The organism is Streptomyces sp. NPDC104202 (genome assembly GCF_055584185.1).
The window spans coordinates 110961-164165 of sequence record NZ_JBVJMN010000003.1; the positions used below are offsets into that span (position 1 = coordinate 110961).

Sequence of the window (53205 nt, forward strand, 5' to 3'; positions counted from 1 at the left end):
ACCCGGGTCAGGGCCGCCTGGGAGAAGGCCGGGCTGCCCCGCGAGGAGCTGTGGGACCTGCCGGTCGGCGCCTCACGGGTGCTCGTGCCCTGACGCCCCGTTCCCCGCCCCGCCGTCACCGGGCACCCCGCGTCCCGCCGTCCCGTCCGCGGCCACGCCGGCGTCCGCCGTCCGCCCGTCCCCGGAGCCCCGGCTCCCGCGGAGCCGCCGCCACAGCCCCGGCGCCGCGGCGACCAGCACGGTGATGCCGACCGCCGCCACCACGCCCTGCCAGGGCTCCGGGAAGAGCGAGCCGCCGAGGATGCCGATCAGCTGGTACGTCGCCGCCCAGGCCAGACAGGCCGCCGCGTCGCCGCGGACGAACCGGCGCAGCGGCATCCCGGCCAGCAGGCAGGCCAGCATCACCGGGATCCGGCCCGCCGGCACCAGCCGCGACAGGACGAGCACCGACACCTGGTGGGTCTCCAGCCGCTCCTGGGCCTGGGCGAGCCGCTCCGGGGTGACCCGGCCGCGCAGCGCGGCCAGCCACCGCGAGCCGTTGCGGGAGCGGACCCCGCGCTGCCCCAGCCAGTACAGCGCCGTGTCGCCGAGCCAGGCGGCGAGCGCGGACACCAGGAAGACGTACAGCAGCGACAGGGGGGAGGTCTGGTGGAAGGCGACCACCGCCGCCGAGCTGACGATCGCCCCCGTGGGCACGATCGGCACCAGCGCGCCGAGCGCCACCAGGAGGAAGAGCGACGGATAGCCGACGGCCTGCTGCGTGGACTCCGGCGGCAGCTCCCGGACCGCCGTGACCACCCGGGCGAACCCGTCCATCACCTGGCGACCTCCGGGCGCACCCGTTCGCCGTGGCCGAGGAGGTGCACGGCCACCTTGGGCGCGAGCCGCGCCGCGTGCCGGACGAATTCGTCCCCCGGGGCGTGGAACTCGTGCGGCCGGAGCCCGTCGAGACCGATCGGCCAGTACGTGCCGTAGTGCACCGGCACCGCCGCCGCCGGGGAGAGCGCGGAGAGCGCCTCGGCCGCGCGTGCCGCGTCGAGGTGGCCGTGCCCGAGGTACGGGCCCCAGCCGCCGACCGGGAGCAGCGCCACGTCCACCGCCCCCACCGCCTCGGCCATCCCGTCGAACAGGCCGGTGTCCCCGGCGAAGTAGGTCCGCGCCTCGCCCTCGACGACGTACCCCAGCGCGGGCGCGCGGTGCGGCCCGAGCGGCAGCCGCCGCCCGTCGTGGAGCGCCGGCACCGCCCGTACGGTCACGCCCTCCACCGTCACCGCGTCCCCGGGCTCCACCTCGGTCAGCCGCAGGCCGCGCCCGCCGAGCCTGCGCAGCCCGGGTACGGCGCCGGGCGCCCCGCGCGGCACCAGGACCCGGGTCCCGGGCGCGAGCCGGGCCAGCGAGGGGAGGTGGAGGTGGTCGGCGTGCAGGTGCGAGACGAGGACCGCCTCGGCGCGGGCGGCCACCGGCGGCGGCAGGGCGCCGCGCCGCCGGCGCAGATGCGCGAGCCGGCGCGCGAAGAGCGGGTCGGTGAGGAAGCGGACCCCGGAGTCCTCGACCGTGCAGGTCGCGTGACCCCACCAGGTGACCTCCACCGGCATGCCGCCTTCCCTCCGGGGCCGCGGCCTCCGTACCCGGTGTCCGCGGCCGTCCTCCGCCTCCGTAACGAGGGTAGATGTCCGGAGCGCGCTCCGGAGGATGTTCGGCCGTCCGGTTCCCCAGTAGGGTCGGTCCATGGACGACGTTCGGGTGGCGGCGATCGCCAGCCTCACCCCGCTCGAAGAGCTGGACAGCGACCCCTTCCTTGTCGACACGCGCGGCCAGCACGCGATCTGTGCGCGCTGGGCCGAGGAGCACGGGTACGTGATCGCCCGCCGGCTGCTGTTCCACGGCCTCAGGCCCGACCACGAGGCGCTGTGGACGGACGTGGAGGAGGGCGCCGTCGACCTCTTCGTCGCCGCCAACGAGCGGGTCCTGGCCCGCGCGCTGACCTCCGTGCCCGGCTTCCGCGCCGAGTGCGCGCGGCGCGGCGTGCGGGTCGAGACGGTCCGCCCCGACGAACCGGTCTACGACACGGCGGCCAAGGCCGGTGTGCACCGGCGGCTCTCCATGCCGACCGCGGGCTACGACGGCTCCTGAACCGCCGAGACCCCGTACCGGGCGTTGTGCCACGCTTGGGGCAGGTAACGGGCGAAAGGTGAGGCGGCGGGCGTGGGTGACGGGCGATGGGGTGGCGCCGGACGCTGGCGGTCCGCCGGCCGGACCGTGACGCGGGTGGTCGCGGTCTGGGCGGTGTCCACCCTCACCATGCTCGCGCTCGCCGGGCTGCTGCCCGACTTCGAGCTCCAGTCCGCCGACGGCGACAGCCTGACCAGGACCGCCCTGACCGCCGCCACGGCCGCCGGCGCCTTCGGACTCCTCGGCGCCCTGGTGTGGCCGCTGATCGTCCGCGCCCTGCTGCTCGTCCCGGCCCTCGTCCTCGGCGTGCTCGTCTTCTTCCTCAACGGCTCGCTGCTGCTCGTCGCCCTCTGGCTGATCCCCGACGGGCGCGGCGCCGCTGACCCCGAGACGGCCGTCGTGGTCGCCGCCGTCATGTCCGCCGTCGCCTCCGCGACCTCCACCGCCCTCGCGGTCCGCGACGACGACGCCTACCGCCGCCGGCTCTACCGGCTCACCGGCCGCACCCGGCCGCGCGACCCCGCCGACCTGCCGGAAGCCGTCCCCGGGACGGTCTTCCTCCAGCTCGACGGCGTCGGCCACCACGTCCTGCGCGGAGCCGTCGCCGACGGGCTCATGCCCACCGTCGCCGGCTGGCTCGACTCCGGCCACCTGCTCACCCCCTGGCGCACCGACTGGTCGAGCCAGACCGGCGCGAGCCAGCTCGGCATCCTGCACGGCTCCAACGAGGACGTGCCCGCCTTCCGCTGGTACGAGAAGGACACCGGCCGCCTCATGGTGTCCAACCGGCCGGCCAGTGCCGTGGAACTCCAGCGCCGCGCCGTGCACCGCACCGGCGACGGCGGGCTGCTCACCGTCGACGGCGCCTCCCGCGGCAACCTCTTCAGCGGCGGCGCCGACCAGCTCGCCCTCGTCCTGTCCATGGCCGCCCGCCGCGGCCGCCGCAACCGCTCCCGGGCCGGCTACTTCGCCTACTTCGCCGACCCGGCCAACGCCGTCCGCACCGCCGGCTCCCTCGTCGCCGAGTGCGGCCGCGAGATGGTCCAGTCGACCCGCGCCCGCCTGCGCCGCGAGACCCCCCGGGTCTCGCGCGGCGGCACGTACCCCTTCGTCCGGGCCTTCGCGACGGTCGTCGAGCGGGACGTCGTCGTCTCCGCCGTCATGGGCGACATGCTGGCCGGCCGCACCGCCGTCTACGCCGACCTCGTCGCCTACGACGAGGTGGCGCACCACTCCGGCCCGCACGGCCGCGACACCGACCAGGTCCTGCGCCGCCTCGACCGCGCCGTCGCGCTCATCGCCACCGTCGCCGAGCACGCCCCGCGGCCGTACCGGATCGTGCTCCTCTCCGACCACGGGCAGAGCCCCGGGGAGACCTTCGAGGGGGCGTACGGACTCACACTCAAGGAGCTCGTCCGGGCCGGCTGCGGACTGCCCGTGCCGCGCCGGGTCCGGCGCACCCGCAGCGGCTCGGAGGCGCGGGACGCGGCCCGGGACGCGCTGCGCAGCGCCCTGCACCGGCCCGTCGACGAGAGCGGGGAGACCGCCCGCGAGCTCCCCGCCCGGCCGTCCGAACCGCTCGTCCTCGCCTCGGGCAACCTCGGCCTCGTCTCCTTCCCCGACGTCCCCCACCGGATGACCCGCGAGGAGATCGACCGGCGCCATCCGGCCCTCCTGCGCACCCTCGCCCACCACCCGGGCGTCGGCTTCGTCCTGGTCGCGAGCGAGGAGCACGGCTCGGTGGTGCTGGCCCGCGACGGCGCCGAGGTCCCGGTCGCCGAGCTGACCGACGGGGGACCGCTGGCCGTCTTCGGGCCCGGAGCGGCGGATGCCGTGCGGCGCACGGACGGCTTCCCGCACGTCGCGGACATCATGGTCAACTCGATGTACGACCCGGCCACCGGCACCGTGCACGCCTTCGAGGAGCAGATCGGCTCGCACGGCGGGCTCGGCGGGGAGCAGTCCCACCCCTTCCTGCTCTCCCCTCCGGACCTCTCGCCGCCCGTCGGACCGGGGGAGGAGCTGGTCGGCGCCGAGCGGGTGCACCGGGTCCTGCGGCGCTGGCTGCGCGAGTCCTCGGGCCCGCAGGTGCCGATCGACGGCGCCCCGCACCCCACCGGCGCCGACCGGCGCCCCTCCGTCGAGGGCCCCGTCGTGCGGGACGGGAACCCCTGACCCCCCGCGCCGGAGCGGGGCCCGGGCCGTTTCCGACCCCCCGCTCGGACGCCCGGGCGTGCCCGCCGGTGCGGTGAATCCGCCGCTCCCGCTGTAGGCCGCCCGGGCGGAACTCCGGGCCCGGGGGCCGCCCGCCCACCCGGACGGGGCAGTACGGATATCCGTGAGCCCCGCGTCAGGACCGAACCCCGCGCCCGCCACCCCGGCGGGGCGCCGGGCACGCCCGGAGCGGACCCGGCACCGGTGGATCGCGCTGCTCCTCGTCCTCGCCGCCCTGTTCGGCGCGGGCGCCGCGGCCACCGTCCCCGGCGGCGCCGAACTCCGCAGCTCCGCCTTCCCCGCCCCCGACCCGGGCGGCGAGACCCACGACCCCGCCTCCACCGAGGCCGGGCTCCCCGGCCGCGGACGGCGGCACGCCACGGGCCTGCGGCCCGTCGGCCCCCGCCCCCGCCCGCGCCCCGTCCGCCGGCTCCGGCGGACCCCCGCACCCGTCGTCCCCGCACCGCGCGGCGACGTCCTCCGGCGCGTGGTGATGCGCTGCTGAGAGGCCCGTGCCTCCACAGCCGAACGCCGTCACCGTCCCCCGCACCGCGAGGAGTTCCGTCATGCCCGTCGACCCGTACGCCGTCCTGCAGGCCCTGCTGCGCGCCGAGGCGTCCCGCGCCCAGCGCGCCGACCGCTCCGCTGCCGAACCGCCCGCCCCGGCCCCCGGCCCGGCGCCCGAGCCCTCCGGGCCCCGCGGCGACACCGCCCGCTGAACCACCGTCCCGTCCGGCCAGGGCCCCGAACCAGGCCCTGGCCGCGGGCGGCGCGTCAGGCCGCCTCCGCCACCTCCGGACGCGCCGCCGTCCGGCGGCCGTGCAGACCGACCAGGACCGCCGCGAGGGTGGCGAGGACCCCGAGCGCCACGAGCGCGGGCACCAGGGCCACCACCGGGCCGGCGACCAGGCAGCACGCGCCGCCCGCCGCGAGGGCGAGGGGACGGCGGCCCGTGGTGCGCAGGACGATCGCGGCGGCACCGAGCAGGAAGACGCCCACACCGCCGGTCAGCGACCAGGCCACGGCACCGTGCAGGGGCTCGGCGAGGCCGTAGTGCCCCGTGTCCGCGACCTGCTGGAGGACCTTCTTCATCCCGAGCGCGCACAGGACGACACCGGCCACCAGCGGCAGGTGGAGGAAGGTGTAGACGTCACGGGCGAAGCGGGTCCGCTCGTCGCCGTCGAGGGCGGTGAGCCGGTGCTCGGCGGCCTCGCCCAGCTGACGGAAGTACAGCTTCCACAGACCGGCCGCGAGGAGCAGCCCCGCGGCCGAGGCCCCCAGCACCGCGTACGTGATCGGGAGGCCGGCGACGCCGACCCCCATCGCCACGATGGACTCGCCGAGCGCGATGATCACGATGAGGCCGTGCCGTTCGGCGAAGTGCGCCGGGGAGTTGACCCGCCAGCCCGACGAGCCGGTGACGTAGATGCCGCCGTAGTCGATGGCCACGGCCCCCAGCCACAGCAGCAGCTGGATACGCCCGCTGTACGCGCTCCCGATCAGCAACAGCACCAGCGGCGGCGCCACCGACACCAGCGCCGTCCGCCGCAGGGTGGCCCGCAGCGCGGGATCACCGGGGCTGGAGATCCAGTACGACGCCAGGTGCAGGACGCGGACCGTCCCGTAGCAGAGCACGAACAGCAGCGGCGCCGACAGCCCGCCCACCGGGTCCGAGAAGACCTTCGGCACCGTCAGCGACACGACCAGGACCGTGGCCATCACGGTGACGAGCACCGCGAACAGCGCCCCCGAGTCCGCCCGCACCACGTTCCCCAGCCAGGCGAAGCAGCACCAGCACCACCACAGCAGCGCCAGCACCACCATGCCGCCCACCACCCGCACCGGCGACGGCTCCGCCGCCATCAACGCCGTGACCTGGGTGATCGCATACACGAACACCAGGTCGAAGAAGAGCTCCGCCGGCGTCACCTTGTGATCGTCCGCCGTGGCCACCATCCCGGCCCGTTCCCTGTTCCACGCCATCGCCGTCTCCCCCTCCGGAGCACCCCTTCCGGCCACCCCGGCGCGAAGAATACCCACGCCCGCCCCGCCACGGAGCCCCGTCCGAACTCCGGCCCCGCACAAGGGATCCCGGGACGGGGGAGGCAGCATTACCTCCGACGTCATCGACCCCCTCCGCGAGGGGCGGCATGCTCGGGGACACCGGAGCCCGGGCGGCGCACTCCGTCCGGGAGCCGGGTCCCCGATCCGCACGAACGTTCCTCTCGGAGGGTGATCCGTCATGTCCCAGGCCCTGCTCGCCGGTCTCGCCCGCACCACCAGGCCCCAGACGGCGGTGCGTCGGTTCCTCGCTCTCGACGCCGCCGTCACCGGGGCGAACGGCCTCGCGTACGCGGCGGCGTCCGGACCGCTGGGGGAGCTGCTGGGGGTGGACGCCGGGCTGCTCTTCGCACTCGGCCTGTTCCTGACGCTGTTCGCGGGCGGAGTGGCGTGGCTGGCGAGCAGGCCGGAGCCGGCCCCGCTCGCGGTGAAGGCGGTCGTGGACGCCAACGCGGTGTGGGCGGTGCTCAGCGTCGTCGCCCTGGTCGCGTGGCTGGAGCCCACGACGGCCGGACTGGTGTGGGCGCCTGTGCAGGCGGTCACGGTGGCGGCGTTCGCCGCGCTGCAGTGGGCGGCGCTGCGGGCGGCTAGCCGCCGAGCGTCCTGAGGTAGGCGACGGTGGCCGGGTCGGCCGGGAGGAGCGTCTCGATGGCCAGCTCGGCGACCGTCACGTCCAGGGGGGTGTTGAAGGTCGAGATCGACGACACGAACGACAGCACCTGTCCGTCGTGGGCGATCCGCATCGGCAGCGCGAAGTACGGATACGGCTCCTCCGCGGGGGCCTCCTCCGCCTCCGCCTCCGCGCCCGGCGGCAGCGGGTACGCCGCCACCTCCTCGTACAGCGCGCGCAGCGACTCCGAACGGACCAGGCCGATCTGACGCTCCATCTGGGCCAGCAGGTGCCCCCGCCACTCCCGCAGGTTCAGGATGCGGGGCGCCAGCCCCTCGGGGTGCAGGGTGATCCGCATCGCGTTGAGCGGGGGCGTCAGCAGGTGCTCCGGCAGCCCTTCGAGCAGCAGGCCGATGCCCCGGTTGGCCGCCACGACGGTGTACGAGCCGTCGACCACCAGCGCCGGGAACGGGTCGTACCCCTGGAGCAGCCGCTCGATGCCCTCCCGCAGCGCCTCCAGCCGCGGGGCGTCCAGCGGCGACTCCGCGTACCGGGGGGCGTACCCCGCGGCGAGCAGCAGCGCGTTCCGCTCGCGCACCGGCACCTCCAGGTGCTCGGCGAGCCGCAGGACCATCTCCTCACTCGGCCGCGAACGGCCCGTCTCCACGAACGAGATGTGCCGCGCCGAGGAGTCGGCGCGCAGCGCCAGCTCCAGCTGGCTCAGCCTCCGCCGCTCGCGCCATCCGCGCAGCAGCGCCCCCACGCCCGTGTCGCTCACGACGGTTGTCATGGTCAGACGGTATCCCAGAGGGGGACCCCGGGTATCTGTCTCCCGGGGCCCCTGTCCGTCACCCCGCACCACCCGACCGGAGGGAGCACCGCCGTGCCCACACAGCCGCTGTCGCAGAAGGAGATCGAGGACCGGCTGCGGGAGCTGCCCGGCTGGTCGGCCGGTGACCGCCTCTCCCGCACCTACCGGCTCCCCGACCACTTCGCCGCCACGGCCCTCGTCGTCCACGTGGCCCAGATCCAGCAGGAGCTCGACCACCACTCCGACCTCACCCTCGGCTATGACACCGTGGCCCTCTCCGTGCACACCCACTCCGCCGGCGGCGCCCTCACCGAGAAGGACTTCGCCCTCGCCGAGCGCGTCGAGGCGATCGCCCCCGGCCACGGGGCGAACTGACGGAGCGCCGGCCGCGGCACGGGCTCCTGCCCCCCGGAGCCCGCGGGCCCCGGTCCGGAGCCCCGTCCCGGTGGGCGCCCACCTAGGATCACCGTATGGCGGACACCGTGCTCGACTACGAGGCCGAGGCAGCGCACTACGACCGCACCCGGGGCGGAGTGCCCCGCGCCCGGGCCGCGGCCGACGCGGTCCTGTCCCTCGTGCCGCCCGGCGCGCGCACCCTGCTCGACCTCGCGTGCGGCACCGGCCTCGTCACCGCCCGGATCGTCAGACCCGGCCTGCGCGTGTACGGGGCCGACGCCGCCCACGCCATGCTGCGGACGGCCGCCGGGCGCGTCCCCGGCCGGACCGTTCGGGCCGACGCCCGCCGGCTGCCGCTGCGCGACGCCGCCGTGGACGCGGTCAGCGCCGTCTGGCTGCTCCACCTCGTCCCGTTCGCGCCGGAGATCGTCGCGGAGGCTGCCCGGGTGCTGCGCCCCGGCGGGGTGCTGATCGCCACGGTCGACAAGGACGCCGCCCACGACGTCGGCAGCGACATCGACGCGGTCCTCCGCCCCCACCGCTCCGCCCGGCCGGCCTCCGACGGCGCCGGACCCGTCTCCGCCCACGCCGCCGCCCACGGACTCGACCCCGTCCCCGGCACCCGATTCACCGGCCACGGTCAGGGCGCCACACCCCGGGACACCGTCCGCAAGCTCCGCGCCGGCTACTACGCCTCCTGGTTCCGGGGGGAGGCGGCGCAGACCGAGGCCCTCGCCGCGGCCCTCGCTGCCCTGCCCGACCAGGACCGGCCCCGCCCCGACCCCCGGTACCGGCTGGCCGCCTTCGTCCGCCGCGGCTGAACGACCCGGCGGCCGCGGGCTCAGGCCCCGCCCCAGACCTCGGAGGCGAAGGCGGCGAAGGAGCGCGGCTCACGGCCGAGGACCCGCTTCACGCCGTCCGTCGCGGAGGCGTTGTGGCCGTCGAGCAGCGTCGCGAACAGCGACGCCAGCCACTCGGCCTCGGGGGCCGGGAGGCCGAAGCCGGTGAGCATCCCCGCGTACTCGGCCGGGGAGACGGGCGCGTAGACCACCGGCCGGCCCGAGGCGCGGGAGATCTCGGCCGCCACCTCCGCGAAGCCCACCGGCCGGGGGCCGGTCACCTCGTGCACGCGGCCGGCGTGCCCGTCCGAGGCCAGGGTCTCGACGACGACGTCCGCGAGGTCGTCCGCGTCGATGAACGGCTCGGCGGTGTCACCGGCCGGGAAGACGACCGTGCCCTCGGCGACCCCTTCGGCGAGGAGCCCCTCGGAGAAGTTCTGCGCGAAGAACGAGGCCCGCACGACGGTCAGTTCGACACCGGTGGCCGCCGCGCGCAGGGCGTCCTCGGCGAGCACCGCCTCGGGCTCGCCCCGGCCGGAGAGCAGGGTCAGCCGCCGTACGCCGTTCTCGGCGGCCAGCCGCCCGAAGGCCGTCATCGACTCGGCCGCGCCGGGGGCGGCCAGGTCGGGGTAGTAGGCCACGTAGGCGGCGTCGGCGCCCCGCAGAGCGGGGGCCCAGCCCTCCGGCGCCTCCCAGTCGAAGGGGGTCGCACCGGTGCGGGAACCGGCACGGACCGTGACGCCGCGCGCCGCGAGCCGCTCGGCGACGCGGCGGCCGGTCTTGCCGGTGGCGCTGGTCACCAGCACCGTGGCGGCGGAGGTGGTCGAAGTGGTCTGCGTCTGCTGCGTGTTCGTCGTCATGGCTCAAGACTCCCGCCCGTGGGGCCCCGCGCCCATGCTCCGCCGTCTCACGGACCTACGCCTCCGTCTCACCCTCCCGCACGCTCTACCCTTGCCCACCATGGACGCACTCGCCGGACTGCTCGACGGGCCCCGCGCCAAGGGCGCCTTCCTGCTGCGCATGATCATGGAGCCGCCGTGGTCCGTGCGGATCGAGGACGGGGCCCCGATCTGCCTGATGTGCGTCACCGAGGGCGAGGCGTGGGTCGTCCCCGACGCCGGAGACCCGGTCCTGCTGCGCCCCGGGGACATCGCCATCGCCCGCGGCCCCGAGCCGTACACCGTCGCCGACGCGCCCGACGCACCGCCGCGCGCCCGGATCGGCCCCGACGGCACCTGCACCACCTTGACCGGAGAGCCTCTCTCCCAGTCCATGCGGCTCGGCGTCCGCACCTGGGGCAACGCCCCCGACGGCGGCACCACGGTCCTCGTCGGCACCTACCTGATGGACGGCGAGGTCGGCCGCCGTCTCCTCGACGCCCTGCCGGCGCTCGCGCACCTGCCCGCGGACGTGTGGAACTGCCCCCTCATGCCCTTCCTCGACGAGGAGATCTCCCGCGACGAGCCCGGCCAGAGCGTCGTGCTCGACCGGGTCCTGGACCTGTTGCTGATCGCCGCCGTCCGCGCCTGGTTCGCCCGCCCCGGCGCGGCGGCCCCCGCCTGGTACCGGGCCATGGGAGATCCCGTCGTCGGACAGGCGCTCCGGCTGCTGCAGAACGATCCCGCCCACCCCTGGACGGTGGCCTCGCTCGCCGCGAAGACGGGGGTGTCGCGGGCGGCGCTCGCCCGCCGCTTCGCCGACCTCGTCGGCGAGCCCCCGATGGCGTACCTCACCGGCTGGCGCATCGCGCTCGCCGCCGACCTGCTGCGCGAGCCGGACGCCACGGTGGAGGCCGTCGCGCGGCGGGTGGGCTACAGCGGCGCCTTCGCCCTGAGCGCCGCGTTCAAGCGGGTCCGGGGGATCAGCCCCCAGGAACACCGCACCGCCCGGGCGTGACGGACCCTTCCCGTTTTGCCGGACCGGCAACATTTCTGGCGCTCCGGACCGTCCCCGCGCACCCTGGAGCCATGAGTCAGCATCGCGCACCCCACCCGGCCCCCGCCCACGACGAGCGCCACGGCGACGGGCACGCCGAAGGCCACGGACACGGGCCCGCCGGCGGACACGGCCACGGTCACCGGCACGACGGCGCCCACACCCACCTGGACTGGAGCGAGCTGGCGCCGCTCCTGGAGGGGCAGGCGGAGCTCGCGAGCCCGGCCTACGCGGAGGCCGCCGCCTGGCTCGGCACCCTCGTCCCGGCGCCCGGGGTCCGCCGGATCCTCGACGTCGGCAGCGGCCCCGGCGTCGTGACCAGCCTGCTCGCCGAGGCGTTCCCGGCCGCCGAGGCGGTGGCCGTCGACGGCAGCCCCGAACTGCTGGCCCTCGCGCGGGCCCGCGCCGACGCCCGCGGCACCGGCGCGCGCGTCACCACCCTGCACGCCGAACTCCCCGGGGAGATCGCCTCCCTGGGCCGGGCCGACATCATCTGGGCGGGCAACTCCCTGCACCACATGGGCGACCAGGGCGACGCCCTCGCCCGGTTCGCCGAGCAGCTCGACCCCGGCGGCCTGATGGTGCTCGTCGAGGGCGGGCTGCCCACCCGGCACCTGCCGTGGCACATCGGGATCGGCCGGCCGGGCCTGGAGGCCCGGCTCGACGCCGCCCACGCCGACTGGTTCGGCGAGATGCGCGCCGAGCTGCCCGACGCGAAGGACGAGCCCGACGACTGGCGGGCGCTCCTCGCCGGCGCCGGACTGACCCCGGCCGGCACCCGCACCTTCCTCACCGACGTCCCCGCTCCGGTCTCCCCGGCCGTGCGGGAACTGGCCGTCGCCCACTACACGCGGCTGAGGGAGGGCGTCGGCGTCCGTGTCGCCCCGGACGACAAGGAGACGCTCGACCGGCTCCTCGACCCGGCCGACGCGCTGTCGCTGTACCGGCGCACGGACCTCTTCCACCTGACGGCCCGTACGGTCCACACCGCCCGCAAGGGCTGATCCGCCGCCCGCCGCCGGGCGTCAGGACACCGGCTCCAGCCGCCACCACTGGAAGGGGGAGTCGGTGTCCTCCCACTGACGGACGCCTGCGCCGTCCTCCGTCGACCCGTCGGCGACCTCCAGGAACAGTCCGCTGACGAAGCTCACCAGGGCCACCGTCCCCGGCGACTGGAGGTCCTGCTCGATGATCCACTCCTGCGCGCCGAAGTTGTTCGCCCGCCACTGCTGGATGCGGGCGCCGTTCTCCGTGGAGGCGTTCGCCACGTCGAGCCGCTTCCCGCTCGCCGCGTTGACCAGGTGGTGCAGCCCGCCGCCGTTCGGCACCGGCGTGATGTGCCAGTGCTGCCCGGGGGTGCCGTTCTCGGTGCCCTGCTGGACCCTCGCCCCGCCGCGGCCCGACCCTGCGTACACCTCCAGCAGCAGCCCGCTGGCCACGTTCCGGACCCGGTAGAGACCCGCCTCGACGGGTTCCGGACCACCGCTCAACGTTCCGACTCCTTCGCTGCTCCCGGCTGTCGAACGCGCGGCGCGCGGGCCGCGGGCCGTCCCCCGCCGGGCCGTCCCCGACTCTACGTCCCGGGTCCGACAACGGGCCGGGCCTGACACCATGGGCCCGGTGACCGATCCCGATCTCCGTTCCCTGCTCGACGACCCCGCGCGGGTCCTGCGCCACGACCGCGCGGAGCTGCGCGCCCGCCTCGACGCCCTGCCGGACGACGAGGGCGGCGTGGGCCGCGAGGTGTTCACCCAGGCCGAGGCCGTCTTCGGCGCCGCCCCCGCGGCCCCGGCCGAGTTCGCGTCCTGGCTGCACTTCGCGGCGACCGTCCTCGGGCACCGCGCCTACGCCGACCGGGTCGCCGCCGCCGAACCGGGCCTGCCCTGGCGGACGGTGTGGGCGTGGTGGCGGCCGGTCGGCGCCTTCGAGGCCGAGCCGAACCTCAGCGGCGACCGCTCCGCCGAGCTGTACGAGGCCGACGGCGGGCCGCTGCTCAAGGTGGGGGCGCTGTGGTGTCCGGACACCTGGTTCGACCCCGCGACCGGCCGGGTCGCCCCCGCCCCCGCCGCTGCCGAGGGGGCCGGGCCCGTGGACGTCGAGGAGCCGGACGGCCCCTGGCTGTTCGACGCCGACGAGGCGTCCTGGGCGCTGCGCGTCCCCGAGGGCTGGGAGGAGCCGGTCCCGCTGGAGGGCGGCCGCCTGGCCTTCCTGGACGCGCGCGGCGTGGTCGTCGTCGAGCGGAACGACGCGGCCCTGGCCGACTGGCCGACCGGCGGCGCCGACGCCTCGGAGCGGACGCCGGCGGACGGCGGACCGTGGTTCCGGCCCGGCACGAGGACCGCCGCGGCTCCCCTCGACGCGGCCCGGCTCGACGCGGTCTTCGGCCCCGGCGGGGTCCTGCGCGTCGCGGCGGACGACCTGCCCGCGGCCCTCGTCCACGCGCCCACCCGGGCCCTGCTGACCGGGGCCGGCGTGCCGCGGCACTGGGCGGCCGGCGTCACGTCGTTCGCGGCGGCGGACCCCTTCCTGGCACCCGGCCCGGAGGGCCTGCTGAGCGTCGGCTCGTTCGACCTCGGCCACTGCGACGACGGGGAGGTGTTCCTCCATCCGGTGACGGGGGCCGTCGGCATGCGGCAGCCGGACGGCAGCCACGGCCCCGGCGGCGACGCCGTCTTCCCGCTCGTCCGCGACCTGGACTCCTTCGTCCGGTTCCTGGAGGGCGTCCGCCGCCACATGGGCGCGTGCTGGGACCCGTACGACGGGGAGGACGGGGTGAAGGAGTTCCTCCGGGCCGTGGCGGCGGTGGACGCCGGGGCGCTCGCCGAGGGCGCGCCCGGCGCGGACGTGTGGGAGCACCTCTTCGCCTCGATCACCGAACTGGGCGTCGACGGCTACTGAGCCGGGGCGGCACCACCGGGCCCGCCGTCCTCGGGCACCGGGCCCGGCACCCTCGGACGCCGGGCCCGGGCGAGCGCGCTCACCCGCCCCGGCGTGCGCGGCCGAGGCGCCGCCGCACCGCGGAGGCGGCGCGGCGCGGCAGGCTCCTCCGTGTCCTTCAGGCGCCGACGTGGAACTCCGCCGGGTCCGGGCCGAGGCGCCGGGCCTCGTCGAGGGCGGCGATGGCGGCCAGGTCCTCGGCGTCGAGCTCGAAGTCGAAGACGTCGATGTTCTCGCGGATGCGCGAGGGGGTGACCGACTTCGGGATCACCACGTTCCCCAGCTGGAGGTGCCAGCGCAGCACCACCTGGGCGGGGGTCCGCTCGTGCTTGCGGGCGATCGCGACGATCGCGGGGACCTCCAGGAGACCGCGGCCCTGGCCCAGCGGCGACCACGCCTCGGTCGCGATGCCGAGGCGGGCGTGCGCCTCGCGCGACGCCTGCTGGGGGAGCTGCGGGTGGAGCTCGATCTGGTTGACGGCGGGCACGACCGAGGTCTCGCCGATCAGCCGCTCCAGGTGCTCGGGCAGGAAGTTCGAGACGCCGATGGCCTTGGCGCGCCCGTCGGCGAGGATCTTCTCGAAGGCGCGGTAGGTGTCGACGTACGCGTCCTTCGCCGGCACCGGCCAGTGGATCAGGTACAGGTCGACGTAGTCGAGCCCCAGCTTGTCGAGCGAGGCGTCGAAGGCCTTCAGCGTGGAGTCGTAGCCCTGCTCGCTGTTCCACAGCTTGGTGGTGACGAACAGCTCCTCGCGGGGGATGCCGGAGGCGGCGACGGCCTGGCCCGTGCCCGCCTCGTTCTGGTAGATCGCGGCGGTGTCGATCGAGCGGTAGCCGGCCTCCAGTGCGGTCGCCACGGCCGTCGCCGCCTCGTCGTCCGGCACCTGCCACACGCCGAAGCCCAGCTGCGGCATGGCGACGCCGTTGGCGAGGGTGATGGAGGGAACCTTGCTGTCCGTGCTCACGTGGCCTGGATCCTTACGTTGTCTGGGGTCGTGACGGCCGTACGCCCCTGCCGGTCGTACGGGCACTTCCCAGGGTCAACGATCAAGGGCCCCCGCGCATTCCGCTCCGGCGGAATCCGCCCGGGCGGGGCGGCTCAGCCGTACAGCGCCTCGACCTCCGCCGCGTAGGCCCGCTCGATCGCCTTCCGCTTCAGCTTCAGCGAGGGGGTGAGCAGCCCGTGCTCCTCGCTGAAGGGGTGGGCCAGGATGCGGAAGGTGCGGATGGACTCGGCCTGCGAGACCAGGGTGTTCGCCGCGACGACGCCGCGCCGGATCTCCGTCTCCAGGGCCGGGTCGCGGACCAGCTCGGCCGGCGCCATCGGCGGCCGCCCCTGCATCGCCAGCCAGTGCTCCACCGCCTCCTGGTCGACGGTGACCAGGGCGGCGACGTACGGCCGGTCGTTGCCGACGACGATGCACTGGGCGATCAGCGGATGCGCCCGCACCCGCTCCTCCAGGCCCGAGGGGGCGACGCTCTTGCCGCCGGAGGTCACCAGGATCTCCTTCTTCCGCCCGGTGATCGTCAGATAGCCGTCCTCGTCGAGGGAGCCGAGGTCCCCGGTGGCGAGCCAGCCGTCGTTGAGGACGGCCGCCGTCGCCTCGGGGTCGTTCAGATAGCCGGAGAAGACCTGGCCGCCGTGCAGCCACACCTCGCCGTCCTCCGCGATGTGCACCGTCGTGCCCGGGACCGGCTGGCCGACCGTGCCGTACTTGGTGCGCCCGGGCGGGTTCGCGGTCGCGGCCGCCGACGACTCGGTGAGCCCGTACCCCTCGAAGACCGTCACGCCCGCGCCCGCGAAGAACAGCCCCTGTCTCCGGTCCATCGCCGAACCGCCCGACATGGCGTGCCGGACCCGCCCGCCGAGGGCCGCCCGGACCTTGCCGTACACCGTCTTCTCGAAGAACTGGTGCTGCACGCGCAGCGCCGCCGACGGACCGGGACCGGTCCCGAACGCCTTCTGCTCCAGTGCCTCGGCGTACGCGACCGCCACCTCCACGGCCTTGTCGAAGGGGCCGGTCCGCCCGTCGCTCTCGGCCTTGCGCCGGGCCGCGTGGAAGACCTTCTCGAAGACGTAGGGGACGGCCAGCACGAAGCTCGGCCGGAACGCCGCCAGGTCCGGCAGCAGCTCGGCCGCGGCCATCACCGGCTGGTGCCCCAGCTTCACCCCGCTGCGGACCGCCGCGACCTCCACCATCCGCCCGAAGACGTGCGCGAGGGGCAGGAACAGCAGGGTCGACGTCTCGTCCCCGGGCCGGGACCGGAACACCGGCTCCCAGCGACCCCTCAGCATGTCCGTCTCGAACATGAGGTTCGCGTGGGTGATCACGCAGCCCTTCGGGCGGCCCGTCGTGCCCGAGGTGTAGATGACCGTCGCCACCGTCTCCGGCGTCACCGCCCTGCGGTGCCGGTGCACGACCGCCTCGTCGATGTCCGCGCCCGCCGCCGTCAGCTCCGCCACCGCGCCCGCGTCCAGCTGCCAGAGCCGCTGGAGCCGGGGCAGCCGGTCGATCACCGAGCCGATCGTCATCGCGTGGTCCTCGTGCTCCACCACGCACGCCGTGACCTCGGAGTCGTAGAGCATCCAGAAGACCTGCTCGGCGGAGGAGGTCGGATAGACCGGCACGGACTGCGCGCCCAGGGTCCACAGCGCGAAGTCGAAGAGCGTCCACTCGTAACGGGTGCGGGCCATGATCGCGACCCGGTCGCCGAACCGCACCCCCTGGGCGATCAGCCCCCGCGCGAGTCCGACGACCTCGTCCCGGAACTCCGCGGCGGTCACATCCCGCCACTTCCCGTCCGGGCCCGGATCCTTCCGGCCGAACGCGATCCGGCCCGGTTCGTCGAGGGCGTGGTCGAACACGGCGTCCGCCAGACCGCCGACCTGAGGCGCCGCCTCGACGGGCGGCACGGTGAACTCGCGCACTGACCTGCTCCTCGACGGCTCGATGGCTGGAAAAGTCCGTTGTCGCGCTCCGTACGGCGCGGGTGACGGTACCCCACCCGCCTGCCCGGCGGGAGGGCCTTCACCAAGCCGGGACATTCCGTGTTCTCACAGGTCAGGCGCGGTGAGGTGGCCAAGTCGCGGGCGCTCCGGGCTGGTTACGGACCGGTCGGTACGTCCGCGGCGCGGGAATCTCCACGGAATCTGTACCGGCCGCTCACGCGCGGACCCCCGCGGCGTCGCCTCCCGGGCGCCGCGGGCCCCGCCGGCCGGGCTCTCAGCGGGGCCGGTGCAGCCGGTCCCCACCCGCGAGGATCGCCTCGGCCAGCGCGTCCGCCGCCTCCTGGACGGCCCCGCCCCGGCGTCCCGTCCGCAGCACGAAGCCGACCTCGCCGAGCTCCGGCAGCCCGGCACGGGCCGGTACGGGGACGAGTCCGGGCGGCACCAGGCCCCGGGTGTGCGCCATCACCCCGAGCCCCGCGCGGGCCGCCGCGACGTTCGCGCTGAGGCTGGAACTCGTGCACGCGATCCGCCACGCCCTGCCCTGGGCCTCCAGCGCCTCCAGGGCCCGCGCCCGGGTGATCCCCGGCGGCGGGTAGAGGATGAGCGGCACCGGCCGGTCCGGGTCCAGCCGCAGTCCCGGCGCGCCGATCCAGACGAGCGAGTCCTCCCAGACGAGCCGGCCCCCGCTCTCCTCCCCGCGCCGCTTGGCGAGGATCAGGTCGAGCCGGCCGGCCGCCAGCCGGGCCTGGAGCGTCCCCGACAGCTCGACCGTCAGCTCCAGGTCGACCTCGGGGTGCTCGCGCCGGAACGACTCCAGGATCTCCGGCAGCCGGGTCGTCACGAAGTCCTCCGAGGCGCCGAACCGCAGCCGCCCGCGCAGCCGGGTCCCGCCGAAGAACGCAGCCGCCCGCTCGTGCGCCTGGAGGATGGTGCGGGCGAACCCGAGCATCGCCTCGCCGTCCTCCGTCAGCTCCACCCGGTGGGTGTCCCGGGTGAACAGCGGCCGGCCCGTCGCCTCCTCCAGGCGCCGCACGTGCTGGCTGACGGTCGACTGGCGCAGCCCGAGCCGCTCGGCGGCGCGCGTGAAGCTCAGCGTCTGGGCCACGGCGAGGAAGGTGCGCAGCTGGGTGGGCTCGTACACGCGTCGACGCTACCGCGCCTCCGGTCATCGTGAACCGTGATGACAGTCAGAAGGCTGTACGGAATTCCCGATCACCGGACCGTGGAGCAGGATGGGAGGGCGCGATCCCCGCACGGAACGGCGCCACCCCCGCAGCGCACAGAGCAGTGGAGACCATGACCCGCCCCACCCCGCGCCCCGCCGGCCCCGGTCGCCGCCCGCGTCCGCCGTTCCGGATACCCGTCGACGGGTACGTGCTGGCCCTGCTCGGCACGGTCGCCCTCGCCGCGCTCCTGCCCGCGTCCGGCGCGGCCGCGGACGTCGCCGAGGGCGCGTCCACCGGCGCCGTGGCCCTGCTCTTCTTCCTCTACGGCGCCCGGCTCTCCACCCGCGAGGCCCTCGACGGCCTCCGGCACTGGCGGCTGCACCTCACCGTCCTCGGCTGCACCTTCCTGCTCTTCCCCCTCCTGGGCCTCGCCGCGCAGGGGCTCGCGCCGACCGTGCTCACCCCCGAACTCGCCGCCGGCCTCCTCTTCCTCTGTCTGGTGCCGTCGACGATCCAGTCGTCCATCGCCTTCACCTCGATCGCCCGGGGGAACGTGCCCGCCGCGATCTGCGCCGGCTCCTTCTCCTCGCTCGCCGGCATCGTCCTCACCCCGCTGCTCGCGGCCCTGCTCCTCGGCGACGGCGCGGGCGGCCTCTCCGGCGACGGCCTCCTGAAGATCGTCCTCCAGCTCCTCGTGCCGTTCCTCGCCGGCCAGTTCCTGCGCCGCTGGGTCGGCGGCTTCCTGGCCCGGCACCGCACGGTCCTCGGCCTCGTCGACCGCGGCTCGATCCTCCTCGTCGTCTACACCGCGTTCAGCCAGGGCATGGTCGCCGGCATCTGGCACCTGGTGACCCCCGGCCGGCTCGTCCTGCTGCTCGCCGTCGAGGCCGTCCTCCTCGCCGTGATGCTCGCCCTGACGTGGCACGGGGCCCGGCTCCTCGGCTTCGACCGGGGCGACCGGATCGCCATCCAGTTCGCCGGCTCCAAGAAGAGCCTGGCCGCCGGCCTGCCCATGGCGAGCGTCCTCTTCGGCCCCCAGGCCGCGCTCGCCGTGCTGCCGCTGATGCTCTTCCACCAGATGCAGCTGATGGTCTGCGCGGTCATCGCCAAGCGCCGCTCGCGGGACGCGGAACCCACCCCGCCGCGGACCGCGCCCGCGGACACGGGCCCGGGGGAGACCCGCCCGCCCGGGACCACGCCCGCGGACACGGCTCCGGGGGAGACCCGCCCGCCGGAGACCACCGCCACGGACCCCGGCGACGCCGCCGGGACCGTACGCGCGCCGGGGGCCGCGACCGGCCGGTGACCCCGTGCGCCCCCCGCGTCGGCCGGATCACACCACCGGCCGCCCCGGGATGATCATCGGGACGGCTACGGTGCTCCCATGCCCGCACTCGATCCCGGCAGCACCGCGCTCGTCCTCGTCGACCTGATGGAACGCATCGTCGCGCTGCCCCTCGCCCCCCGACCCGGCACCGACGTCGTCGAGGCGTCCACCCGGCTCGCCGAGACCTTCCGCGCCGCCGGCGCGCCCGTCGTCCACATCCGGGTGGAGCGGCCCGGCGTCGACAGCCAGCCGCCCGGCAGCGACCTCGTCGCCGGACTCGTCCGGGACGGCGAGCACGTCGTCGTCAAGCGGACCATCGGCGGCTTCCAGGACACCGGGCTCCACGCCCTGCTCTCCGGACTGGGCGCCACCACCCTGGTCCTCGGCGGCATCGCCACCAACCTCGGCGTCGAGTCCACGGCCCGCGCCGCCGGCGACCTCGGCTACGACCTCGTCTTCGCCGAGGACGCGATGGCGGCCCTCACCGCCGACGAGCACCGCGCCTCCGTCGACCTGGACTTCCCGCGCCTCGGCACGGTCGCCCCGGTCACCGGGATCACGCTGGACGGCCCGGAGTGACCCCGGTGCCGATACGGTACGGGGCCCGCCCCTGCTCGCTCGTCGTCTGCCGCGGCTGCTGCTGCGGCGACGCCCGCAAGAACCCGGGCACCGACCACGCCGGCCAGCTCGCCCGCCTCCGGGCGGCCGCCGCGGCCTCCGGAGGCCGCCTGGCCGTCCGCACCAGCGACTGCCTCGGGCCCTGCGCCCAGGCCAACATCGTCGTCGTCCAGCCCTCCACCGAGGGCCGGCGGCGCGGCGGACGGGCCGCGTGGATCGGCTTCACCCTCGACGAGGACTGCCTCGACGACATCCTCGACTGGACGGCCGCCGGCGGCCCGGGCGTCGCCCCGCCCCCGGCCACCCTCGCCCTCCAGATGATCGACCCGCCGAAGAACTGAGCCGGGCCCGGATCGCGGTCGTCTCAGACGGCGATCCGGTGCTCGCCCGCGTACACGTTCATGTCGGGCCCCCGCAGGAAGCCCACCAGCGTCAGCCCGGTCTCGGCGGCCAGGTCGACGGCGAGCGAGGACGGCGCCGAGACGGCCGCGAGCACCGGGATGCCGGCCATCACGGCCTTCTGCGCCAGCTCGAAGGAGGCCCGTCCGGACACGAGCAGGACGACCCGTTCCAGCGGCAGCAGCCCCTCCCGCAGGGCCCGGCCGACCAGCTTGTCCACGGCGTTGTGCCGGCCGACGTCCTCCCGGACGTCCAGCAGCTCGCCCTCCTCGGTGAAGAGCGCCGCCGCGTGCAGGCCGCCGGTCGTGTCGAAGACCCGCTGCGCGGCCCGCAGCCGGTCGGGCAGCCCGGACAGCAGCGCGGGGGAGAGTCGTACGGGGGGAGTGTCGGCGATCGGGAAGCGCGCCGTGGTGCGGACCGCGTCCAGGCTGGCCTTCCCGCACAGGCCGCACGACGAGGTGGTGTAGACGTTCCGCTCCAGACTGATGTCCGGGACGGCCACGCCGGGCGCGAGCTGCACGTCCACGACGTTGTACGTGTTGCGGCCATCCTCCGTCGCCCCCGCGCAGTAGACGATGTTCCGCACGTCCGAGGCGGCCGCGAGGACCCCCTCGCTGACCAGGAAACCGGCCGCGAGCGCGAAGTCGTCGCCCGGGGTGCGCATGGTGATGGCGATCGGGCGCCCGTTCAGCCGGATCTCCAGCGGCTCCTCCGCCACCAGGGTGTCGGGCCGCGCGGTGACCGCACCGCCCCGGATCCGCAGCACGCGCCGTCGCTCGGTGACCCGACCCATCGTGACCGTTCTCGTTTCTCTCCGCCGTGACGGCCGGGAAGGCCCCGGCCGGGCCATTCTCCTCCACCCGCACCGGCGTCACACGCGGACCGGCACCGGCCGGAGCCCCCGCCCCCACCAGGGACGTTGTCACGGTCGACCAAGCGGTACGGGTGAATCTTGGTGGTTTACGTCACCTGTTACCCATCAGTCGCTGGCAAGACTGGGGGATCCTGCCGCCGAACGAACCACCTAGGGGGTCCCGGGTATGACGGGCACTCGCATCGCCGCGCTCGGGCACTATCAGCCCGCCAAGGTGCTGACCAACCACGATCTCGCCGAGATCGTCGACACCGACGACGCGTGGATCACCAGCCGGGTCGGCATCCGCACCCGGCACGTCGCCGGCCCCGACGAGCCGGTCGACGAGCTCGCCGCCCACGCGGCCGGCAAGGCCCTCGCCGCGGCCGGTCTCGCCCCCGGCGACATCGACCTGGTCCTGGTCGCCACCTCCACCGCGATCGACCGCTCCCCGAACACGGCCGCCCGGGTCGCCGCCCGCCTCGGGATGGCCTCGCCCGCCACCATGGACCTCAACGTGGTGTGCGCCGGCTTCACGCACGCCCTCGCCACCGCCGACCACGCCGTGCGGGCCGGCGGCGCCCACCGGGTCCTGGTGATCGGCGCCGACAAGATGACGGCCGTGACCGACTGGACGGACCGCACCACCTGCGTCCTCACCGGCGACGGCGCGGGCGCCGCGATCGTCGAGGCGGTCGAGGACGCGGACGCGGGCGACGCGCCCGGCATCGGGCCGGTGCTCTGGGGCTCGGTCCCGGAGATGGGCCACGCCGTCCGCATCGAGGGCACCCCGCCCGTCTTCGCGCAGGAGGGGCAGTCCGTGTACCGCTGGGCCACCCAGCAGCTCCCCGCGCTCGCCCGCAGGACCTGCGAGCGCTCCGGCGTCGCCCCCGAGGACCTCGCCGGCGTCGTCCTGCACCAGGCCAACCTGCGGATCATCGAGCCGCTGGCCGCGAAGATCGGCGCCGTCAACGCGATCGTCGCCCGCGACGTCGTCGACTCCGGCAACACCTCGGCCGCCTCCATCCCGCTCGCCCTCGCCAAGCTGGTCGAGCGCGGCGAACTCCCCTCCGGCGCCCCCGTCCTGCTCTTCGGCTTCGGCGGCAACCTCTCGTACGCCGGCCAGGTCGTCCGCGTCCCCTGAGGCCGTGCGCCCGGCGCGCGGTCCGGACCCTCCGTTCGGCGGCGCGCCGGTGGCGGCGCGCCGGGGGCGGACCTAGCTTCGATCACGGTGAGGGTCGTTTCGTCCCGTACGCGGAATCGCTCCGCGTCCGAGCCCTCGTGTGAACCGGAGGACCGCCCATGCGCGCGATACGTGCCGCTTCCGCCGCCCTGCTCGGTGCCGTCCTCGCGGCCGCGGCCGCGCCGGCCGCCCTGGCGGACGAGGGCGAACGCGGCATCACGTCGTTCGGCTTCTCCGTCACCCCGGCGACGATCGCCCCGGGCGGCACCGTGACCCTCACCTCCGAGGGGTGCGAGGTGCCGTCGGTGACCGTCACCTCCGGCGTCTTCGACACCGTGACCCTCACCGAGGGCCGCCCGGGCACCGCGACCGTCGACGTCGACGCCAAGGCGGGTGCCCAGTACGAGATCACCTTCGACTGCAAGGGCGAGCGCGGCACCGCACCCCTCACCGTCGCCCCGGCCGAGCCCCGGCCGAAGCCGGACGACCACCAGGAGGGCCTGCCCGCCACGGCCCACAAGGGCGTGAAGGCCGGTTACGGCACCGCCGCCTCGGCTCCCGGCTCCGAAGGGCTCGGCACGGCCGAGGTCGTCACCGGCGTCCTGCTCATCGCCGGCGCGCTCGGCGCCGCCGTCGCCCTGACCCGCCGCCGCGACTCCGGCGGCCACGCCTGACGGCCGGGACCCGGGGGGCCTGAGACGGCCCCTCCGACCCGGTGTGACGAGGTCCGGGACGGAGGGGCGCCATACGCGGGGGACGCTGCCGAGGAGGGCGGGACGTGGGGCGGTCGTACGGTGCGGAACGCCCGGCGGGCCCGGAGCGGACCGACGGTGCCACGCCGTCCCGCGCCGCCGGGTGGCTCCGCGGGGCCGAACGGCCCCAGGGCGCCGGACGGCACGGCGCCTGGGGCCTCGTCGCCGTCGCCCTCCTCGTCGGGGTCCACCTCGTGCGCGGGGGCGCGGACGAGCTCCGCGCCGACGGTCCGCCGCAGCCCCTCGCCGCCGCCGCGCCCCGCGGCGCCGCCCGCGCCGACGCCTCCCTGTTCGCCCCGGCCGCCGCCCCCGGCCCGCTCCCGGCGTCGGCCCCGCTCCGGGTCCGCGTCCCCGCCGTCCGCATCGACGCCCCCGTCACCGCCGTCGGCCTCGACGCCGACGGCTGGATCGAGCCCCCGCCGCCCCGGGACGACCGTGTCGCGGGCTGGTTCACCGGGGCGGTCACCCCCGGCGAGCGCGGCACCGCCGTCGTCGTCGGCCACGTCGACACCCCCGGCGGCCGCGCGGTCTTCTACGACCTCGGCGCGGTCTCGCGGGGGCAGCGCGTCGAGATCGCCCGGCGCGACGGACGCACCGCCGTCTTCGCCGTCTACGGCGTCGAGCTCGTCTCCAAGGAGGACTTCCCCGCCGAACGGGTCTACGCCGACTCCGGGCGTCCGGAGCTGCGCCTGATCACCTGCGGCGGAGTCTTCACCGAGGAGAGCGGCTACGCCGGCAACGTCGTGGTCTCCGCCCGCCTCGTCGAGGTGCGCTGACCGCCCGACCTGACGGACTCCCCGTGAAGCATTGGCCTGGACCGCGTCCGGGTCGTCAGGGTGGGCCCGCGGAGCCGGCGTCGGGGGGCGTCCGGCTCCCACCCCGGCCCTCCGCACCGCCCGGCGCCCCGTACCGCCCGCCGCTGCTGCCGGCCTCGCCCTCGACGGGCGCTCCCACCCCCGCCACCAGGCATTTCGCGGATCCTTCCCGCGCCGGCCCACACCCTGCGTACGACCGTGAGCACGCATCGTGCGCACCACCGGACAAATCGCAGCGAATCGCAGGTGCCGGCCTTCCTCCACCCCACTGACCACGGAAAACGCTGGTGAACGGCACCTCAAACCCCTGGTAGAGTTACATCTGTCGCCGCGAGGGAAACCGAGAAGCGACAGACACCTTGTCCGGGTGGCGGAATGGCAGACGCGCTAGCTTGAGGTGCTAGTGCCCTTTATCGGGCGTGGGGGTTCAAGTCCCCCCTCGGACACCACACGAAAAGTGCCGGTCGATCTCGTATCGACCGGCACTTCTCGCATGTCCGGAGGCGGGAGTGCCGGGCTCCGTGCCCTCGCCTCCGGGCACGGTCATCCGGCGCTCTTGCGTGCCACGACCAGCCGGCAGCGCGGGCTGCCGTCGTCGCGGCGGCCGAGGGTGTCGACCGGGACCAGGGTGACGTCGAAGCCGGCGTCCGTCAGACGGGTGCGGACGTCCGCGAGGCGGAAGGTCCGGTAGTACATGACGAAGGGGGGACGCCAGACGGCGTTCCTGACGCGCATGACGGCGTCGAAGCCCCACAGGGTCCAGTAGAGGCGGGAGCCGACGCGGGGCGGGGCGGGCAGCGGGAAGGCGAAGGTGCCGCCGGGGCGGAGCGAGGCGTGCACCCGGCCGAAGAGGGTGCGCTGGTCGGCCGGGAGGAAGTGGCCGAAGGCACCGAAGCTGACCGCCAGGTCGAAGACGGGGGCGAAGGGCAGGGCCAGGGCGTCGGCGCGCACCAGGTCGGCGTCGGGGTGGGCGGCGCGGGCCCGGGCGAGCATCCCCGCACTGAAGTCGACGCCGGTGACCCGGCCCGCGCAGACGGAGCGCAGCACCCCGAGCCCGGCGCCCGTGCCGGTGCAGACGTCGAGCCCCGAGTCGAAGGGGCCCAGGGACTCCAGGGTGCGGGCGACGGCCGTGAGGAGGCGGTCGGAGGTGCGGAACGGGGTGGCGTCGAAGGAGTCGGCGAGCAGGTCGTAGCCGTGCTCGACGGAGGACAGCGCCTGGACGGTCAGTTCGCGGAGGCGGGGACCCTGCGGGGTGAACATGGTTCCGACCCTATGCCGTGCGGGTCCTGCGGCGTCAGAGCGCGCTGCCCACCGGCGGCGCCGGCCAGGCGGGGGCGATCCCGGTGAGCTGGCAGACCAGCAGGTACAGCGGGATCGGCGGGGTGTAGGGGGAGACCCCGTCGGGGTGGTGGATGAGGCGCGGACCCCGGTCGGGGATCTCTGCGCCGGGGGCGTAGCAGGCGGGCAGCGGCCAGGCGAGGTCCAGGTCCGAGCGGGCCGGGACGAGCCACCACCACCAGTCGGAGTCGGCGTAGACGCAGCCCTTGGCGGGGAGGCGCGAGAGGATCTTGAAGCCGAAGCGGGCGGGGACGCCGACGGCGTCGCAGCCCAGTCCCGTGTGGAGGCCGACGGGGACGGCGAGGCGGGTGGCGGCGAGTTCGTCGGAGCCGAGGGTCCGGGCGCCGGGCGAGGCCGAGCCGAGGGGCCGGGGGTGCGGTCCGCGGGCGTCCGCGCCGGTGCGCTGCCACGGGACGGTCTCCGGCGGCTTGCGGGCCGAGCGCGGGAGCATGCGGGTGGCCATCGACCTCAGCACGGTTCCCCCATGCCGTGGGCGAGTTCCGCCCAGACGACCTGGGCCGTGCCGTGACCGGTGCGGTCGGCGCCCCAGGCGGAGCAGAGGGCGTCGACGATGAGGAGGCCGCGTCCGCGCTCCTCCTCGCCGCAGTCGCGTATGCGGGGGTCGGCGGGGCCGCCCTCGTCGCGCACGGAGACGCGCAGGGTCTCCTCGTCCTCGCGGAGCTCGCAGACGACGCGGTCGCTGGCGGTGTGCACGACGGCGTTGGTGACGAGTTCGGAGACGACCAGGGCGACGGTGTCGCGGATCTCGGGGCCGCAGCCCCAGAGTATGAGGCGTTCCTCGGCGAGCCGGCGGGCGCGTGCGACGGACGAGGTGAGCGCCGGGAGCTCGAAGGCGAAGCGGCGGACGGGATCGGTGTGCTGCTGTGGGCGCGGGGCCATGACCCGAGGGGCTCGCGGGCTCATGAGACCTGAGGGCTGCGCGTTACCAGAAGCCACGACCGGTTCCTCACAACAGTGGGCAGGACTGCCGTACGGCGCTGTCGCCGTGGGCGCGACGGCGCACGGCGGCAGCGTGTACTGGTTCACCGGAACACTGTCCTCCTGGTTCGGACACTTGGCAAGTGGCACTCTGGAAATTGCAGAGTGCCTTGTTCTCACCGGCCCGGCTTCGTGGCACACTCGTCGAAACAGCGCGTCGGGGAGGTCTGAGAGTGAGCGAGCCGCGGTCCGCCCCCACGGTGGGACAGGTCGTTCTCGGCAGGCGTCTGCAGGATCTGCGGGAGCGGGCCGGCCTGAAGAGGGAAGAGGCCGCGAAGATCCTCCGGGTGGCCCCGGCCACCGTCCGGCGGATGGAGACCGCCGAGGTCGCGCTGAAGATCCCGTACGTCCAGCTCCTGCTCAAGGAGTACGGGATCACGGACTCCGAGGCCGAGGGCTTCATCGCCCTCGCGGAGGAGGCCAACCTCCCCGGCTGGTGGCAGCGGTTCCACGACGTGCTGCCCGGCTGGTTCTCCATGTACGTGAGCCTGGAGGGGGCGGCCAGCCTCATCCGGGCCTACGAACCCCAGTTCGTGCCCGGTCTCCTCCAGACCGAGGCGTACGCCCGTGCCATTCTGCGCAGCGGGGCGGTCGGTGGCGGCAGCGATGCCGGCAAGGACGAGGACGCCGAGCGCCATGTAGCCCTACGGATGGAGCGCCAGTCCCTGCTCACCAGGGAGGACGCCCCGAAGTTCTGGGTGATCATGGACGAGACGGTGTTCCGCCGACCGGTCGGCGACGGGCCCGAGGTGATGCGCGACCAGCTCGACCGGCTGCTCGAAGCGTCCGAGTCGCCGAACGTCACCCTGCAGATCGCGGAGTTCGCGTCCGGCCACCACCCCGGCACCTACGGACCGTTCGTCCTCTTCCGCTTCGCCATGCCCGAACTGCCGGACATGGTCTACAGCGAGTACCTGACCGGCGCGGTCTATCTCGACGCGCGTCCAGAGGTGGCATCCCACCTGGAGGTCATGGACCGCATGGCGGCTCAGGCCGCGACTGCACAACGCACGAAGGAGATTCTCCGGAATCTCCGCAAGGAGCTGTGAATGGATCGCATATACAACGGCATGCCCGCCGCCGAGCTCGGTGCCGAGGGTTGGCACAAGCCCTGGAGCGGCGGGAACGGGGGCAACTGCGTCGAGGCCATGAAGCTGGCCGACGGCAGAGTCGCCGTGCGACAGTCCGCAGACCCTGAAGGACCAGCGCTCATCTACACGCACGGGGAGATCGCCGCTTTCATCCAGGGCGCCAAATCCGGTCAGGCTGACTTTCTGCTCACCTGAACCCTTCCGTCCCACCCCTACCATCGCGTAACTCTTGCTGTAGTGCCAGCCGTTCATCCCGACCAGGAGAGCCGATGACCCAGGAACCCGCAGCCCCACACGGCGGACTGCAGATCGACACCAGCAAGCCGCATCCCGCGCGGATGTACGACTGGTTCCTGGGCGGCAAGGACAACTACCCGGTCGACGAGGCGATGGCGCGCCAGCTGCTCACCGTCGACGCCCGGGGCCGGGACATGGCCCGCGTCAACCGGGCCTTCATGCACCGCGCCATCCGCTGGCTGAGCGCCCACGGCGTCCGGCAGTACCTGGACGTCGGCACGGGCATCCCGACCGAGCCCAACCTGCACCAGATCGCGCAGGAGGCCGCGCCGGAGTCCCGCATCGTCTACTGCGACAACGACCCGATCGTGCTCGCGCACGCGGCCGCTCTGCTGCGCTCGACCCCGGAAGGGGCCACCGAGTACATCCAGGCGGACGCCCGGGAGCCCGAGGTCATCCTCGAAAGGGCCGGAAAGGTCCTTGATTTCGACCAGCCCATCGCGCTGTCGATGCTCGCCCTGCTGCACTTCGTCGGGGACGAGGACGGTGCGTACGAACTGGTCGCCAAGATCGTCGAGAAGCTCGCGCCGGGCAGCTACCTCGTCCTCTCCCACGTCACCGGGGACTTCGACCCCGAGGGCGCGGAGAAGGCGAGTGCCATGTACCGGGCGCGCGGGCTGACCCTGCGGCCCCGCTCGCGCGACGAGCTGGCCGCGTTCTTCACGGGCATGGAGTTCGTCGAGCCCGGTGTCGCGCTCACCGCGGAGTGGCACCCGGAGCTGGGCGAGCCCGTCCCGGTCCAGGGCGACGACCCGATCCCCGGGTGGGCCGGCGTGGCCCGCAAGCTCTGACCCCGACCGTACGGAGCACCGGAAGGGCCCGTGGACCGCACCCCGGTCCACGGGCCCTTCCGTCGTTCCCGCGCCCCGAGACGACCTACGGCCGCACGAGCGTCACCAGGAAGCTCCGCGCGCGCCCCACGTTCCCGGCGGCGTCGATCGTCCGGTACTCGACGGTGTGGGTGCCGAGGTCGGGGGTGGCGTCATCCCAGGGCACCGCGCGCGACCGCCCCAGCTTCCCGTACACCAGGTCGTCGATCACGGTGCCGCCGGGCGAGAACAGGAACGGGGCGTCGGCGTCCGTCGGCCAGCCGTAGTACGTGTACCAGCCGTCGCCGTCCACCCTGAACTGGCTGACGACGGCCCCCTCCTGGTCGTCCCGCGCGGTCAGCCGCAGCGTGAAGGGGCCGTCGTAGACGTACTCCACGGGGCGGCCCGGACGGTCCACCGTGCGCAGCGGCGTGGACAGCGTGTACGAGGCCGTCGCCGGGCGGGCGTCCACCGTCCACTCCAGCACCTCGGCGGTGCCGGGGACGCGCGCGGTCAGCGTGTGCGTCCCGGGGGAGAGGCGCAGCGAACCCAGGTCCAGATCACGGTCGTTGCGGTCCGCGGGGCGGACGGGCCGGCCGTCGAGGCGCCAGTGGACGGCCGGCACGCGGTCGGCCGGACGGGTGGTGTCCGCGTGGACGACGGACCGGGCGCCGACCGGTCTGCCGGTGGGGGTGTGCCCGGTGAAGGCGGGACGCACCGGCTCCGCCCGGGTGGTCAGGGAGGGGTCCACCGTCCAGCCGACGGTACGGGTCAGCGCGTGCGAGGCCCGCAGCGCCGGGTCGCGGACGAACGGCGTCGGATCGGTGACCGTCGCCGTGAGCGCGTGCTCACCGGGGGAGAGGCCGAGGCGCCGCAGGTCGACGGAGCGCGCGCCGCGCGTGGGCAGGATACGGCCGTCCAGCCGCCAGGTGACGGAGAGCGCGCCGCCCACCGGGTGCAGGGTCTCCACCCACACGACCCGGTCCGCCCCGACGGGCGCCGCGTTCGGCGTGTGGTCCTGCACGAGGTCGACCTTCGCCGACACGGCCCCGACCATCACCTCGCGCTCCACCTGGTCGAAGGAGTACCCCAGGGTCTTCATCAGCGAGTGGCGGCTCGGGCGCCAGACGCCCCCCGTGCTGTACAGGCCGCCCTCGAAGCGGCCGATCCGGCCGCCGGACTCGCTCTCCTCGCCCAGCCAGCGCCACCACTTGGCCCGCTGCTCCCGCATCCGCTCCTCCGTCAGGAGGGTGTGGTGGGCGGAGGCGGGCTCGGGACCGGAGTACGCCTCGCCCGGCACTCCCCGCGCGTAGTAGTCGTACTCGTCCTGGAGGCCGCCGAGCGAGTGGCCGATCTCGTGCGGGGTGATGAGCGCGGAGAGCGCGTTGCCGCCGGAGGCGGTGGCGTAGCCGCCGCCCGCGCCGCCGTAGGTGGAGCTGTGGGCGAGCGCCACGATCTGCCGGTTGGCCCGGGTCGTGCCCGGGACGAGATCGGCCAGCGCCGCTGCCTTGCGGCTGTCGACGGTGAGGAGCCGCTGCACGCTCGCCGGGTTGCAGCCGCCCCAGAAACCCATGTCGAGCGCGGTGTCGCGGGCAGGGGCGGTCAGCGCCGGGTCGCAGTCCACCCCGGACTCGGCCGAAGGGGCCTCCACCGCCCACACGTTGACGTACGAGCGGTAGGAGGCGAAGGGCTCGATGCTCCACAGCGTGTTCAGGTGGCGTTCCAGGTCGGCGCGGAAGGCCGGCATCTCCGCCGCCGTGTAACCGTCGCCCATGAAGACCAGGTTGAACCGCCGGTCGGCGGGCCCGGTCGTCTGGACGGGGACGACGACGGGACCGTCACCGGTCGTCGGGGTCTCCGCGGCCGCCGGTCCCGCTCCCACGAGTCCGGCGGCCAGCAGACAGACCGCGACGAGCCTGGCCAGGCCTCTGCGTGCTCCGTTGCGCTGTGAGGTCATGGGGCGCGAGCCTAGGCCGCGCCCCCGGTGTCGTAAAGGTGTTCGCCGGCCGTACGGCTCGGCGACGGTTCAGTGCCGCAGATACGCCAGACCCGGGTGCTCCGCGCGGTAGCCGTCCACCAGCCGGCGGGCCAACGCCACCGAGTCGACGAGCGGGTGCAGGGCGAACGCCTTCACCGCCGTCGCCCGCGAACCGCTCTCCGCCGCGGCGAGGACCTCCCGTTCGACCGCCTTGACCGCGGTCACCAGACCGACGGCGTGGTACGGCAGCGGGGACGCCGCCATCGGGTGGGCGCCGTTCGCGTCGACCGAGCAGGGCACCTCGACCACCGCGTCCGCGTCGAGCGCGGCCAGCGTCGAGCCGTTGCGCACGTTGAGGATCAGGGTGGCCCGCTCGTCCCGGGCGATCGCCCGCATCAGCGCCAGCGCCACCTTCTCGTAGCCGCCGGACTCCAGGTCCTCCTCGTCCCGCTCGCCGGTCCCGGCCGCCTCCCGGTTGGCGGCCATGTACGTCGCCTCCCGGTCGGCGAGCGTCCGGTGCCAGGCGTCCAGGGCCGACACCTCCGGCCTGCCCGTCTCCCGGTAGAAGCCGGCCTGCTGGTCGCGGAGGTAGGCGCCCCGCGTCCGCTCGGCGCTCCGGTAGGCGTGCACCGCCTCCCGGTTGAAGTAGTAGTAGTGCAGGTACTCGTTGGGGACCGCGCCCAGCGAGCGCAGCCACTCCGGGCCGAAGAGGCGGCCCTCCTCGAAGGAGCCGAGCGCCGCCTCGTCGGCCAGCAGCTCCGGCAGCAGGTCCCGGCCGCCGACCCGCAGACCGCGCAGCCAGCCCAGGTGGTTGAGGCCCACGTAGTCGATCCACGCCTCGTCCGGGTCGGCGCCGAGGACGCGGGCGACCCGGCGGCCCAGCCCCACCGGGGAGTCGCAGATGCCGACCACCCGCTCGCCGAGGATCCGCGCCATCGCCTCGGTGACCAGGCCCGCCGGGTTGGTGAAGTTGATGACCCAGGCGTCCGGGGCGAGCGCGGCGGTCCGGCGGGCGATGTGCACCGCGACGGGCACGGTCCGCAGGCCGTACGCGATCCCGCCCGCTCCCACCGTCTCCTGGCCGAGGACGCCCTCGGCCAGGGCGATCCGCTCGTCGGCCGCCCTGCCCTCCAGACCGCCCACCCGGATGGCGGAGAACACGAAGTCGGCCCCGCGCAGCGCCTCGTCCAGGTCCGTCGTCGCCGTCACGACGGGCGCGTCCGGCACCCCGGCGCCCTGCTCCGCGAGGACCCGGGCGATGGCCGTCAGCCGGGCCGCGTCGAGGTCGTACAGGGTCACGTGGGTGACCCGCCCCTCGGCGTGGTCGCCGAGGAGGGCGCCGTACACCAGCGGCACCCGGAATCCGCCGCCTCCGAGAATCGTCAGTTTCATGGTCGTACGCTACTCGCGCCCCGTTCGGGGGCAGCGGGACCGCGGGCCGGTGTCCACGGGGCCGTCCACATGCCGGGCGCCGGGGGCGCACCCGCCGTGGGGGAGAATGGCGGCATGTCCCGACGCAAGACCCGCCCCCGCACGGCCCCCGCCGCCGCGCCCGCCGTGACCGCGGCCTCCCCCTGCCCGTGCGGCCTCGACGCGGCCTACGGCGCCTGCTGCGGCCGGTTCCACGCGGGCACCGCCGGCACGGCGCCCACCGCCGTCCTCCTCATGCGCTCCCGCTACTGCGCCTTCGTCGTCCGCGACGCCTCCTACCTGCTGCGCACCTGGGCGCCGGAGACCCGGCCGGACGACGTCGACTTCGACCCGTCGCTGCGCTGGGCCGGGCTGGAGATCGAGGACACCACCGAGGGCACCGCCTTCCACCGGCATGGCACCGTCACCTTCACGGCGCGCTACGCGCACGGCGGCGAGCAGGGCGCCCTGCACGAGCGGAGCCGGTTCGCCCGCCACGAGGGCGCCTGGGTGTACGTGGACGGCGACTTCCCGGAGTAGCCCGCCGGCGCGGGGGCCGGCGGGCGGGCCGGCCTCAGCGGACGGTGGCCACGGCCCGGTCCGCCGGGCTCTTCCTCGGGATCCCCTGGGCGAGGTCCTCGGCGACGATCCGCTTGGCGATGGCGTCCGTCGCCACCCGCAGCTCGGGCCCGCTGGGCCGGCCGCGCTCCTGCTCGACCGTGTCGGAGAGCCAGTCGCCCCACGCGTGCGTGATGACGTCGGCCTCGCGCCGGCCGGCCGCCGTGTGCGAGAGCAGGTTCCCGTCGCGGGTGAGGTACCCCTCCTCGACCATCCGCTCGAAGACGGGCAGCAGGACCTCCGGCGGGACCCGGCGACCGGCGGCCACCAGTCCGAGGCTGGCGTGCCCGACGGTGCGGGTGTACAGCTCGACCTGCATCACGGCCCAGGCTCCCGCCGTGTCGAGGCGGGTGTCGGAGTCGGCCACGATCCGGCGGACGGTGTCCATGTCGGTGCGGCGCAGGATGCGGGCCACGGACAGCTCCAGGAGCTTGGCCGAGTCGCCGGCCGTGGTGGGAGAACCGAAGCCCTCGCCCATGTCGGGGGCGGCCTGGCGGGCCGAGTCGCGCAGGGTCACCTGCTTGAGGAAGAGCGCCACCACGAAGCCGACGGCCGCGACCGGCACGGTCCAGAGGAACACGGTGTGGAGGGTGTCGGCGTACGCCTGCACGATCGGCTCGGCCACCGCGGGCGGCAGCCCGTGCACCCCGGCCGGGCTCTGCGACGCCTGCACGAGACCGGCCGGGTCGACGCCGAGGCCCTCTGCGACGACCGCCGCCTCGCCGACCCCCCGCGCCAGGTTGGGTCCCAGGGAGTTCACGTAGATCGTGCCGAAGACGGCGGTGCCGAAGGAGCTGCCCAGCGTCCGGAAGAAGGTGACCCCGGAGGTGGCGGTGCCGAGGTCGGCGTAGTCGACGGTGTTCTGCACGGCGATGGTCAGCACCTGCATGCACAGGCCGATGCCGACGCCCAGCACGAACATGTAGAGCGACGCGAGCCAGGTGCCGGTCTCGGGGCCCATGAGCGAGAGCAGGAAGAGACCGACCCCCATCACCAGACAGCCGACGATGGGGAAGATCCGGTAGTGGCCGGTCTTGCTGACGACGTTGCCGCTGAAGATCGACGCGATGAGCAGGCCGACGACCATCGGCAGGGTGCGGATGCCGGAGACCGTGGCGGAGTCCCCGTCGACGTACTGGAGGTAGGTCGGCAGGAACGTCATGGCGCCGAGCATGGCGAAGCCGACCACGAAGCTGAGCACCGAGCAGACGGTGAAGACCGGGTTCGAGAACAGCCGCATGGGCAGCATGGGTTCGGCCGCCCGGGTCTCCACCCAGCAGAAGAGCGCCAGCGCCACGAAGCCGCCGACGAAGAGCCCGATGATGACGCCCGACGTCCAGGCGTACTCGTTGCCGCCCCAACTGGTCGCCAGGATCAGGGCGCTGGAGCCCACGGCGACCAGCGCGATGCCCGCGTAGTCGATGACGGGGCGGCTCGCCGAGCGCACCGAGGGGATCGTGCGGGCGGCGGCGATCACGACGAGGATCGCGATGGGCACGTTGACGTAGAAGGCCCAGCGCCAGGTCAGGTGGTCGGTGAACAGACCGCCGAGGAGCGGGCCGATGACGGTGGAGACGCCGAACACGGCCCCGATCGCGCCCTGGTACTTGCCCCGCTCGCGCAGCGGGATCACATCGGCGATGAGCGCCATCGAGGTGACCATCAGACCGCCGGCGCCCACGCCCTGGAGGCCGCGCCAGACGATCAGCAGCGTCATGTTGGTGGCGAGACCGCAGAGGAACGAGCCGGTGATGAAGACGATCGCCGAGATCTGGAAGATCACCTTGCGGCCGAAGAGGTCGCCGAACTTGCCGACGAGGACGGTCGCGACCGTCTCGGCGAGCAGATAGGCGGTGACCACCCACGACATGTGGGCGGCGCCGCCCAGGTCCGAGACGATGGTCGGCAGGGCGGTGCCGACGATGGTCTGGTCGAGGGCGGCCAGGAGGACGCCCAGCATGATCGTGCCGAAGACGATGTTGCGGCGGCGGCTGTCGAGCACGGGTGGCTCGGTGGCGGCCGGGGGCGCGGGCGCTGCGTCGCTGGTCGTGGTCACTCTCGCAGCGTCACACCGGCGCCGCGGGCGTGCCTCCGGGGGACGGCCGAACAGGTGGACCCCGCCGGCCCTCCGTCAGGGGGTGACGGGCAGCTGGGGGTGGTGCTTGGCCAGGATCTTGTTGGCCCGGGCCAGCGCGGCCAGGGCGTGCTCGCGGTCCGCCCGGTCCTCCGCGCAGAGCGGTCCGCGGAACCGGTACACCTCACGCGCCGCGCAGTCCGCGTCGACCTCGGCCTGGAGGACGTGCAGCGGGAGACAGGAACCGATCATCGCGGCCACACGGTCGGGAATCGGGACGGGTACGAGGGGCGAGGGCGAGGTGATCACGGGTCAGTCCTAGTCGGTCCGGGAAGAGTGCGGAAGGTTCTCCACTCCATACGTACCGGATCGCGGTACAGGTTCCGGTACGGCTCGGTCGCGACGGCGTGACAGCGCGCTGGGCGCCCGCTCGAACACCGTGGCACCGCCGGCGCCGACCGCCCCGCGGCGGCGCCCCGCGGCGCGGACGTTCCCGCAGGTGCGGGGCGCGCCCGCCCGCCCGGCTTTCCGTACCGTCCCTGCGTATCGCTCGGGCGCCGGTCGAACGGAGCGTCGGTGCGGGGGTGTTGACCCGCCTTGATCGTCCGGGGAATGTGAAGGATCTCACTCCCCGGTCAAGAAGCTTCCCGTCGGGTCGGAGGTGTGCCTCCGGCGGCTCCGCGGGGCCCGTGGAGCCACCGGGACCCATGGGGCGTCAGGCGCCCCCTAGGTGAGGATCTCGGACAGATCGTACGAGACCGGCTCCTCCAGCTGTCCGTAGCCGCAGGACTCCGGCGTCCGGTCCGGGCGCCACCGCTTGAACTGCGCCGTGTGGCGGAAGCGGTCGCCCTCCATGTGGTCGTAGCCGACCTCGCAGACCCGCTCCGGCCGCAGTGCCACCCACGACAGGTCCTTCTTGCCCGACCAGCGGCTCGGCGCCCCGGGCAGCCGCGCTCCCTGGTGGGCGGCCTCCTCGGTCCAGGCCGCCCAGGGGTGCCCGTCCGGCGGATCCATCCGGAGCGGTTCCAGCTCCTCGATCAGCTCGGCCCGCCGCCGCGCGGTGAACGCCGCGCAGACGCCGACGTGCTGGAGGGCGCCCTCGTCGTCGTGGAGGCCGAGCAGCAGGGAGCCGACCACCGGGCCGCTCTTGTGGAAGCGGTAGCCGGCCACCACCACGTCGGCGGTCCGCTCGTGCTTGATCTTGTACATGAGGCGGGCGTCCGGACGGTACGGCAGGTCCAGCGGCTTGGCGATCACCCCGTCCAGGCCCGCCCCCTCGTACTGCTCGAACCAGCGGGCGGCGAGGGCCGCGTCCCGGGTCGCCGGCGCGAGGTGGAGCGGCGCGTCCACCCCGTCGAGGATCCGCTCCAGCGCGGTCCTCCGCTCGCTCAGCGGGACGTCGAGGAGCGCCACCTCGCCCAGGGCGAGCAGGTCGAAGGCGACGAACCGGGCCGGGGTGGTCTCGGCGAGCATCCGGACCCGGGAGGCGGCCGGGTGGATCCGCTCGGTCAGCCGGTCGAAGTCGAGGTGCCCGTCGCGCTCGATCACGATCTCCCCGTCGACCACGCACCGCTGCGGCAGCCGGTCCGCGAGCGCCTCGACGAGTTCGGGGAAGTACCGCGTGAGGGGCTTGCCCGTACGGCTGCCGATGACCAGCTCCGCGCCGTCCCGGTGCACGATCGCGCGGAAACCGTCCCACTTGGCCTCGTACTGCATCCCGGGCGGGATCCGCTTGACCGCCTTGGCGAGCATCGGTTTCACGGGCGGCATCACCGGAAGATCCATAAGGCGATTGTCCGGTATGCGGGAGTTGTCGGCGAGCCCTAGGCTGACCCGCATGGCAGGCAAGGCGGCAGCGGTGGAACTCGAAGTCGGCGACCGGACCGTGAAGGTCTCCCACCCCGACAAGGTGTACTTCCCCGAACCGGGCTACACCAAGATGGACGTCGTCCAGTACTACCTGGCCGTCGGCGACGGTGTCACCCGCGCCCTGCGGAACCGCCCCACGACCCTGGAGCGCTACCCCGACGGGGTGACCGGCGAGTCCTTCTTCCAGAAGCGCGCCCCGAAGTACCTGCCGGACTGGATCCCGACGGCCCACATCACCTTCCCCAGCGGCCGGTCGGCCGACGAGATGTGCCCGACCGAGCCGGCGGCCGTCGTCTGGGCCGCCAACCTGGGGGCCGTCACCTTCCACCCCTGGCCGGTCCGCCGCGACGACACCGACCACCCCGACGAACTCCGCATCGACCTCGACCCGCAGCCCGGCACGGACTACGGCGACGCCGTCCGCGCCGCCCACGAGCTGCGGGCCGTCCTCGACGAGCACGGGCTGCGCGGCTGGCCGAAGACCTCCGGCGGCCGCGGCCTCCACGTCTTCGTGCCGATCACCCCCGAGTGGACGTTCACGCAGGTCAGGCGGGCGGCCATCGCCTGCGGCCGCGAGCTGGAGCGCCGGATGCCACAGGACGTCACCATCAAGTGGTGGAAGGAGGAGCGCGGCGAGCGGATCTTCGTCGACTACAACCAGACCGCCCGCGACCGCACCATCGCCTCCGCCTACTCCGTGCGCCCCCGCCCGCACGCGCCGGTCTCCGCGCCCCTGCGGTGGGAGGAGATCGACGACGCGGTGCCGCAGGACTTCGACATCAGGACGATGCCGGTCCGCTACGCCGAGGTCGGGGACGTCCACGCGGGCATGGACGAGGAGCGGTTCGGTCTGGAGTCGCTGCTCGAACTGGCCCGGCGCGACGAGGCGGAGCACGGCCTCGGCGACCTGCCCTACCCGCCCGAGTACCCGAAGATGCCGGGCGAGCCGAAGCGGGTGCAGCCGAGCCGCGCGAAGAAGAAGCCGCCGGAGGGGGACTGACGGCGACGGGGCTTCCCGGGGAGGGGGAAGGGGTCGGCGAGGCGGGCGGGGCGGCGCCTTCCGGGTCGGCGCCGCCCCGCCGTACGGCTGACCATAAAACAAGACGAACGGTCGTGCTAGCATTTTTCCCGTCACCAGGACGACCGAGGAGAACCGGCATGTACCCGATGGCTCCGCTCATGCGCACCACCCTGAACGCCGCCGCCCGCGTCGCCCCCGGACCGGCCGGCCGGCTCGCCTTCCACCTCTTCGTGCGCCCCCTCGGCCGCGCCCGGCTCAAGCCCGGGGAGCGGGAGCTCTTCGCCGCCGCGCGCACCGGACGCCTCCGGGTCCGCGGCAAGGAGGTCGTCACCTACGCCTGGGGCGACGGCCGGCGGCCCGTCCTCCTCGTCCACGGCTGGTCCTCGCGCGCCTCGCGCCTCACCGCCTTCGCCGAGGCGCTGCTCGCCCGCGGCTACAGCCCGGTCGCCTTCGACGCCCCCGGCCACGGGGAGTCACCCGGCCGGGCGAGCAACATCCTGGAGTACCGCGACGTCATCCGGGAACTGCACGCCCGGCACGGCGACTTCGACGCCGTCGTCGCCCACTCCTTCGGCGCCCTCGCCGCCCTCTTCGCCCTGCGCGACGGAATCCGCACCGGCCGCTTCGTGGGGATCGGCGCCGTCGGCTCCTTCGAGCTGCTGCTCGCCGGCTTCCGCGCCGGGCTCGGCGTCGACGAGCGCGTGATCCGGTGCATGCGCGACCACGTCGAACGCCGGCTGGCCCCGGACGAGCCCGGCGTCTGGGAGAGCTTCGGGGCCGACCGGCACGCCGCCGAACTCGGCGCGCCCGTCCTGCTGTTCCACGACGAGACCGACGACATGGTGCCGCTCGCGCAGGCCCGCCGGCTCGCCCGCGCCCACGGCGACCGCGCACGGCTGGTCGTCACCGACGGCCTCGGTCACCGCCGCATCCTCAAGGACCCCGAAGTCGTCGCCGCGGCCGTGGAGTTCGCGACCGGCGCCCCCGTGGAGACGATGGCCGCGTGTCCCGGGGGACAGGTGACGGCAGGCTGACCGGCCGCCGCCGCCCCACCGCGCCCGGGGTGCGGCGGCCTCAGCCCCGGTCGGCGAGCGCCGCCCGGCCCTGGTCCGTGGCCGACCCCCGGAGCCGGGCGGCGATGCCGCGCTCGGCGCGGGCGTAGGCCGAGGTCTCGCCGAGGAGGACGGACTGCGCGTTGGCGGCCTCCATGAGGGCGATCACCTCGAAGGCCAGCTGCTCCGCGTCCGCGTCCTCGGCGAGGTCCCCCGCGGTGCGGGCCTCCGCCAGCGACTGCTCCACATAGGCGCTCCAGTCGAGCCGGGTCCGGGCGACGGCGTCGTGGACCGGGCCCGTCCGGGCGTCGAACTCGGCCGCGACCGCGTAGAAGAAGCAGCCGCCGGAGAAGACCCGGCCCGAGGAGTAGGCCAGCCAGTTCCGGCACAGGCCGAGCACCCGCCCGACGCCCGGCGGCACGTCGGCGAGGGGGGTGACGACCTCGCGGGCGAAGACGGCGACCGCGGCGCGGATCGTGGCGAGCTGGAGCTCCTCCTTCGAACCGAAGAGGGCGAAGACGCCGCTCTTGCTCAGCGCGAGCTCGGTGGCGAGCCGTCCCAGCGACAGCCCTTCGAGCCCCTCGACGGAGGCGATGTCCATCGTCCGGCCGAGCACCAGCCGCCGGGTCTGGTTGCCGCGCTCGACGCGCCCGTCCGTCTTGGTCCCGGTGCCGCTTCCGCTGTCGCCGTTCATCCCTCCATCGTACTGAACGCACGACCGTGCGGGAATCTCCGTGCGGACGACAGGCCCTAGCCGGCCCGCTCGCCCGGGTCCCGCCGCTCCGCCGGGGTCAGGAGCAGCACCTCCAGGGCCCGGGCGCAGGACCGGGCCTGTGCCAGGTACCACTCCAGGCGCGCGTCGGTGATCAGCTCCGGGGTCGCGCGGACGGCCAGCGCGAAGCGCGCGTGCCCCGACCGCTCCATGACCGGCACGGCCACCGTCCGCACCCCGAGCGCCGACTCGCCGTCGTTCAGCGCGTACCCCGCCTCCCGGACGCGCGCCAGCTCGGCCGCCAGCGCGGGCGGTTCGACGATGGTCCGCTCGGTGAACGCGTACAGCGGCGGCAGCGAGTGCGGGCCGCCCTCGCCCGCCCGGGGCCACGCCAGCAGCACCTTCCCCAGGGCCGTCGAGTGCAGCGGCCGGCGCAGCCCCACCTTCGGCGTCACCGAACCGCCCGCCACGATCACCACGTGCGGACCGCTGCGCAGCGCCAGGTCGGCGGTGGCGCCGGTCCGTTCGGCGAGGTCCGACAGCTCCGGCGCCGCCAGGTGCAGCCCCCGCTGGTGGTACGACAGGCGCCCCAGCTCGGTCATCGCCGGGCCCAGCCGGTACCGGGCGGTCCGGGCGTCCTGTTCCAGGAAGCCCGCCCCGAGCAGCGTCCGTGCCAGCCGGTGCGCCGTCGAGGTGGAGAGCCCGAGCCGGCGCGCCAGGTCGGAGGCGCTCAGGTCGGGCCCGTTGTCGTGGAAACAGTGCAGCACATCCAGTGCGCGGCGGACCGCCTGGGCGCCCGCCGGGGGTCGGACGATGCCGGCCTCGGTCGTCATAGGGTTCGCTCCCCGTGGGTGATCGGGCCCCCACGCTCCCACATGGCGGGAGCCGAATCAGGGCCCCGGCCAGGTCGGAAACACTGCGTTCATGCGCAATCCCACATCGTGGGAGCCGAGTTGTGGACGCCCGGAGATCCGTGGCAAGGTTCCGGCCAACGCACCACAGGGACACCGAGCCGGAAGGGAGCAGCACCGTGACGCACGCAGGACGACGCACCGCGCTCCGCCCGTCCGCCGTCTTCCCCGTACCGCTTCCGCTCACCCGGCGCCGCCACATCGACCTGGCACGCGTCGCCGGTGCGGGCTGTCGCTGACCCCGTTCGCCGTCGGCCTTCCGCCCGGCACCCCGCGGGACCGACCGCGCCCCGCGCCCCCTCCCGCTGAGGGAACGCCACGCCGTGGCGTCTTTCGGCGCCGGGGCGCCGCCGCACCGCCGCCCGCCGCACAGGGGACCCTTTCCCACGCCGGCACCGGCATCCGCGGGACGCCGGCCGCCCTTCCGCGCCGAGACCTGCCCCCGCCGGTCCCGGCCGGTCCGCTCCTCGCCGGCACCGGCGCCCGCCACGGCGCCACCGGCCCCGCCCCCTCCGCCCCTTCACCGTGCCCCGGGCCGCGCCGCGCGCCGCGCCGCCGGGCACCCCGCCGACCGCGGGGTGCCCCGCGCGCCGCCGCCGTGCCCCGAGCCCCCTGACATCCCGGGATGCCCCCATGCCGCACGCCCCCGTTCCCGACACGCTCTGGTTCACCCGCTGCCCCGTCCCCACCGCCACCGGCGTCGCCGCCGACCGCGGCTGGCTGGCCGAGGAGTTCGCGCCGGACGGCATCGCCGTCCGCTCGCTCCAGGACGACGATCCCGGAGCCGACCGCGCGGCCCACTTCACCCACGCCCTGCCCGGACTCCTCCGCGAGGGCGGCAACGTGCCCGCGCTCTGGGCCCGTTCACGGGGAGAGCGCACCCGGCTCGTCGGACTCACCTGGATCGAGGAGCACCAGGCCGTGCTCGTCGCCCCCGGCTCCCCGGTGCGCGGCGCAGCCGCCCTGCGCGGCCTGCGCCTCGCCGTGCCCCGCCACCCCGTCCCCATCGACTTCTGGCGGGCGATGGCCCTGCGCGGCTTCGAGGGCGTCCTCGCCTCGGCCGGGTACGGACTCGACGACGCCGTCCTCGTGGACGTACCGGCCGACGGCCACCGCGGGCAGTGGGCCGCCGAGCTGGACGCCCTGCGGCGGGGCCAGGTCGACGCCGTCTACGTGAAGGGCGCCCTCGCCGTCGAGGCGGCCCGCCGCGCCGGGGCCGAGGTCGCCGTCGCCCTCGACGAACTCCCCGACCCCGCGCACCGCGTGAACAACGGCACCCCGCGCCCGCTCACCGTCCACCAGGACCTCCTGGACCGGCACCCCGAGCTGGTGGACCGCTTCCTCGCCGTCCTGCTCCGCGCCGCCGACTGGGCCGCCGACGAGCCCGCCGAGGTCGCCCGCATCCTCGGCGCCGAGACCGGCGCGGGCGCCGAGGGCGTCGCCGGCGCCTACCGGGCCGGCACCCACCGCACCCTCCACCCCGACCTGTCCGGCACCCGGCTCGACCTCCTCGCCCGGCAGGAGGAGGCCCTGCGGGCCCACGGATTCCTGCCCGAGGCGGTCGACGTACGCGCCTGGGCCGACCCGGAGCCCCTGCGCCGCGCCCGCCGGATCGCCGCCGCCCCCCTCTCCCCGACCGGACGCTGACGGGCCGGCCGGCCCTCGGCCGCCGGCCTCCGCGCGTCGACCCCGTGTCCCCGATCACCTGACGACGGTCGGTCGGTCGGACGGACCGACGGACCGACGGACCGACGGTCGGTCGGACGGACGGACGGGCGGACGGTCCGTCAGTCCGTCCGACCCACCGCTCGCCCCTCCACCCGCTCTCCGCTCGCCCCTCCACCCGCACTCCGCCCGCCCCCCTCCACCCGCACTCCGCCCGCCCCCCTCCACCCGCACTCCGCCCGCCCCCTCCACCCCGCATTCCGGCCGCCCCACCCGCGGCCACCCTCCCCGAAGGACCACCGCCATGCGCCCACTCGCCCCGCTCGCCGCCCTGGCGGCCGTCGTCGCGCTGTCCACCGTCACCGCCTGCGGAGGCGACCCCGCCGCGGACTCCTCCACCGGCCGGGCCGGCGGCTCCGGGGGAGGGAAGGGCACGGTCACCGTCCGGATCCCCGACCCCGGCAACGCGGGCGTCCTCGCCCGCGGCAAGAAGGACGGCAGCCTGGACAAAGCGCTCGCCGCCGTCGGCGCCAAGGTGGCGTGGACCGGCAGCGCCGGCCCGTTCGCCCCCGCGGCCCAGGCGATGAACGCCGACCAGCTCGACATCGCGACCGGATCGATCACCTCGGGGATCACCTCGCTCGCGCAGAGCCCCGGCTTCGCCTTCTTCACCGCCACCGACCCCGACCCCGTCGGCGAGGGCATCCTCGTCCGCGAGGGCTCGGACATCGCGTCCGTCCGGGACCTCGTCGGACGCAAGGTCGCCGTCAACAAGGGCGGCACCGGCGAGTACCTCCTGCTCAAGGCCCTCGCCAAGGCCGGCATCCCCGCCGACGCGGTCGAGCGCGTCTACCTCCGCCCCGACCAGACCGCCGCCGTCTTCAACGCCGGGCAGGTCGACGCCTGGGCGGTGTGGTCGACGTACGCGGTCGCCGAGATCGGCGCGGGCAAGGCCCGCTTCGTCGCCGACGGCACCGCCATCGGTTCGGACAACTACAGCCTGAACGCCGTCCGTTCGGACTTCGCCGACCAGCACCCCGAGGTGGTCAGGGCGCTGTACGCGTACCTGCACGAGAACAGCGCCAAGGAGAGGCGGGACCCGGCCGCCTACCTCAACGTCTTCACCGACGCCGGCCCCACCGCGGTCAACGGCCGCGCCAAGGAGGTCCAGATCGCCTTCACCGGCAAGGGCGGCACCGTCGACCCCATCGGCCCCGAGGACATCGCGCGGTTCGAGACGGTCGCCCGGTTCTACGCCGACCAGAAGGTCACGCCGCACAAGGTCGACATCGCGGCCCACCTCCTCGACGTCGAGAAGCTGTCATGACGGCGGCCACCACCGCCGGAGCGGCCACGGCGGCCACCACCGCCGCGGCCGACGAGGCGGCCACGGCCGCGGCGCCCGCCACCGGCGCCGCAGCGGCCGTCCCCCTCGGGCCCGCGACGGTCGACGGACCCGTCGACGGGCTCGTCGCTCCGCGCCCGCCGGTGACCCGGCCCCGCTCCCGCACGTACTCCCTGCTCGCCCGCGCCCTCGGCCCCGTGCTCCTCCTCGCCCTGTGGTGGGCCGCCTCGGCGACCGGCCTCCTCACTCCCGACGTCCTGGCCTCGCCCGCCCAGGTCGGCGACGCCGTCGCCGAACTGTGGGGCGACGGGCAGCTCCAGGACGCCCTGTCCACCTCCCTCCTCCGCTCCGGCACCGGGCTCGTCATCGGTCTCGCCGCCGGCCTCACCCTCGGCATCACCACCGGGTTCACCCGGCTCGGCGACGAACTGCTCGACTCCTCGCTGCAGACCCTGCGGACCATCCCGTTCCTCTCCCTCGTCCCCCTCTTCATGGTCTGGTTCGGCATCAACGAGACCGCCAAGATCCTCCTCATCGCGGTCGCCACCACCTTCCCGATGTACGTCTCCACCGTCGGCGGCGTCCGCAGCACCGACCGCAAGCTCGTCGAGGCCATGCGCAGCTTCGGGCTCGGCCGGCTCGCCCTCGTCCGCCAGGTCGTCCTGCCGGGCGCCCTGCCCTCGCTCCTCGCCGGACTGCGGCTCTCGACGACCCTCAGCGTCATCGCGCTCATCGCCGCCGAGGAGATCAACGCCACCGAGGGGATCGGCTATCTGATGGCGCAGGCCCAGAGCTACGCCCGCACCGACATCCTCGCCGTCTGCATTCTGGTCTACGGACTGCTCGGCCTCACCGCGGACGTGCTCGTCCGGGGACTGGAGCGGGTCCTCATGCCCTGGCGCGCGGCCGGCCCCGGGGGAGGAACCCGATGACCACGTCCACCGTGCCGCGGACGGCCGTCCGGGTCCGCGGGCTGCGCCGGGTCTTCGGCGCCCGCGCCGTCCTCGACGGACTCGACCTCACCCTGGCGCGCGGCGAGTTCCTCGCCCTGCTCGGGGCGAGCGGCAGCGGCAAGACCACCCTGCTCCGCATCCTCGCCGCCCTCGACGGCGCCGACGGCGGCGAGGCGCTCGTCCCGGCCGCCCGCACCGTCGTCTTCCAGGAACCGCGGCTCGTCCCCTCCAAGAGGGTGCTGGCCAACGTGACCGTCGGCCTGCCGCGCGGCGCCGCGACCCGTGAGACCGGCCTCCGCGCCCTCGCGGAGGTCGGGCTGGAACGGCACGCCGACGCCTGGCCCGCCACCCTCTCCGGCGGCGAGGCCCAGCGCGTCGCCCTTGCCAGGGCGCTGGTGAGGGAGCCCGAACTCCTGCTGCTCGACGAGCCGTTCGCCGCGCTCGACGCGCTGACCCGGCTGCGCATGCAGGACCTCGTCGGCGAACTCCGCCGGATCCACCGGCCCGCCGTCCTGCTGGTCACCCACGACGTCGACGAGGCCGTCCGCCTCGCCGACCGGGTCGCCGTCCTGCGCGACGGCCGGCTCGTCACCGACGAACCCGTGACCGTGGCCCGGCCCCGCGATCCCGGCGACCCCGCGTTCGTCGCCCTGCGCCGCCGCCTCCTCGCCGACCTCGGCGTCCACGCACCCGCGGAAGCGCCCCCGTCCACGAACCCCGGCCCCGTCACCCCCACCTCCGCCACTTCCGGCCCCGCCTCGTCCGAAGGAGCGTCCGCATGACCGTCGTCATCGGTGTCCACCGCAGCAACCCGTCCCTCTACCACCTCTCCCGTCTCGGCTACGCGGAGGAGGAACTCGCCGCCCTCGGCGAGACCGTGACCTGGCACCCGTACACCGACGGCGTCCGCACCGGCGCCCTCCTCGCCGACGGCACCATCGACTTCGGCGGTACGGGCTCCACCCCGCCGGTCACCGCGCAGGCCGCCGGCCACGACATCGTCTACACCGCGGTCTCCGCGCCCCGCCCCGACCACGGCGCCCTCCTCGTGACCGAGGACAGCCCGGTCCGCGGTGTCGCGGACCTCAGGGGCGGCACCGTGCACCTCGCCGTCGGCTCCTGGCAGACGCACCTCGTCGCCCAGGCCCTGGACGACGCGGGCCTGTCGTACGCCACCGACATCACCCCGGTGCGGGGGGACTCCGGCAGCGAGGCCAGGCTCCGCGCCGGCGAGATCACGGCGTGGGTGGCGCAGGGCGCCGAACTCGCCGCGGCCCGCCGCGCCGGCGGCCTGCGCACCCTGATCCGCACCGGCGAGGTGATCTCCGACCGGTCCGTCTTCTTCACCCGCCGCGACCTGGCCGAGACGCGGCCCGAGCTCGTCGAGGCCCTCACCCGGGCGCTCCGCCGGGCCGACGACTGGGCCGCCGCCCACCCCCGGGAGGCCGCCGAGATCGCCGCCGCCGACCAGGGCGGCACCGTGGAGGACTGGGAGAGCGCGCTGCGCGCCCTGCCGTGGACCGTCGAGGAGGTCTCCGCGGAGTTCCTCGCCGAGCAGCAGCGGGCGGCGGACGTCTTCCTCCGCACCGGCTTCGTCGACCGCGCGGTGACCGTCGCCGACGCCCTGCCCCGGAAGGTCTGAACCGATGGCCCCGCAGACCTCGCCGGCGCCCGCCATCGCCCCGGCACCCGCGTTCTCCCCGGCCGCGCCGCCCGAAGTCCTCTGGTACGTCATTCCGCGCGAGGGCGCCTACCCCTGGGAACCGGCCGGCCGGCGCCCCGTCGACCTCGGCTATCTGACCCGGCTCGCCGGGTCCGTCGAGCGCCTCGGCTACACCGGCGCGCTGCTCGCCACCGACCTGTACGACGTGTGGCCGCTGGGCTCGGCGCTCGCGGCCGCCACGAGCACCCGGTTCAAGCCGCTGCTCGCCGTCCACCCCGGTCTGATCGCCCCCACCCTGCTCGCCAAGATGGCACTGAGCTTCGACAACCTCTTCGGCGGGCGGCTGCGGTTCAACGTCGTCAACGGATCGACGAACGCCCTGCGCGAGTTCGGCCTCCACGTCGGGCACGACGAGCGGTACGAGCTGAGCGCCGAGTACTGGTCGATCGTCAAGCGCCTCACCGCCGGAGAGGTCTTCGACCACCGGGGGCGCTTCTACGACCTCAAGGACGCCGGGGCCTCCTTCGGTGACCTGCGGCCCGTGCAGGACCCGCACGTCCCGCTCTGGTTCGGCGGGTCCTCCGCGCCCGGCATCGAGATGGCCGCGGAGCACGTCGACGTCTACCTCACGTGGGGCGAACCGCCGCAGGCGCTGAAGGAGAAACTCGACCACGTCCGGGCGCGCGCCGCCGCGCACGGCCGCACCCTCCGCATCGGCCTGCGCCTCCACCTCATCGTCCGCGACACCGAGGACGAGGCATGGGCGGCGGCGGACCGGCTCCTGGACGTCACCAGCGAGGAGACGTACGCCCGCCGGCTCGGCGGGCAGGCCGGTGAGGACGGCGTCGGGTGGCAGCGCCAGTTCCGCCAGCACGGCGGCAGGGTCCCGGCCCGGGCGCGCGAACTGGAGACCCACCCCAACCTCTGGCCCGGCATGGGCCTCTTCCGGCCCGGTCCGGGCACGGCGGTGGTCGGCTCGACGGCCCAGGTCGTGGAGCGCCTGGAGGAGTACCGGGACCTCGGCGTGGACACGTTCATCCTGTCCGGGAACCCGCTGCTGGAGGAGGCGTACCGCGTCGCGGAGACCGTCCTGCCGGCACTGGGTATACGCCATTGATCGAACGTTGATGGCGTGTTTACGGCGTGGCGGCACCGTTGGGGTCATGCAGACGGATACCGACACCCTCACCGCCCCCGACCTCACCTGGCGCGAGAACGCCCTGTGCGCCCAGGCGGGTCCGGAGTTCTTCTTCCCGGCCCCCGGCTCCTCGACCCGCGAGGCCAAGCAGCTGTGCGGGGCGTGCGAGGGGCGCCTGGAGTGCCTGGAGTACGCGCTCCGCCACGACGAGAGGTTCGGGGTCTGGGGCGGCCTCTCGGAGAAGGAGCGCGGGCGGCTCAAGCGGCAGGGCCGCTGAGCCCGCCCGGGCCGCCCCGGGCGGAGTCCGCCCGGGTCGGATCGCCGGTCGCTCAGCCGGCGGCGCGGGCCGCCATGCGGGCCTTGCGGGCCGCGAGCTTCTCGTCGAACTTGCTCGCCTCGCTGTCCAGGCCGTTCATGTAGAGCCCCAGCTCCTCCTGGGCGCGCAGGCCCTCGGGGCCCAGGCCGTCGATCTGGAGGACCTTGAGGAAGCGCAGGACGGGCTGGAGGACGTCGTCGTGGTGGATCCGCATGTTGTAGATCTCGCCGATCGCCATCTGCGCCGCCGCCCGCTCGAAGCCCGGCATGCCGTGTCCGGGCATCCGGAAGTTGACCACGACGTCCCGCACGGCCTGCATCGTCAGGTCGGGGGCGATCTCGAAGGCCGCGCCCAGCAGGTTGCGGTAGAAGACCATGTGCAGGTTCTCGTCGGTCGCGATGCGGGACAGCATCCGGTCGCACACCGGGTCGCCGGACTGGTGGCCGGTGTTGCGGTGCGAGATGCGGGTGGCGAGCTCCTGGAAGGCGACGTACGCCACGGAGTGCAGCATCGAGTGCCGGTTGTCGGACTCGAAGCCCTCGCTCATGTGCGACATCCGGAACTGCTCCAGCTTGTCCGGGTCGACGGCGCGGGAGGCGAGGAGGTAGTCGCGCATCACGATGCCGTGGCGGCCCTCCTCGGCGGTCCAGCGGTGCACCCAGGTGCCCCAGGCGCCGTCGCGGCCGAAGAGGCTGGCGATCTCGTGGTGGTAGCTGGGGAGGTTGTCCTCGGTCAGCAGGTTGACGACGAGGGCGATCTTGCCGATCTCCGTCACCTTGGACTGCGACGGGTCCCAGGCCTCGCCGTCCTCGAAGAAGCCGGGGAAGTTGCGGCCGTCGGACCAGGGCACGTACTCGTGCGGCATCCAGTCCTTGGTGACCTTGAGGTGCCGGTTGAGCTCCTTCTCCACGACCTCTTCGAGCGCGTAGAGGAGCCGTGCGTCGGTCCACCCAGCCGAGCTGTCGAGGGAGGGAGAGGTGAGCGTCACGGGGAACTCCTGGGGACGGAGAAGGGCATACGGGCGTACCTACGGATTCGTAGGTTACGAGACCGTAGGTTAAGGCTCCGTAAGGCGTCGGCCAAGCCCGCTCCGGCGATGTCCGGTTACGTTCCGTTATGTGCGCTGCTCGGACGGGGTGGCGGAGACGCAGGTCACGTCGGGTGAGCCCCTCGTCGTGGACCCCGCCCGCCACCCCGGCGGCTACGCAGCGCAGGCGCCCGGCGGCGCGGAGCGGTCGGCGTCCGCCCGCCCCGTACCGCCGTCACCGGGCGACTCCGTACCGCCGTCGCCGGGCGAACCCGGTGCCTCCGTCACCGCCCCGGCGGCCCGCCGCCCCCGCGCCCGGCCTCCGCCGCCGTCAGTGCTCCGCCGGCACCGTCCCCCGCACCTCCTCCGCCGTCGTCGGCCGCAGCTCGCCGTCGAGCAGCAGCCACCGGGTGATCCCCAGGGACTCCAGGAACGTCACGTCGTGGCTCGCCACGATCAGCGCCCCCTCGTACGCGTCGAGGGCCTCCGTCAGCTTCCGCACCGACGCCATGTCGAGGTTGTTGGTCGGCTCGTCCAGCATCAGCAGCTGCGGAGCCGGGTCCGCCAGGAGCAGCGCCGCGAGCGTCGCCCGGAACCGCTCCCCGCCGGACAGGGTGCCGACGGGCCGGTCGGCCCGCGCTCCCCGGAACAGGAACCGCGCCAGCCTCGCCCTGATCGCGTTCCCCGTCGCCGCCGGCGCGAGGCGGGCCACGTTCTCCACCACGCTCAGCCCGTCGTCGAGGACGTCGAGCCGCTGCGGCAGGAAGCGGAGCGGCACCCGCGCCTCCGCGGCGCCCGACAGCGCCTCCACCTCGCCGGCGATCGTCCGGAGCAGCGTCGTCTTCCCGGCGCCGTTCCGGCCGACGAGCGCGACGCGCTCGGGCCCCCGCAGCTCGAACTCGCCGGCGACGCGCGCCCCGTAGCGCATCTCCAGCTCCCGCAGGTACAGGACCTCGCGCCCCGGCGGTACCGAGGTGCGGGGCAGCTCGACCCGGATCTCGTCGTCGTCCCGCACCGCCTCCACGGCGGCGTCGAGCCGCTCCCGCGCCTCCGAGAGGCGCTCGGTGTGCAGGGTGCGGTGCTTGCCCGCCGAGACCTGGGCGTCGCTCCTGCGGCCGTTCGCCACGATCTTCGGGACGACCTTGTTCCCGTAGCTCTTCTGGCCGAAGCGCTTGCGTCGCGCCAACTTGGTCTGCGCGTCGGAGAGTTCGCGCTTCTGGCGCTGCACGTCGGCCTCGGCGACCCGCACCATCCGCTCGGCCGCCTCCTGTTCGGCGGCGAGCGCCTCCTCGTACGCCGACCAGGTGCCGCCGTACCAGGTGACCGCCCCGTCCCGCAGGTCGGCGATCTGGTCGACCAGTTCCAGGAGTTCACGGTCGTGGCTGACCACGACCAGGACGCCGGACCAGTTCCGCACGGCCTCGTACAGCCGGGCCCGGGCGTGCCGGTCCAGGTTGTTGGTCGGCTCGTCGAGCAGCAGGACGTCCGGACGGGCGAGAAGCAGCGCGGCGAGGCGCAGCAGGACGGACTCGCCGCCCGACACCTCGCCGACGGTCCGGTCGAGCCCGACCCCGTCGAGGCCGAGTTGGTCGAGGGTGGCCCGGGCCCGCTCCTCGACGTCCCAGTCGTCGGCGAGGGCGGTGAAGTTCTCCTCCGACGCGTCGCCCGCCTCGATGGCGTGCAGGGCGGCGCGCTTGCCGGCGATGCCGAGGATCTCGTCCACCCGCCGCGCGGTGTCGAGCACCAGGTTCTGCGGGAGGTAGCCGAGCTCGCCGTTGATCCTGACCGTGCCCGAGGACGGCGTCAGCTCGCCCGCGATCAGCTTGAGGAGCGTGGACTTGCCGGAGCCGTTCAGGCCGACGAGACCGGTGCGGCCCGGTCCGACCGCCAGCCGGAAGTCGTGGAGGACCTCGGTGCCGTCCGGCCAGGAGAAGGAGAGCGAGGAACAGGTGATGAAGGTGGGGTGATGCGCCATGGAGGCCTCCCGGTCGCGCGAGCGTGGAAAAGGGGCAACGCGAGAGACACCGGGGCGCGGGCGGTCGTCAGGAACGGCTCGTACGCCGAGGTCGAGAACGGCACACGCGGCACAGGGGGCACGCGCGGCACGGTGTCTCGCAACCTCAGACGAGCAACGTCCTTCTCCGATCAGGTGACGACAGGTCCGTGGAAGACGGTACGACCGAAGCCGGGAGGACGGCAAACGATTTAACGGCGGGCGACGCGGGGGAGGGGCGTCCGGGCCACGGTCACGGGTGGCCGCGCAGCAGCTCGGTCAAGTCGTGGTCCCAGTCGAGGTACTGGTGCTCGCGTCCGGCCGGCACCAGGTGCTCCGACCGCTCCAGGAACCGGCGGAGCTCCGAGGTCCTGACGTGGACCATGGCGACCCCCTCGGGCGCGTGGAACTCCACGACCGTCCGGTCGTAGCCGTACGGACGCAGCCGGACGTCGCCGACCCCGGCCGGACGCTCGACGCCCTGCACGAGAAGGTCGCGGGCGAAGGCCCACGACACCTCGACACCCTCCAGCGTCGCGGGCGGGGGGAAGGCCATGCTCACGGCGTACGGGTCCTCGCGGTCGTAGCGCAGGGTGGCGGGCACGGTCTCCATGCGGGGAGCTGACGCGACCAGACGGGCCTGGAGGGACTGTTCGATGACGGCGGACACGGCCGTCTCCTCTCACGCGGGCTTCGGGTCCTGTGCGTCTCCCCGACACCAGGCCACCTGACACCAGGAAGGACGAACGGAACCGCCGGAACGTGCACTCCGGCCCTACGTGAGCTGTGTCACCGGCCCGCGCCGGAGCCCGTCAGCGCTCCTCGGCGTCGTCGTCGTCCGGGGCCGCGCAGGGGCCGGAGTGGTCGCAGTAGGGCTGGTTGCCGGAGGCCCCGCAGCCGCAGAGCGTCACCCGCGTCTCGTGCCGGTCCCCGGCCGGCCCGGCCACCAGGAGGTCGCCCCGGAGGACCAGCTGCCCGGACGGGGTGCGCCGCACGGAGGTGGGGGAGTCGGGCGGTTCCGCGGCGCCCTCCGCGGGCGGCCGGTGGTACTGCAGGGCCCCGGAGGGACAGCGGCGGATCACCCGCTCCACCTGGCCGGGCCCGGCCGCGTCGGGCCGGATCCAGGGGCGCCGGGACAGGTCGAAGACCTCCGGCAGGCCGTGGACGCACTCGGCCGCGTGCAGACACCGGCGCGGCTCGAACGTGACGGTGATGCCCTCGCCCTCGTACTCCTTGAGCCGCGGCGGCTCCGCCCCGGTGTCCGGCACCTCGTCGCGTGCCTGCGGCTCGTCCGTACGGTCGGTCATGCGAACCAGCCTAGGAAGGCGTGGCGCGGGACGCACCCTGGACGGGGGCCGTCCCGGGGCACTAGCTTCCGGCGCCATGACGTCCATGGGGAAGACGAGACGAACGATGTCGGTGGGGCTGATCGGGGCGGCGCTCGCGCTCACCCTCGCGGTACCCGCGCGCGCCGGGGAGACCCCCACGGCCGCGGCCGGCTGGCAGCTCACACCGACCGGGACCGACGCCCGCTTCCGCGGCCTGGCCGCCGTCGACCGGACCACCGCCTGGGCCGCCGGTTCGCGGGGCACCGTCCTGCGCACCACCGACGGCGGCCGGAGCTGGCGGAACGTGTCGCCGGCCGGCGCGGGCGAGCTGGAGTTCCGTGACGTGGAGGCCTTCGACGCGCGCCGGGCCGTCGTCCTGGCCATCGGCGAGGGCGAGGCCTCGCGGGTGCTGCGCACCGAGGACGGCGGTGCCACCTGGACCGAGTCCTTCCGCAACACCGACCCGCGCGCCTTCTACGACTGCATGACCTTCTTCGACCGCCGCCACGGGCTCGCCATGAGCGACCCCGTCGACGGGAAGTACCGCCTGCTCGCCACCCGTGACGGCGGCCGGTCCTGGCAGGTCCTCCCGAACGCCGGCATGCCGGACGCCCTCCCCGGCGAGGCGGCCTTCGCGGCGAGCGGCCAGTGCCTGGTCTCGGCCGGACCCCGGGACGTCTGGCTCGCGACCGGCGGCGGGGCCACGGCCCGGGTCCTGCACTCCGCCGACCGGGGTCTGACCTGGACGGCCACCGCCACGCCGATCCCGGCAGGCGACCCCGCCCGGGGCGTCTTCGGACTGGCCTTCCGCGACCGCGCCCACGGCATCGCCGTCGGCGGCGACTACCGCAAGGACCAGCCGTCCCCGAGCGCCGGGGCCGTCACCGGCGACGCCGGCCGCACCTGGCGCCCCTCGGCCGCGCCGCCGCCCGCCTACCGCTCCGGCGTGGCCTGGCTCCCGCACGGCCGGTCGGCCGCGCTCGCCGTCGGCCCCACCGGGACGGACCTGACGACCGACGGCGGCCGCACCTGGCGGACCGTCGACACCGGCTCGTACGACACGGTGGACTGCACCGCCGACGGCTCCTGCTGGGCCTCCGGCGAGCAGGGCCGGATCGCCCGGCTGGCCCGCCGCTGACCCCGGACCACCCGGCCGCGGGCGGCCCACCCCTCAGGGGGTGGGCAGCTCCTCCCGGTAGGCGGCGATGCCGTCCGCCGTCTTGGTCGCGTGGAACTCCGTGATCCGGTACGCGCAGACGCCCTCCACGCTGAACGGGTCGGCCGCCGCGATCCGCTCGATCTCCGCGCGGTCGACCCCGGCGGCCAGGATCACCCCGCCGTCCCGCGGGTTCTTGCGGCCGGAGGCGAGGAACACGCCCTCGGCGTACCGCGCGTCGAGCCACTCGACGTGGGCGGCGAGGAGCGCGTCGACCCGCTCGACGGGGGCGGTGTAGGTCAATTCCAGTACGAACATGATCGCCAGGCTACGGGACCGGGGCCGGGCTCCGGCAGGGCGTACCAGCCCTCGGAACCGGCACCGCGACCGGAGCCGTAAGGTGAC

Annotated in this window: 57 protein-coding genes and 1 tRNA gene (1 of these 58 cut by a window edge); 33 read left to right on the plus strand and 25 right to left on the minus strand. The window is 74.8% G+C overall.

Annotated features, from left to right (window positions below; genetic code table 11):
* A protein-coding gene (locus tag ACZ60W_RS03080; RefSeq protein ID WP_469753592.1) for an MBL fold metallo-hydrolase crosses the window boundary here: on the plus strand, window positions 1-93 show its 3' end. 981 nt of this gene lie to the left of the window's left edge; the window shows 93 of its 1074 coding nt (coding positions 982-1074); the start codon falls outside the window, past its left edge; it ends in the stop codon at window positions 91-93.
* Here ACZ60W_RS03080 and ACZ60W_RS03085 read toward each other — a convergent pair.
* A complete protein-coding gene (locus ACZ60W_RS03085; RefSeq protein WP_469753593.1) occupies window positions 73-816 on the minus strand; it encodes a DedA family protein in 744 nt (247 codons plus the stop codon). The genes ACZ60W_RS03080 and ACZ60W_RS03085 overlap by 21 nt on opposite strands.
* Window positions 816-1595, minus strand: a complete 780-nt coding sequence (locus ACZ60W_RS03090) for an MBL fold metallo-hydrolase (RefSeq protein ID WP_469753594.1) — start codon at window positions 1593-1595, stop codon at window positions 816-818. Before ACZ60W_RS03090 ends, ACZ60W_RS03085 begins: the two co-directional genes overlap by 1 nt.
* A 133-nt stretch (window positions 1596-1728) precedes the next feature.
* Between ACZ60W_RS03090 and ACZ60W_RS03095 the strand changes: the two genes are divergently transcribed.
* The 4 genes from ACZ60W_RS03095 to ACZ60W_RS03110 all read left to right on the plus strand — a co-directional run bounded on the left by ACZ60W_RS03095 (window position 1729) and on the right by ACZ60W_RS03110 (window position 5105).
* Complete coding sequence (locus ACZ60W_RS03095) at window positions 1729-2133, plus strand: recombinase family protein (protein WP_469753595.1); 405 nt, start codon at window positions 1729-1731, stop codon at window positions 2131-2133.
* A gap of 72 nt (window positions 2134-2205) precedes the next feature.
* The gene (locus ACZ60W_RS03100) at window positions 2206-4347 is read left to right on the plus strand and encodes a phage holin family protein (RefSeq protein ID WP_469753596.1); all 2142 of its coding nucleotides are present in this window, start codon (window positions 2206-2208) and stop codon (window positions 4345-4347) included.
* 163 nt (window positions 4348-4510) lie between these two features.
* On the plus strand, window positions 4511-4891 hold the full coding sequence (locus ACZ60W_RS03105; protein ID WP_469753597.1) for a hypothetical protein: 381 nt from the start codon (window positions 4511-4513) through the stop codon (window positions 4889-4891).
* A 61-nt stretch (window positions 4892-4952) separates the two neighbouring features.
* Window positions 4953-5105 carry a hypothetical protein gene (locus ACZ60W_RS03110; protein WP_469753598.1) on the plus strand — a complete coding sequence of 51 codons (153 nt, stop codon included), beginning with the start codon at window positions 4953-4955 and terminating at the stop codon, window positions 5103-5105.
* A 55-nt stretch (window positions 5106-5160) separates the two neighbouring features.
* On the opposite strand, the gene ACZ60W_RS03115 is transcribed toward ACZ60W_RS03110, so the two are convergent.
* On the minus strand, window positions 5161-6369 hold the full coding sequence (locus ACZ60W_RS03115; RefSeq protein ID WP_469753599.1) for a low temperature requirement protein A: 1209 nt from the start codon (window positions 6367-6369) through the stop codon (window positions 5161-5163).
* Between the two features lie 259 nt (window positions 6370-6628).
* On the opposite strand from ACZ60W_RS03115, the gene ACZ60W_RS03120 reads away from it, so the two are divergent.
* A complete protein-coding gene (locus ACZ60W_RS03120; RefSeq protein WP_469753600.1) occupies window positions 6629-7054 on the plus strand; it encodes a hypothetical protein in 426 nt (141 codons plus the stop codon).
* Here ACZ60W_RS03120 and ACZ60W_RS03125 read toward each other — a convergent pair.
* Window positions 7035-7847: a helix-turn-helix domain-containing protein gene (locus ACZ60W_RS03125; RefSeq protein WP_469753601.1), complete on the minus strand. Its 813-nt coding sequence runs from the start codon at window positions 7845-7847 to the stop codon at window positions 7035-7037. The genes ACZ60W_RS03120 and ACZ60W_RS03125 overlap by 20 nt on opposite strands.
* Before the next feature lie 93 nt (window positions 7848-7940).
* On the opposite strand from ACZ60W_RS03125, the gene ACZ60W_RS03130 reads away from it, so the two are divergent.
* Together ACZ60W_RS03130 and ACZ60W_RS03135 are read left to right on the plus strand one after the other, a co-directional pair.
* Complete coding sequence (locus ACZ60W_RS03130; RefSeq protein WP_469753602.1) at window positions 7941-8243, plus strand: 4a-hydroxytetrahydrobiopterin dehydratase; 303 nt, start codon at window positions 7941-7943, stop codon at window positions 8241-8243.
* Window positions 8244-8350: 107 nt separating this feature from the next.
* The gene (locus ACZ60W_RS03135) at window positions 8351-9085 is read left to right on the plus strand and encodes a class I SAM-dependent methyltransferase (protein ID WP_469753732.1); all 735 of its coding nucleotides are present in this window, start codon (window positions 8351-8353) and stop codon (window positions 9083-9085) included.
* Between the two features lie 20 nt (window positions 9086-9105).
* Here ACZ60W_RS03135 and ACZ60W_RS03140 read toward each other — a convergent pair whose 3' ends face one another.
* Window positions 9106-9963: a Rossmann-fold NAD(P)-binding domain-containing protein gene (locus ACZ60W_RS03140; protein ID WP_469753603.1), complete on the minus strand. Its 858-nt coding sequence runs from the start codon at window positions 9961-9963 to the stop codon at window positions 9106-9108.
* A 100-nt stretch (window positions 9964-10063) separates the two neighbouring features.
* On the opposite strand from ACZ60W_RS03140, the gene ACZ60W_RS03145 reads away from it, so the two are divergent.
* A complete protein-coding gene (locus ACZ60W_RS03145) occupies window positions 10064-10999 on the plus strand; it encodes an AraC family transcriptional regulator (protein ID WP_469753604.1) in 936 nt (311 codons plus the stop codon).
* A 71-nt stretch (window positions 11000-11070) separates the two neighbouring features.
* Window positions 11071-12042, plus strand: a complete 972-nt coding sequence (locus tag ACZ60W_RS03150; RefSeq protein WP_469753605.1) for a class I SAM-dependent methyltransferase — start codon at window positions 11071-11073, stop codon at window positions 12040-12042.
* A 21-nt stretch (window positions 12043-12063) separates the two neighbouring features.
* Here the strand turns inward: ACZ60W_RS03150 and ACZ60W_RS03155 are convergent, their stop codons facing one another.
* The gene (locus ACZ60W_RS03155) at window positions 12064-12528 is read right to left on the minus strand and encodes an RICIN domain-containing protein (protein WP_469753606.1); all 465 of its coding nucleotides are present in this window, start codon (window positions 12526-12528) and stop codon (window positions 12064-12066) included.
* A 130-nt stretch (window positions 12529-12658) separates the two neighbouring features.
* Here ACZ60W_RS03155 and ACZ60W_RS03160 point away from each other — a divergent pair, with 130 nt between their 5' ends.
* Window positions 12659-13936 carry an SUKH-4 family immunity protein gene (locus ACZ60W_RS03160; RefSeq protein WP_469753607.1) on the plus strand — a complete coding sequence of 426 codons (1278 nt, stop codon included), beginning with the start codon at window positions 12659-12661 and terminating at the stop codon, window positions 13934-13936.
* A gap of 157 nt (window positions 13937-14093) precedes the next feature.
* Here the strand turns inward: ACZ60W_RS03160 and ACZ60W_RS03165 are convergent, their stop codons facing one another.
* The 3 genes from ACZ60W_RS03165 to ACZ60W_RS03175 all read right to left on the minus strand — a co-directional run bounded on the left by ACZ60W_RS03165 (window position 14094) and on the right by ACZ60W_RS03175 (window position 18065).
* Window positions 14094-14888 (minus strand): aldo/keto reductase, encoded by a 795-nt coding sequence (locus tag ACZ60W_RS03165; protein ID WP_469753733.1) that lies wholly within the window; start codon window positions 14886-14888, stop codon window positions 14094-14096.
* A gap of 185 nt (window positions 14889-15073) precedes the next feature.
* Window positions 15074-16903, minus strand: a complete 1830-nt coding sequence (locus ACZ60W_RS03170; protein WP_469753608.1) for an AMP-dependent synthetase/ligase — start codon at window positions 16901-16903, stop codon at window positions 15074-15076.
* Between the two features lie 295 nt (window positions 16904-17198).
* Window positions 17199-18065, minus strand: coding sequence for a LysR substrate-binding domain-containing protein (locus tag ACZ60W_RS03175; protein ID WP_469753609.1), 867 nt, complete (start codon window positions 18063-18065; stop codon window positions 17199-17201).
* Between the two features lie 155 nt (window positions 18066-18220).
* On the opposite strand from ACZ60W_RS03175, the gene ACZ60W_RS03180 reads away from it, so the two are divergent.
* The 3 genes from ACZ60W_RS03180 to ACZ60W_RS03190 all read left to right on the plus strand — a co-directional run bounded on the left by ACZ60W_RS03180 (window position 18221) and on the right by ACZ60W_RS03190 (window position 20376).
* Window positions 18221-19396 carry a bile acid:sodium symporter family protein gene (locus ACZ60W_RS03180; protein ID WP_469753610.1) on the plus strand — a complete coding sequence of 392 codons (1176 nt, stop codon included), beginning with the start codon at window positions 18221-18223 and terminating at the stop codon, window positions 19394-19396.
* 78 nt (window positions 19397-19474) lie between these two features.
* Entirely contained in the window at window positions 19475-19996 is a 522-nt protein-coding gene (locus ACZ60W_RS03185; RefSeq protein ID WP_469753611.1) for an isochorismatase family protein, read from the plus strand.
* A complete protein-coding gene (locus tag ACZ60W_RS03190; protein WP_469753612.1) occupies window positions 19993-20376 on the plus strand; it encodes a (2Fe-2S) ferredoxin domain-containing protein in 384 nt (127 codons plus the stop codon). Before ACZ60W_RS03185 ends, ACZ60W_RS03190 begins: the two co-directional genes overlap by 4 nt.
* A 23-nt stretch (window positions 20377-20399) precedes the next feature.
* Here the strand turns inward: ACZ60W_RS03190 and fdhD are convergent, their stop codons facing one another.
* On the minus strand, window positions 20400-21227 hold the full coding sequence (fdhD, locus tag ACZ60W_RS03195) for a formate dehydrogenase accessory sulfurtransferase FdhD (protein ID WP_469753613.1): 828 nt from the start codon (window positions 21225-21227) through the stop codon (window positions 20400-20402).
* Window positions 21228-21474: 247 nt separating this feature from the next.
* Here fdhD and ACZ60W_RS03200 point away from each other — a divergent pair, with 247 nt between their 5' ends.
* The 4 genes from ACZ60W_RS03200 to ACZ60W_RS03215 all read left to right on the plus strand — a co-directional run bounded on the left by ACZ60W_RS03200 (window position 21475) and on the right by ACZ60W_RS03215 (window position 24486).
* Window positions 21475-22431, plus strand: a complete 957-nt coding sequence (locus ACZ60W_RS03200; protein ID WP_469753614.1) for a beta-ketoacyl-ACP synthase III — start codon at window positions 21475-21477, stop codon at window positions 22429-22431.
* A 158-nt stretch (window positions 22432-22589) separates the two neighbouring features.
* Window positions 22590-23144, plus strand: a complete 555-nt coding sequence (locus tag ACZ60W_RS03205; protein ID WP_469753615.1) for a hypothetical protein — start codon at window positions 22590-22592, stop codon at window positions 23142-23144.
* 104 nt (window positions 23145-23248) lie between these two features.
* Window positions 23249-23998: a class F sortase gene (locus ACZ60W_RS03210; RefSeq protein ID WP_469753616.1), complete on the plus strand. Its 750-nt coding sequence runs from the start codon at window positions 23249-23251 to the stop codon at window positions 23996-23998.
* A gap of 400 nt (window positions 23999-24398) precedes the next feature.
* Window positions 24399-24486 (plus strand) — tRNA-Leu (locus ACZ60W_RS03215).
* 94 nt (window positions 24487-24580) lie between these two features.
* Here the strand turns inward: ACZ60W_RS03215 and ACZ60W_RS03220 are convergent.
* The 3 genes from ACZ60W_RS03220 to ACZ60W_RS03230 are packed head-to-tail and all read right to left on the minus strand — an operon-like array spanning window position 24581 to window position 26275.
* The gene (locus tag ACZ60W_RS03220) at window positions 24581-25297 is read right to left on the minus strand and encodes a class I SAM-dependent methyltransferase (protein WP_469753617.1); all 717 of its coding nucleotides are present in this window, start codon (window positions 25295-25297) and stop codon (window positions 24581-24583) included.
* A 34-nt stretch (window positions 25298-25331) separates the two neighbouring features.
* On the minus strand, window positions 25332-25838 hold the full coding sequence (locus tag ACZ60W_RS03225) for a hypothetical protein (RefSeq protein ID WP_469753618.1): 507 nt from the start codon (window positions 25836-25838) through the stop codon (window positions 25332-25334).
* Between the two features lie 5 nt (window positions 25839-25843).
* On the minus strand, window positions 25844-26275 hold the full coding sequence (locus ACZ60W_RS03230) for an ATP-binding protein (protein ID WP_469753619.1): 432 nt from the start codon (window positions 26273-26275) through the stop codon (window positions 25844-25846).
* 272 nt (window positions 26276-26547) lie between these two features.
* Between ACZ60W_RS03230 and ACZ60W_RS03235 the strand changes: the two genes are divergently transcribed.
* The 3 genes from ACZ60W_RS03235 to ACZ60W_RS03245 all read left to right on the plus strand — a co-directional run bounded on the left by ACZ60W_RS03235 (window position 26548) and on the right by ACZ60W_RS03245 (window position 28553).
* A complete protein-coding gene (locus ACZ60W_RS03235; protein ID WP_366307035.1) occupies window positions 26548-27423 on the plus strand; it encodes a helix-turn-helix domain-containing protein in 876 nt (291 codons plus the stop codon).
* Window positions 27424-27660 (plus strand): DUF397 domain-containing protein, encoded by a 237-nt coding sequence (locus tag ACZ60W_RS03240; RefSeq protein ID WP_015037566.1) that lies wholly within the window; start codon window positions 27424-27426, stop codon window positions 27658-27660. It begins immediately after the preceding gene.
* Between the two features lie 74 nt (window positions 27661-27734).
* The gene (locus tag ACZ60W_RS03245; RefSeq protein WP_469753620.1) at window positions 27735-28553 is read left to right on the plus strand and encodes an SAM-dependent methyltransferase; all 819 of its coding nucleotides are present in this window, start codon (window positions 27735-27737) and stop codon (window positions 28551-28553) included.
* Window positions 28554-28638: 85 nt separating this feature from the next.
* Here the strand turns inward: ACZ60W_RS03245 and ACZ60W_RS03250 are convergent, their stop codons facing one another.
* Both ACZ60W_RS03250 and ACZ60W_RS03255 read right to left on the minus strand, forming a co-directional pair.
* On the minus strand, window positions 28639-30528 hold the full coding sequence (locus ACZ60W_RS03250; protein ID WP_469753621.1) for a M64 family metallopeptidase: 1890 nt from the start codon (window positions 30526-30528) through the stop codon (window positions 28639-28641).
* A 69-nt stretch (window positions 30529-30597) separates the two neighbouring features.
* Window positions 30598-31941 (minus strand): 6-phospho-beta-glucosidase, encoded by a 1344-nt coding sequence (locus ACZ60W_RS03255; RefSeq protein WP_469753622.1) that lies wholly within the window; start codon window positions 31939-31941, stop codon window positions 30598-30600.
* Between the two features lie 114 nt (window positions 31942-32055).
* Here ACZ60W_RS03255 and ACZ60W_RS03260 point away from each other — a divergent pair, with 114 nt between their 5' ends.
* Entirely contained in the window at window positions 32056-32499 is a 444-nt protein-coding gene (locus ACZ60W_RS03260; protein ID WP_469753623.1) for a YchJ family protein, read from the plus strand.
* 34 nt (window positions 32500-32533) lie between these two features.
* Here the strand turns inward: ACZ60W_RS03260 and ACZ60W_RS03265 are convergent, their stop codons facing one another.
* The 3 genes from ACZ60W_RS03265 to ACZ60W_RS03275 all read right to left on the minus strand — a co-directional run bounded on the left by ACZ60W_RS03265 (window position 32534) and on the right by ACZ60W_RS03275 (window position 36436).
* Window positions 32534-34633 carry an MDR family MFS transporter gene (locus tag ACZ60W_RS03265; RefSeq protein WP_469753624.1) on the minus strand — a complete coding sequence of 700 codons (2100 nt, stop codon included), beginning with the start codon at window positions 34631-34633 and terminating at the stop codon, window positions 32534-32536.
* A gap of 75 nt (window positions 34634-34708) precedes the next feature.
* Window positions 34709-34903 (minus strand): hypothetical protein, encoded by a 195-nt coding sequence (locus tag ACZ60W_RS03270; RefSeq protein ID WP_051034050.1) that lies wholly within the window; start codon window positions 34901-34903, stop codon window positions 34709-34711.
* A gap of 474 nt (window positions 34904-35377) precedes the next feature.
* A complete protein-coding gene (locus tag ACZ60W_RS03275) occupies window positions 35378-36436 on the minus strand; it encodes an ATP-dependent DNA ligase (protein WP_469753625.1) in 1059 nt (352 codons plus the stop codon).
* A gap of 52 nt (window positions 36437-36488) precedes the next feature.
* On the opposite strand from ACZ60W_RS03275, the gene ligD reads away from it, so the two are divergent.
* Together ligD and ACZ60W_RS03285 are read left to right on the plus strand one after the other, a co-directional pair.
* Window positions 36489-37520: a non-homologous end-joining DNA ligase gene (ligD, locus tag ACZ60W_RS03280; RefSeq protein ID WP_469753626.1), complete on the plus strand. Its 1032-nt coding sequence runs from the start codon at window positions 36489-36491 to the stop codon at window positions 37518-37520.
* Between the two features lie 158 nt (window positions 37521-37678).
* Window positions 37679-38575, plus strand: coding sequence for an alpha/beta hydrolase (locus ACZ60W_RS03285; RefSeq protein ID WP_469753627.1), 897 nt, complete (start codon window positions 37679-37681; stop codon window positions 38573-38575).
* 40 nt (window positions 38576-38615) lie between these two features.
* Here the strand turns inward: ACZ60W_RS03285 and ACZ60W_RS03290 are convergent, their stop codons facing one another.
* Together ACZ60W_RS03290 and ACZ60W_RS03295 are read right to left on the minus strand one after the other, a co-directional pair.
* Entirely contained in the window at window positions 38616-39287 is a 672-nt protein-coding gene (locus tag ACZ60W_RS03290; protein ID WP_469753628.1) for a TetR/AcrR family transcriptional regulator, read from the minus strand.
* A 56-nt stretch (window positions 39288-39343) separates the two neighbouring features.
* Window positions 39344-40138 carry an IclR family transcriptional regulator gene (locus ACZ60W_RS03295; protein ID WP_469753629.1) on the minus strand — a complete coding sequence of 265 codons (795 nt, stop codon included), beginning with the start codon at window positions 40136-40138 and terminating at the stop codon, window positions 39344-39346.
* Window positions 40139-40335: 197 nt separating this feature from the next.
* Here ACZ60W_RS03295 and ACZ60W_RS03300 point away from each other — a divergent pair, with 197 nt between their 5' ends.
* The 8 genes from ACZ60W_RS03300 to ACZ60W_RS03335 all read left to right on the plus strand — a co-directional run bounded on the left by ACZ60W_RS03300 (window position 40336) and on the right by ACZ60W_RS03335 (window position 47257).
* Window positions 40336-40455 (plus strand): putative leader peptide, encoded by a 120-nt coding sequence (locus ACZ60W_RS03300; RefSeq protein WP_469753630.1) that lies wholly within the window; start codon window positions 40336-40338, stop codon window positions 40453-40455.
* Between the two features lie 394 nt (window positions 40456-40849).
* Window positions 40850-41863, plus strand: coding sequence for an ABC transporter substrate-binding protein (locus tag ACZ60W_RS03305; RefSeq protein WP_469753631.1), 1014 nt, complete (start codon window positions 40850-40852; stop codon window positions 41861-41863).
* Between the two features lie 322 nt (window positions 41864-42185).
* Window positions 42186-43208 carry an ABC transporter substrate-binding protein gene (locus tag ACZ60W_RS03310; protein ID WP_469753632.1) on the plus strand — a complete coding sequence of 341 codons (1023 nt, stop codon included), beginning with the start codon at window positions 42186-42188 and terminating at the stop codon, window positions 43206-43208.
* Window positions 43205-44158, plus strand: a complete 954-nt coding sequence (locus tag ACZ60W_RS03315; RefSeq protein ID WP_469753633.1) for an ABC transporter permease — start codon at window positions 43205-43207, stop codon at window positions 44156-44158. Before ACZ60W_RS03310 ends, ACZ60W_RS03315 begins: the two co-directional genes overlap by 4 nt.
* Window positions 44155-44961: an ABC transporter ATP-binding protein gene (locus ACZ60W_RS03320; protein WP_469753634.1), complete on the plus strand. Its 807-nt coding sequence runs from the start codon at window positions 44155-44157 to the stop codon at window positions 44959-44961. The genes ACZ60W_RS03315 and ACZ60W_RS03320 overlap by 4 nt, the downstream gene beginning before the upstream one ends.
* Entirely contained in the window at window positions 44958-45821 is an 864-nt protein-coding gene (locus ACZ60W_RS03325) for an ABC transporter substrate-binding protein (protein ID WP_469753635.1), read from the plus strand. Before ACZ60W_RS03320 ends, ACZ60W_RS03325 begins: the two co-directional genes overlap by 4 nt.
* Window positions 45822-45825: 4 nt before the next feature.
* On the plus strand, window positions 45826-46959 hold the full coding sequence (locus tag ACZ60W_RS03330) for an LLM class flavin-dependent oxidoreductase (RefSeq protein ID WP_469753636.1): 1134 nt from the start codon (window positions 45826-45828) through the stop codon (window positions 46957-46959).
* Window positions 46960-47005: 46 nt separating this feature from the next.
* Window positions 47006-47257 carry a WhiB family transcriptional regulator gene (locus ACZ60W_RS03335; protein ID WP_469753637.1) on the plus strand — a complete coding sequence of 84 codons (252 nt, stop codon included), beginning with the start codon at window positions 47006-47008 and terminating at the stop codon, window positions 47255-47257.
* Window positions 47258-47309: 52 nt separating this feature from the next.
* On the opposite strand, the gene ACZ60W_RS03340 is transcribed toward ACZ60W_RS03335, so the two are convergent.
* The 4 genes from ACZ60W_RS03340 to ACZ60W_RS03355 form a co-directional block, all read right to left on the minus strand.
* Window positions 47310-48284: an acyl-ACP desaturase gene (locus ACZ60W_RS03340; RefSeq protein WP_469753638.1), complete on the minus strand. Its 975-nt coding sequence runs from the start codon at window positions 48282-48284 to the stop codon at window positions 47310-47312.
* 370 nt (window positions 48285-48654) lie between these two features.
* On the minus strand, window positions 48655-50298 hold the full coding sequence (locus ACZ60W_RS03345) for an ABC-F family ATP-binding cassette domain-containing protein (RefSeq protein ID WP_469753639.1): 1644 nt from the start codon (window positions 50296-50298) through the stop codon (window positions 48655-48657).
* A 271-nt stretch (window positions 50299-50569) separates the two neighbouring features.
* Window positions 50570-50986 carry a spore wall synthesis regulator SsgD gene (gene ssgD / locus ACZ60W_RS03350; protein WP_469753640.1) on the minus strand — a complete coding sequence of 139 codons (417 nt, stop codon included), beginning with the start codon at window positions 50984-50986 and terminating at the stop codon, window positions 50570-50572.
* A gap of 142 nt (window positions 50987-51128) precedes the next feature.
* Window positions 51129-51623, minus strand: a complete 495-nt coding sequence (locus tag ACZ60W_RS03355) for a (4Fe-4S)-binding protein (RefSeq protein ID WP_469753641.1) — start codon at window positions 51621-51623, stop codon at window positions 51129-51131.
* 85 nt (window positions 51624-51708) lie between these two features.
* On the opposite strand from ACZ60W_RS03355, the gene ACZ60W_RS03360 reads away from it, so the two are divergent.
* Window positions 51709-52782 carry a WD40/YVTN/BNR-like repeat-containing protein gene (locus tag ACZ60W_RS03360; protein ID WP_469753734.1) on the plus strand — a complete coding sequence of 358 codons (1074 nt, stop codon included), beginning with the start codon at window positions 51709-51711 and terminating at the stop codon, window positions 52780-52782.
* 33 nt (window positions 52783-52815) lie between these two features.
* On the opposite strand, the gene ACZ60W_RS03365 is transcribed toward ACZ60W_RS03360, so the two are convergent.
* Window positions 52816-53118, minus strand: a complete 303-nt coding sequence (locus tag ACZ60W_RS03365) for a YciI family protein (RefSeq protein ID WP_469753642.1) — start codon at window positions 53116-53118, stop codon at window positions 52816-52818.
* Window positions 53119-53205: the final 87 nt, after the last annotated feature.

Bases quoted from the DNA above. Each gene is read 5' to 3' on its own strand.
- ACZ60W_RS03085 (WP_469753593.1), bottom strand. From the start codon at position 816: ATGGACGGGTTCGCCCGGGTGGTCACGGCGGTCCGGGAGCTGCCGCCG.
- ACZ60W_RS03090 (WP_469753594.1), bottom strand. From the start codon at position 1,595: ATGCCGGTGGAGGTCACCTGGTGGGGTCACGCGACCTGCACGGTCGAG.
- ACZ60W_RS03095 (WP_469753595.1), top strand. From the start codon at position 1,729: ATGGACGACGTTCGGGTGGCGGCGATCGCCAGCCTCACCCCGCTCGAA.
- ACZ60W_RS03110 (WP_469753598.1), top strand. From the start codon at position 4,953: ATGCCCGTCGACCCGTACGCCGTCCTGCAGGCCCTGCTGCGCGCCGAG.
- ACZ60W_RS03115 (WP_469753599.1), bottom strand. From the start codon at position 6,369: ATGGCGTGGAACAGGGAACGGGCCGGGATGGTGGCCACGGCGGACGAT.
- ACZ60W_RS03120 (WP_469753600.1), top strand. From the start codon at position 6,629: ATGTCCCAGGCCCTGCTCGCCGGTCTCGCCCGCACCACCAGGCCCCAG.
- ACZ60W_RS03125 (WP_469753601.1), bottom strand. From the start codon at position 7,847: ATGACAACCGTCGTGAGCGACACGGGCGTGGGGGCGCTGCTGCGCGGA.
- ACZ60W_RS03140 (WP_469753603.1), bottom strand. From the start codon at position 9,963: ATGACGACGAACACGCAGCAGACGCAGACCACTTCGACCACCTCCGCC.
- ACZ60W_RS03145 (WP_469753604.1), top strand. From the start codon at position 10,064: ATGGACGCACTCGCCGGACTGCTCGACGGGCCCCGCGCCAAGGGCGCC.
- ACZ60W_RS03150 (WP_469753605.1), top strand. From the start codon at position 11,071: ATGAGTCAGCATCGCGCACCCCACCCGGCCCCCGCCCACGACGAGCGC.
- ACZ60W_RS03165 (WP_469753733.1), bottom strand. From the start codon at position 14,888: ATGCCGCAGCTGGGCTTCGGCGTGTGGCAGGTGCCGGACGACGAGGCG.
- ACZ60W_RS03180 (WP_469753610.1), top strand. From the start codon at position 18,221: ATGACCCGCCCCACCCCGCGCCCCGCCGGCCCCGGTCGCCGCCCGCGT.
- ACZ60W_RS03185 (WP_469753611.1), top strand. From the start codon at position 19,475: ATGCCCGCACTCGATCCCGGCAGCACCGCGCTCGTCCTCGTCGACCTG.
- fdhD (WP_469753613.1), bottom strand. From the start codon at position 21,227: ATGGGTCGGGTCACCGAGCGACGGCGCGTGCTGCGGATCCGGGGCGGT.
- ACZ60W_RS03200 (WP_469753614.1), top strand. From the start codon at position 21,475: ATGACGGGCACTCGCATCGCCGCGCTCGGGCACTATCAGCCCGCCAAG.
- ACZ60W_RS03205 (WP_469753615.1), top strand. From the start codon at position 22,590: ATGCGCGCGATACGTGCCGCTTCCGCCGCCCTGCTCGGTGCCGTCCTC.
- ACZ60W_RS03220 (WP_469753617.1), bottom strand. From the start codon at position 25,297: ATGTTCACCCCGCAGGGTCCCCGCCTCCGCGAACTGACCGTCCAGGCG.
- ACZ60W_RS03225 (WP_469753618.1), bottom strand. From the start codon at position 25,838: ATGGCCACCCGCATGCTCCCGCGCTCGGCCCGCAAGCCGCCGGAGACC.
- ACZ60W_RS03230 (WP_469753619.1), bottom strand. From the start codon at position 26,275: ATGGCCCCGCGCCCACAGCAGCACACCGATCCCGTCCGCCGCTTCGCC.
- ACZ60W_RS03240 (WP_015037566.1), top strand. From the start codon at position 27,424: ATGGATCGCATATACAACGGCATGCCCGCCGCCGAGCTCGGTGCCGAG.
- ACZ60W_RS03245 (WP_469753620.1), top strand. From the start codon at position 27,735: ATGACCCAGGAACCCGCAGCCCCACACGGCGGACTGCAGATCGACACC.
- ACZ60W_RS03250 (WP_469753621.1), bottom strand. From the start codon at position 30,528: ATGACCTCACAGCGCAACGGAGCACGCAGAGGCCTGGCCAGGCTCGTC.
- ACZ60W_RS03255 (WP_469753622.1), bottom strand. From the start codon at position 31,941: ATGAAACTGACGATTCTCGGAGGCGGCGGATTCCGGGTGCCGCTGGTG.
- ACZ60W_RS03260 (WP_469753623.1), top strand. From the start codon at position 32,056: ATGTCCCGACGCAAGACCCGCCCCCGCACGGCCCCCGCCGCCGCGCCC.
- ACZ60W_RS03270 (WP_051034050.1), bottom strand. From the start codon at position 34,903: ATGATCGGTTCCTGTCTCCCGCTGCACGTCCTCCAGGCCGAGGTCGAC.
- ACZ60W_RS03275 (WP_469753625.1), bottom strand. From the start codon at position 36,436: ATGGATCTTCCGGTGATGCCGCCCGTGAAACCGATGCTCGCCAAGGCG.
- ligD (WP_469753626.1), top strand. From the start codon at position 36,489: ATGGCAGGCAAGGCGGCAGCGGTGGAACTCGAAGTCGGCGACCGGACC.
- ACZ60W_RS03285 (WP_469753627.1), top strand. From the start codon at position 37,679: ATGTACCCGATGGCTCCGCTCATGCGCACCACCCTGAACGCCGCCGCC.
- ACZ60W_RS03290 (WP_469753628.1), bottom strand. From the start codon at position 39,287: ATGAACGGCGACAGCGGAAGCGGCACCGGGACCAAGACGGACGGGCGC.
- ACZ60W_RS03295 (WP_469753629.1), bottom strand. From the start codon at position 40,138: ATGACGACCGAGGCCGGCATCGTCCGACCCCCGGCGGGCGCCCAGGCG.
- ACZ60W_RS03305 (WP_469753631.1), top strand. From the start codon at position 40,850: ATGCCGCACGCCCCCGTTCCCGACACGCTCTGGTTCACCCGCTGCCCC.
- ACZ60W_RS03310 (WP_469753632.1), top strand. From the start codon at position 42,186: ATGCGCCCACTCGCCCCGCTCGCCGCCCTGGCGGCCGTCGTCGCGCTG.
- ACZ60W_RS03315 (WP_469753633.1), top strand. From the start codon at position 43,205: ATGACGGCGGCCACCACCGCCGGAGCGGCCACGGCGGCCACCACCGCC.
- ACZ60W_RS03320 (WP_469753634.1), top strand. From the start codon at position 44,155: ATGACCACGTCCACCGTGCCGCGGACGGCCGTCCGGGTCCGCGGGCTG.
- ACZ60W_RS03325 (WP_469753635.1), top strand. From the start codon at position 44,958: ATGACCGTCGTCATCGGTGTCCACCGCAGCAACCCGTCCCTCTACCAC.
- ACZ60W_RS03330 (WP_469753636.1), top strand. From the start codon at position 45,826: ATGGCCCCGCAGACCTCGCCGGCGCCCGCCATCGCCCCGGCACCCGCG.
- ACZ60W_RS03335 (WP_469753637.1), top strand. From the start codon at position 47,006: ATGCAGACGGATACCGACACCCTCACCGCCCCCGACCTCACCTGGCGC.
- ACZ60W_RS03345 (WP_469753639.1), bottom strand. From the start codon at position 50,298: ATGGCGCATCACCCCACCTTCATCACCTGTTCCTCGCTCTCCTTCTCC.
- ACZ60W_RS03355 (WP_469753641.1), bottom strand. From the start codon at position 51,623: ATGACCGACCGTACGGACGAGCCGCAGGCACGCGACGAGGTGCCGGAC.
- ACZ60W_RS03360 (WP_469753734.1), top strand. From the start codon at position 51,709: ATGGGGAAGACGAGACGAACGATGTCGGTGGGGCTGATCGGGGCGGCG.
- ACZ60W_RS03365 (WP_469753642.1), bottom strand. From the start codon at position 53,118: ATGTTCGTACTGGAATTGACCTACACCGCCCCCGTCGAGCGGGTCGAC.